This is a genomic window from Embleya sp. NPDC020886 (assembly GCF_044333915.1).
In the GTDB taxonomy this organism is placed as follows: Bacteria; Actinomycetota; Actinomycetes; order Streptomycetales; family Streptomycetaceae; genus Embleya.
On the sequence record NZ_JBIRRX010000001.1, the window covers coordinates 1,178,159 to 1,233,940 of the forward strand.

52 protein-coding genes and 2 tRNA genes (2 of these 54 only partly in view) are annotated in these 55,782 nt (G+C 71.1%); 23 read left to right on the top strand and 31 right to left on the bottom strand.

All coding sequences use genetic code 11. From position 1 onward, the window contains the following. Positions 1-110 carry the final stretch of a helix-turn-helix transcriptional regulator gene (locus tag ACH4U8_RS04880; RefSeq protein ID WP_395775833.1) on the top strand. It extends 703 nt beyond the left edge of the window, so 110 of the gene's 813 nt are visible here — the last part of the coding sequence; its start codon lies off the left edge, out of view; its stop codon occupies positions 108-110. Positions 111-435: 325 nt separating this feature from the next. Here ACH4U8_RS04880 and ACH4U8_RS04885 read toward each other — a convergent pair whose 3' ends face one another. The 3 genes from ACH4U8_RS04885 to ACH4U8_RS04895 form a co-directional block, all read right to left on the bottom strand. Next, positions 436-2,031, bottom strand: a complete 1,596-nt coding sequence (locus ACH4U8_RS04885; RefSeq protein WP_395775834.1) for an ABC transporter substrate-binding protein — start codon at positions 2,029-2,031, stop codon at positions 436-438. 51 nt (positions 2,032-2,082) lie between these two features. Beyond that, a complete protein-coding gene (locus tag ACH4U8_RS04890) occupies positions 2,083-3,045 on the bottom strand; it encodes a zinc-binding dehydrogenase (RefSeq protein WP_379992793.1) in 963 nt (320 codons plus the stop codon). A 139-nt stretch (positions 3,046-3,184) separates the two neighbouring features. Then, positions 3,185-4,348 carry an NADP-dependent malic enzyme gene (locus tag ACH4U8_RS04895; RefSeq protein WP_360319470.1) on the bottom strand — a complete coding sequence of 388 codons (1,164 nt, stop codon included), beginning with the start codon at positions 4,346-4,348 and terminating at the stop codon, positions 3,185-3,187. 402 nt (positions 4,349-4,750) lie between these two features. Here ACH4U8_RS04895 and ACH4U8_RS04900 point away from each other — a divergent pair, with 402 nt between their 5' ends. The 3 genes from ACH4U8_RS04900 to ACH4U8_RS04910 all read left to right on the top strand — a co-directional run bounded on the left by ACH4U8_RS04900 (position 4,751) and on the right by ACH4U8_RS04910 (position 7,007). After that, positions 4,751-5,317: a CGNR zinc finger domain-containing protein gene (locus tag ACH4U8_RS04900; RefSeq protein WP_360319380.1), complete on the top strand. Its 567-nt coding sequence runs from the start codon at positions 4,751-4,753 to the stop codon at positions 5,315-5,317. A gap of 260 nt (positions 5,318-5,577) precedes the next feature. Further along, positions 5,578-6,021 (top strand): anti-sigma regulatory factor, encoded by a 444-nt coding sequence (locus tag ACH4U8_RS04905; RefSeq protein ID WP_379992481.1) that lies wholly within the window; start codon positions 5,578-5,580, stop codon positions 6,019-6,021. Positions 6,022-6,113: 92 nt separating this feature from the next. Next, positions 6,114-7,007 carry an RNA polymerase sigma factor SigF gene (locus tag ACH4U8_RS04910; RefSeq protein ID WP_379992483.1) on the top strand — a complete coding sequence of 298 codons (894 nt, stop codon included), beginning with the start codon at positions 6,114-6,116 and terminating at the stop codon, positions 7,005-7,007. Positions 7,008-7,093: 86 nt separating this feature from the next. On the opposite strand, the gene ACH4U8_RS04915 is transcribed toward ACH4U8_RS04910, so the two are convergent. Continuing rightward, complete coding sequence (locus tag ACH4U8_RS04915) at positions 7,094-7,528, bottom strand: hypothetical protein (RefSeq protein WP_360319374.1); 435 nt, start codon at positions 7,526-7,528, stop codon at positions 7,094-7,096. Positions 7,529-7,622: 94 nt separating this feature from the next. On the opposite strand from ACH4U8_RS04915, the gene ACH4U8_RS04920 reads away from it, so the two are divergent. Beyond that, complete coding sequence (locus tag ACH4U8_RS04920; RefSeq protein WP_395775835.1) at positions 7,623-8,552, top strand: diacylglycerol/lipid kinase family protein; 930 nt, start codon at positions 7,623-7,625, stop codon at positions 8,550-8,552. 315 nt (positions 8,553-8,867) lie between these two features. Then, on the top strand, positions 8,868-9,122 hold the full coding sequence (locus ACH4U8_RS04925) for a WhiB family transcriptional regulator (protein ID WP_020557388.1): 255 nt from the start codon (positions 8,868-8,870) through the stop codon (positions 9,120-9,122). A 186-nt stretch (positions 9,123-9,308) separates the two neighbouring features. On the opposite strand, the gene ACH4U8_RS04930 is transcribed toward ACH4U8_RS04925, so the two are convergent. Further along, complete coding sequence (locus tag ACH4U8_RS04930; RefSeq protein ID WP_360319370.1) at positions 9,309-10,778, bottom strand: histidine kinase N-terminal domain-containing protein; 1,470 nt, start codon at positions 10,776-10,778, stop codon at positions 9,309-9,311. Between the two features lie 78 nt (positions 10,779-10,856). On the opposite strand from ACH4U8_RS04930, the gene ACH4U8_RS04935 reads away from it, so the two are divergent. Together ACH4U8_RS04935 and nagA are read left to right on the top strand one after the other, a co-directional pair. Beyond that, positions 10,857-12,035, top strand: a complete 1,179-nt coding sequence (locus ACH4U8_RS04935; protein ID WP_360319368.1) for an 8-amino-7-oxononanoate synthase — start codon at positions 10,857-10,859, stop codon at positions 12,033-12,035. A 224-nt stretch (positions 12,036-12,259) separates the two neighbouring features. Beyond that, entirely contained in the window at positions 12,260-13,414 is a 1,155-nt protein-coding gene (gene nagA / locus ACH4U8_RS04940; RefSeq protein ID WP_395775836.1) for an N-acetylglucosamine-6-phosphate deacetylase, read from the top strand. Positions 13,415-15,336: 1,922 nt separating this feature from the next. On the opposite strand, the gene ACH4U8_RS04945 is transcribed toward nagA, so the two are convergent. The 5 genes from ACH4U8_RS04945 to ACH4U8_RS04965 form a co-directional block, all read right to left on the bottom strand. Further along, positions 15,337-16,407, bottom strand: coding sequence for an SIS domain-containing protein (locus ACH4U8_RS04945; protein WP_360324307.1), 1,071 nt, complete (start codon positions 16,405-16,407; stop codon positions 15,337-15,339). 349 nt (positions 16,408-16,756) lie between these two features. After that, a complete protein-coding gene (locus ACH4U8_RS04950; protein WP_395775837.1) occupies positions 16,757-18,223 on the bottom strand; it encodes a glycoside hydrolase family 3 protein in 1,467 nt (488 codons plus the stop codon). A gap of 6 nt (positions 18,224-18,229) precedes the next feature. Beyond that, positions 18,230-19,063: a carbohydrate ABC transporter permease gene (locus ACH4U8_RS04955; RefSeq protein WP_395775838.1), complete on the bottom strand. Its 834-nt coding sequence runs from the start codon at positions 19,061-19,063 to the stop codon at positions 18,230-18,232. Further along, entirely contained in the window at positions 19,060-20,040 is a 981-nt protein-coding gene (locus ACH4U8_RS04960; protein ID WP_395775839.1) for a carbohydrate ABC transporter permease, read from the bottom strand. Before ACH4U8_RS04960 ends, ACH4U8_RS04955 begins: the two co-directional genes overlap by 4 nt. A gap of 244 nt (positions 20,041-20,284) precedes the next feature. Then, positions 20,285-21,583 (bottom strand): extracellular solute-binding protein, encoded by a 1,299-nt coding sequence (locus ACH4U8_RS04965; RefSeq protein ID WP_360324299.1) that lies wholly within the window; start codon positions 21,581-21,583, stop codon positions 20,285-20,287. 323 nt (positions 21,584-21,906) lie between these two features. On the opposite strand from ACH4U8_RS04965, the gene ACH4U8_RS04970 reads away from it, so the two are divergent. From ACH4U8_RS04970 to ACH4U8_RS04995, 6 genes are all read left to right on the top strand, one after another. Further along, positions 21,907-22,692, top strand: coding sequence for a GntR family transcriptional regulator (locus tag ACH4U8_RS04970; protein ID WP_379992044.1), 786 nt, complete (start codon positions 21,907-21,909; stop codon positions 22,690-22,692). Between the two features lie 278 nt (positions 22,693-22,970). Further along, a complete protein-coding gene (gene bioD / locus ACH4U8_RS04975; RefSeq protein ID WP_360324297.1) occupies positions 22,971-23,696 on the top strand; it encodes a dethiobiotin synthase in 726 nt (241 codons plus the stop codon). Positions 23,697-23,701: 5 nt separating this feature from the next. Further along, positions 23,702-24,736, top strand: a complete 1,035-nt coding sequence (gene bioB, locus ACH4U8_RS04980; RefSeq protein ID WP_360324295.1) for a biotin synthase BioB — start codon at positions 23,702-23,704, stop codon at positions 24,734-24,736. 133 nt (positions 24,737-24,869) lie between these two features. Next, the gene (locus ACH4U8_RS04985; RefSeq protein WP_379990605.1) at positions 24,870-26,561 is read left to right on the top strand and encodes an acetolactate synthase; all 1,692 of its coding nucleotides are present in this window, start codon (positions 24,870-24,872) and stop codon (positions 26,559-26,561) included. 23 nt (positions 26,562-26,584) lie between these two features. Further along, positions 26,585-27,139, top strand: a complete 555-nt coding sequence (locus tag ACH4U8_RS04990; RefSeq protein ID WP_395775840.1) for a GNAT family N-acetyltransferase — start codon at positions 26,585-26,587, stop codon at positions 27,137-27,139. Positions 27,140-27,244: 105 nt separating this feature from the next. Next, positions 27,245-27,439: a hypothetical protein gene (locus ACH4U8_RS04995; protein WP_360324289.1), complete on the top strand. Its 195-nt coding sequence runs from the start codon at positions 27,245-27,247 to the stop codon at positions 27,437-27,439. Between the two features lie 51 nt (positions 27,440-27,490). Here ACH4U8_RS04995 and ACH4U8_RS05000 read toward each other — a convergent pair whose 3' ends face one another. The 7 genes from ACH4U8_RS05000 to ACH4U8_RS05030 form a co-directional block, all read right to left on the bottom strand. Continuing rightward, positions 27,491-27,706 carry a biotin/lipoyl-binding carrier protein gene (locus tag ACH4U8_RS05000; protein ID WP_360324287.1) on the bottom strand — a complete coding sequence of 72 codons (216 nt, stop codon included), beginning with the start codon at positions 27,704-27,706 and terminating at the stop codon, positions 27,491-27,493. A 169-nt stretch (positions 27,707-27,875) separates the two neighbouring features. Next, positions 27,876-29,225 (bottom strand): HD-GYP domain-containing protein, encoded by a 1,350-nt coding sequence (locus ACH4U8_RS05005; protein WP_395775841.1) that lies wholly within the window; start codon positions 29,223-29,225, stop codon positions 27,876-27,878. Continuing rightward, positions 29,222-30,577: an HD domain-containing phosphohydrolase gene (locus ACH4U8_RS05010; RefSeq protein WP_395775842.1), complete on the bottom strand. Its 1,356-nt coding sequence runs from the start codon at positions 30,575-30,577 to the stop codon at positions 29,222-29,224. Before ACH4U8_RS05010 ends, ACH4U8_RS05005 begins: the two co-directional genes overlap by 4 nt. A gap of 189 nt (positions 30,578-30,766) precedes the next feature. Continuing rightward, entirely contained in the window at positions 30,767-31,087 is a 321-nt protein-coding gene (gene rsrA / locus ACH4U8_RS05015) for a mycothiol system anti-sigma-R factor (RefSeq protein WP_379990602.1), read from the bottom strand. Next, complete coding sequence (locus ACH4U8_RS05020; RefSeq protein WP_063744985.1) at positions 31,084-31,719, bottom strand: sigma-70 family RNA polymerase sigma factor; 636 nt, start codon at positions 31,717-31,719, stop codon at positions 31,084-31,086. Before ACH4U8_RS05020 ends, rsrA begins: the two co-directional genes overlap by 4 nt. A 148-nt stretch (positions 31,720-31,867) precedes the next feature. Beyond that, positions 31,868-32,647 carry an alpha/beta family hydrolase gene (locus tag ACH4U8_RS05025; protein ID WP_395775843.1) on the bottom strand — a complete coding sequence of 260 codons (780 nt, stop codon included), beginning with the start codon at positions 32,645-32,647 and terminating at the stop codon, positions 31,868-31,870. Continuing rightward, on the bottom strand, positions 32,628-33,398 hold the full coding sequence (locus tag ACH4U8_RS05030; protein WP_395775844.1) for an SOS response-associated peptidase: 771 nt from the start codon (positions 33,396-33,398) through the stop codon (positions 32,628-32,630). The genes ACH4U8_RS05025 and ACH4U8_RS05030 overlap by 20 nt, the downstream gene beginning before the upstream one ends. A 70-nt stretch (positions 33,399-33,468) precedes the next feature. On the opposite strand from ACH4U8_RS05030, the gene aroA reads away from it, so the two are divergent. Both aroA and rsgA read left to right on the top strand, forming a co-directional pair. Next, positions 33,469-34,746, top strand: coding sequence for a 3-phosphoshikimate 1-carboxyvinyltransferase (gene aroA, locus ACH4U8_RS05035; protein ID WP_395775998.1), 1,278 nt, complete (start codon positions 33,469-33,471; stop codon positions 34,744-34,746). Between the two features lie 13 nt (positions 34,747-34,759). Then, a complete protein-coding gene (rsgA, locus tag ACH4U8_RS05040) occupies positions 34,760-35,815 on the top strand; it encodes a ribosome small subunit-dependent GTPase A (RefSeq protein ID WP_395775845.1) in 1,056 nt (351 codons plus the stop codon). Positions 35,816-35,830: 15 nt separating this feature from the next. Here the strand turns inward: rsgA and ACH4U8_RS05045 are convergent, their stop codons facing one another. After that, positions 35,831-36,394 carry a TetR/AcrR family transcriptional regulator gene (locus ACH4U8_RS05045; RefSeq protein WP_360308370.1) on the bottom strand — a complete coding sequence of 188 codons (564 nt, stop codon included), beginning with the start codon at positions 36,392-36,394 and terminating at the stop codon, positions 35,831-35,833. A 175-nt stretch (positions 36,395-36,569) separates the two neighbouring features. Here ACH4U8_RS05045 and ACH4U8_RS05050 point away from each other — a divergent pair, with 175 nt between their 5' ends. Continuing rightward, the gene (locus ACH4U8_RS05050; protein ID WP_395775999.1) at positions 36,570-37,970 is read left to right on the top strand and encodes an MDR family MFS transporter; all 1,401 of its coding nucleotides are present in this window, start codon (positions 36,570-36,572) and stop codon (positions 37,968-37,970) included. Positions 37,971-37,974: 4 nt separating this feature from the next. On the opposite strand, the gene ACH4U8_RS05055 is transcribed toward ACH4U8_RS05050, so the two are convergent. Continuing rightward, positions 37,975-38,490, bottom strand: coding sequence for a DUF2231 domain-containing protein (locus ACH4U8_RS05055; protein ID WP_360308364.1), 516 nt, complete (start codon positions 38,488-38,490; stop codon positions 37,975-37,977). A 235-nt stretch (positions 38,491-38,725) separates the two neighbouring features. On the opposite strand from ACH4U8_RS05055, the gene ACH4U8_RS05060 reads away from it, so the two are divergent. Further along, positions 38,726-39,502, top strand: coding sequence for a DUF4097 family beta strand repeat-containing protein (locus ACH4U8_RS05060; protein ID WP_395775846.1), 777 nt, complete (start codon positions 38,726-38,728; stop codon positions 39,500-39,502). Positions 39,503-39,547: 45 nt separating this feature from the next. On the opposite strand, the gene ACH4U8_RS05065 is transcribed toward ACH4U8_RS05060, so the two are convergent. The 4 genes from ACH4U8_RS05065 to ACH4U8_RS05080 form a co-directional block, all read right to left on the bottom strand. Beyond that, positions 39,548-40,093: a DUF2087 domain-containing protein gene (locus tag ACH4U8_RS05065; protein WP_379990598.1), complete on the bottom strand. Its 546-nt coding sequence runs from the start codon at positions 40,091-40,093 to the stop codon at positions 39,548-39,550. 73 nt (positions 40,094-40,166) lie between these two features. Continuing rightward, positions 40,167-40,856, bottom strand: coding sequence for an HAD family hydrolase (locus ACH4U8_RS05070; protein WP_360308355.1), 690 nt, complete (start codon positions 40,854-40,856; stop codon positions 40,167-40,169). Positions 40,857-40,930: 74 nt separating this feature from the next. After that, complete coding sequence (locus ACH4U8_RS05075) at positions 40,931-42,040, bottom strand: ferritin-like domain-containing protein (RefSeq protein WP_360308352.1); 1,110 nt, start codon at positions 42,038-42,040, stop codon at positions 40,931-40,933. 104 nt (positions 42,041-42,144) lie between these two features. Further along, positions 42,145-42,669: a hypothetical protein gene (locus ACH4U8_RS05080; RefSeq protein WP_395775847.1), complete on the bottom strand. Its 525-nt coding sequence runs from the start codon at positions 42,667-42,669 to the stop codon at positions 42,145-42,147. A gap of 195 nt (positions 42,670-42,864) precedes the next feature. Between ACH4U8_RS05080 and hisN the strand changes: the two genes are divergently transcribed. Then, positions 42,865-43,662, top strand: coding sequence for a histidinol-phosphatase (gene hisN / locus ACH4U8_RS05085; RefSeq protein ID WP_360308347.1), 798 nt, complete (start codon positions 42,865-42,867; stop codon positions 43,660-43,662). A gap of 173 nt (positions 43,663-43,835) precedes the next feature. Next, complete coding sequence (locus tag ACH4U8_RS05090) at positions 43,836-44,237, top strand: CBS domain-containing protein (protein WP_360308344.1); 402 nt, start codon at positions 43,836-43,838, stop codon at positions 44,235-44,237. Between the two features lie 98 nt (positions 44,238-44,335). On the opposite strand, the gene ACH4U8_RS05095 is transcribed toward ACH4U8_RS05090, so the two are convergent. After that, positions 44,336-45,793 carry a catalase gene (locus ACH4U8_RS05095; RefSeq protein ID WP_360308341.1) on the bottom strand — a complete coding sequence of 486 codons (1,458 nt, stop codon included), beginning with the start codon at positions 45,791-45,793 and terminating at the stop codon, positions 44,336-44,338. 123 nt (positions 45,794-45,916) lie between these two features. On the opposite strand from ACH4U8_RS05095, the gene ACH4U8_RS05100 reads away from it, so the two are divergent. Further along, entirely contained in the window at positions 45,917-46,333 is a 417-nt protein-coding gene (locus tag ACH4U8_RS05100; protein WP_360308338.1) for a Fur family transcriptional regulator, read from the top strand. A gap of 15 nt (positions 46,334-46,348) precedes the next feature. Here ACH4U8_RS05100 and ACH4U8_RS05105 read toward each other — a convergent pair whose 3' ends face one another. The 3 genes from ACH4U8_RS05105 to ACH4U8_RS05115 all read right to left on the bottom strand — a co-directional run bounded on the left by ACH4U8_RS05105 (position 46,349) and on the right by ACH4U8_RS05115 (position 49,816). Beyond that, positions 46,349-47,353, bottom strand: coding sequence for a hypothetical protein (locus ACH4U8_RS05105; protein WP_395775848.1), 1,005 nt, complete (start codon positions 47,351-47,353; stop codon positions 46,349-46,351). A gap of 320 nt (positions 47,354-47,673) precedes the next feature. Then, positions 47,674-49,599, bottom strand: coding sequence for a sel1 repeat family protein (locus ACH4U8_RS05110; protein WP_395775849.1), 1,926 nt, complete (start codon positions 49,597-49,599; stop codon positions 47,674-47,676). A gap of 140 nt (positions 49,600-49,739) precedes the next feature. Continuing rightward, positions 49,740-49,816, bottom strand: a tRNA-Met gene (locus tag ACH4U8_RS05115). A 329-nt stretch (positions 49,817-50,145) separates the two neighbouring features. On the opposite strand from ACH4U8_RS05115, the gene ACH4U8_RS05120 reads away from it, so the two are divergent. Beyond that, positions 50,146-50,415 (top strand): hypothetical protein, encoded by a 270-nt coding sequence (locus ACH4U8_RS05120; protein ID WP_360308329.1) that lies wholly within the window; start codon positions 50,146-50,148, stop codon positions 50,413-50,415. Between the two features lie 174 nt (positions 50,416-50,589). Here the strand turns inward: ACH4U8_RS05120 and ACH4U8_RS05125 are convergent. Beyond that, positions 50,590-50,663: transfer RNA gene (locus ACH4U8_RS05125), tRNA-Met, on the bottom strand. A gap of 109 nt (positions 50,664-50,772) precedes the next feature. Next, the gene (locus ACH4U8_RS05130) at positions 50,773-53,736 is read right to left on the bottom strand and encodes a UPF0182 family protein (RefSeq protein WP_395775850.1); all 2,964 of its coding nucleotides are present in this window, start codon (positions 53,734-53,736) and stop codon (positions 50,773-50,775) included. A gap of 192 nt (positions 53,737-53,928) precedes the next feature. Between ACH4U8_RS05130 and ACH4U8_RS05135 the strand changes: the two genes are divergently transcribed. Beyond that, positions 53,929-54,471 (top strand): PPA1309 family protein, encoded by a 543-nt coding sequence (locus tag ACH4U8_RS05135; protein ID WP_360308323.1) that lies wholly within the window; start codon positions 53,929-53,931, stop codon positions 54,469-54,471. Positions 54,472-54,496: 25 nt separating this feature from the next. Here ACH4U8_RS05135 and ACH4U8_RS05140 read toward each other — a convergent pair whose 3' ends face one another. Next, positions 54,497-55,549: a PDZ domain-containing protein gene (locus tag ACH4U8_RS05140; protein WP_395775851.1), complete on the bottom strand. Its 1,053-nt coding sequence runs from the start codon at positions 55,547-55,549 to the stop codon at positions 54,497-54,499. Between the two features lie 47 nt (positions 55,550-55,596). Beyond that, positions 55,597-55,782, bottom strand: the 3' portion of a protein-coding gene (locus ACH4U8_RS05145) for a hypothetical protein (protein ID WP_360308317.1). It continues 51 nt past the right edge of the window; the window shows 186 of its 237 coding nt (coding positions 52-237); the start codon falls outside the window, past its right edge; the stop codon is at positions 55,597-55,599.

The following is a 55,782-nucleotide window of genomic DNA, read 5'->3' on the forward strand; positions in this document are numbered from 1 at the left end:
CCCACCGAGCCGGCATCACCCCCGACCAACTCACCCAGGCCCGCGACATCGTGACAACCGCAATCAACGACCTCCGAGCCCTCTTCACCGAAACCCCCCCACCCACCTGACCACCCCACCCGGCCGGCCCGAGCCCCCACCCAACCTCGGCCCGGCCGGCCCCCGGGCCCACCCGAACCGCCCCACAAAGCCACGTCATCCCAGCCGACACTTGAGGCCACCCAGCCCCGCCGGCGCTTGAGGCCACTCAGCCCCGCCGGCGTTTGAGGCGAACCAGCCCGGCCGGCGCTTGAGGCCACCCAGCCCCGCCGGCGCTTGAGGCCACTCAGCCCCGCCGGCGTTTGAGGCGAACCAGCCCGGCCGGCGCTTGAGGCCACATCAGCCCCGCCGGCGCTTGAGGCGAACCAGCCCGGCCGGCACATGAGGCCAAAACCCCTAACCCCGAAGGTGCAGCTTCGCCAACGCCACGCGACCAACCGCAAGCTGCCGAACCGGCACCGACTCGACCCGCCCACTCCGCCCCACCACACCCATCGGATACACCGGCGGCAACACCACCGCATCGCGAGCCACGATCTCCCCCGCGACCCGCGTGAGTGTCGCCCGCCGAGCCGTATCCGCCATCCCCCGAGCCTGCTCGACCAACCGGTCCAGCTCCGGATTCACGTACCCCGTGCTGTCCACACTCGTCGACACCGCCGCCGACAACACCGCAAAGCCCGTCCGCCCGACCGCATACCCCGACCCCCGCAGATCCACGAGCGCCACATCGAAGTCCCCGGTCCGCCGCCGCGCAGCCCACGTCGCCGAGTCCACCTTCTCGACCACCACGGTGAACCCGACCCGGTTCCACCCCTCGGCCAACACCCGCGCCACATCCGGCACTTCCGCAGCATCCCCGACCACCGCAAGCAGCGTGAACCGCACCCCCGGCGACCCCGCCACCGGCGCCTCGCCGAACATCGCGGTGACCCGCTCCGGCTCCACCGTCGGCCCCGCGGTCGCACTCGGACTCGGCTTGGGGGACGCGGTCGGCGAAACCCCGCGGCCGTAGGGGGTGTACTCCGGGTCCCACCCCTCGTTGCCCGGCCCCAGCGGCCCCTGCCCGATCACCGCGTCCCCCCGGTAGACCTCCTGCGACACCCGGGTCCGGTCCATCCCGAAGGCCAACGCCCGCCGCACCGCGACGTTGTCGAACGGCGGCCGGCGCAGATTCGGCAACACCACCAGGTCCGCCGGCCCGCTCGCGGCCTGCACGTACGTGCCGTCGCCCTTGCGCAACCGCCGCACCTGCTCCGGCGTCGGCCGCGGGTACACCCGGACACGATCCGCCTTCAGATCGGCCACCCCGTCGGCCGAGACCCGGAAATCGATGCCCTCCAGCGGCGCGGCCTTGCCGTGATGCTCGGGATCCCGGCGCAGCGAGACCACTGCCCCGGCCGCACTCACGAGCCGGAACGGCCCGGTACCCACCAACGCCCGAGGATCACCCAGCGTCGCCCGATGCGGAATCGGCAGGCAGGCCAGGAAGGCCCGCAACGCCCCGAACGGCCTGGGCAGCTCGATCCGTACCGTCTGCGCGTCCAGTGCCTGGATCACGCCGAACCGACCCGCCAGCCACGGCGCCCAGTCCCCGGCCGTCGCCGGATCGCCGACCCGGCGCAGGCAGTCCACCACATGCTCGGCGGTGAACGGATCGCCGCCGTGAAAGCGCACCCCCGCGCGCAGCCGGATGGTCCAGCTCAACCCGTCCGGCGCGATCAGCGGATCCGCCCCGGCCAACACCGGCCCGATCGTGGTGTCGTCCCGGTAGGTGTACAGCGCCTCGACCACGGGGTCGGCGATCCACCGCGCCGACTCGGCCGTCGAGTGCACGGGGTTGAGCACCTCGGGCAATCGCGGCAGGCCCACCACGAGCGTGCCGCCCGTGCGCAGCTCGTTGCCGGAGCACGCGGCGAGCAGGCCACCGGAAGCCGCGACCACCCCCGTACCGGCCCCGAGGGCGAGCAGGCGGCGACGGGACAACGGCATCCGGCGGTCCTTCCCAGACGACCCGGGCAAGCCCGGACCGGCGTGTGTCGATCAAGCGGTGAGGACGATCTTGCCGAACAGATCGCCCTCGGCCAACCGACGGAACCCCTCGCGCGCCTCGGTCAGCGGCAACACGGTGTCGATCACCGGCCGCACCCCGCCGTGCGCGCACAACCGCAGCAGACCCGCGAGTTCGTCCTTGTCGCCCATCGTGGAGCCGACCACGCGCAGTTCGTGGAAGAAGATCCTGGTGAGTTCGGCGGCCTGCGGCCGGTCGCCCGAGGTGGCACCGGAGATCACCAGCGTGCCGCCGGGCCGAAGGCTCTTGACCGAGTGCGACCAGGTGGCCGCGCCGACCGTCTCCATCACCGCGTCGACCCGCTCGGGCAGCCGGGCCCCGGACGCGAAGGCCGCGTCGGCGCCGAGTTCGAGCGCGCGGGCCCGCTTGGCCTCGTCCCGGCTGGTCACCCAGATCCGGTAGCCGGCCGCCTTGCCGAGCACCACCAGCGCGGTGGACACCCCGCCGCCGGCTCCCTGCACGAGCACCGTGCCGCCGGGCCGCACGCCCGAGTTGGTGAACAACATCCGGTACGCGGTCAGCCACGCGGTGGGCAGGCAGCAGGCTTGCTCGAAGGACAACTCGGCGGGCTTGGGCAACAGGTTCCAGCGCGGTACCGCGACCTTCTCCGCGAAGGTGCCGTCGTAGCGCTCGGTCAGGATCGACCGGGGCTCGTCGGTGCCCAGGCCGCCGATCACCGAGTGCACGACGACCTCGTTGCCGTCCTCGTCGATCCCGGCCGCGTCGCAGCCCAGGATCATCGGCAGCCGCTCCGAGGTGATGCCCACACCCTTGAGGGTCCACAGGTCGTGGTGGTTGAGCGACGCGGCCTTGACGGTCACGGTCGTCCACCCGGGTGGCAGCCCGCCGTCCTGCCCCGGTTCGGGGCGTTCCCCGAGCCGAAGGCCGGTCAGCGGGTCCTGGGCGTCGATGCTCACGGCGGTCACGGCAAACATGGGAGGCACCCTACTGACGACGTGTGCGGCCCGCCCGCTCGGGCGGGCCGCACACGTCCACGGGTCGCCGCGGATGCGTGTCGATCATCGGACGGTCGGCGAGGAGCCGTCGGACGATCACCGATCCACGGGCCGCGGCTCAGATACGTGCGACGCCGTCGCGGCGCGCGGCCTCGGCCACGGCCTTGGTCACCGCCGGCGCCACCCGCTCGTCGAACGGCGAGGGGATCACCTTGTCCGGCGCGAGCTCGTCGGCGACGACTGCGGCCAGCGCCTCGGCGGCGGCCACCTTCATCCCCTCGGTGATGCGCTTGGCGCGCACCGACAGGGCACCGGCGAACACGCCCGGGAAGGCGAGCACGTTGTTGATCTGGTTCGGATAGTCGCTGCGCCCGGTGGCCACCACGGCCGCGTACTTGTGCGCCAGGTCCGGGTCGATCTCCGGGTTCGGGTTGGCCATCGCGAAGATGATCGCCTCGGGCGCCATGGTCGCCACGACCTCCTCGGGCACCTTGCCCGCGGACACCCCGAGGAAGACGTCGGCGCCGTTCATGGCGTTCTCGATGCCGCCCTTGAGCTTGGCCCGGTTGGTCAGCTCGGCGATCATCCGCTTGATCGGCGTGAGGTCGTCCCGGCCCTCGTGCACGATGCCGCGGCTGTCCACCACGCACAGGTCGCCGATGCCCGCCTCGATCAGGATCTTGGCGATCGCGATGCCCGCCGCGCCCGCGCCGGAGATGACCGCGCGCAGGTCGCCGAGCCGGCGTCCGGTCACCGTCGCCGCGTTGCGCAGCGCGGCCAGCGCGACGATCGCGGTGCCGTGCTGGTCGTCGTGGAAGACCGGGATGTCCAGCCGCTCCTGGAGCCGGCGCTCCACCTCGAAGCAGCGCGGGGCGCTGATGTCCTCCAGGTTGATGCCGCCGAAGGAGGGGGCGAGCCGGGCGATGGTGTCCACCAGCTCGTCCACGTCGGTGCACGAGAGCGCGAGCGGCACGGCGTCGATGCCGGCGAACTCCTTGAACAGGATCGCCTTGCCCTCCATCACCGGCAGCGACGCGGCGGGGCCGATGTCGCCCAGGCCGAGCACCGCGGTGCCGTCGGTGATCACCGCGACCGTGTTGGCCACCCACGTGTAGTCGTGGACCAGTTCCGGGCTCTCCGCGATGGCCGTGCACACCCGGGCCACGCCGGGCGTGTACGCGAGGGAGAGGTCGTCCCGGTTGCGCACCGGAACGGTCGAACGAACTTCCATTTTCCCGCCGCGGTGCAGAGCGAAGACCGGATCGAGTTCGTCCGTCGCCATGCTGTCCGTCGGGATGATCTCCGCTGCCACAGTGACCCCTTTGTCGACATTGTCAGTAGAAGTGCAGCTCTCGAAACGCGATCGCAGGCTGCATGCCTCAGCGACATCGGCGCTTCGTGCAGCGCACATGATCCGGCTGAGGTTACGGGGGTCACCCGTGACGCCGATTTTGGCACACCCCCCGAATGGGGGTACTCCAGGGCGGTGAACCGATTACCACCGTTTTGTGATGGCGCGTCAGACCCCTTCTCGCAACTGGCCCAGACGGTAGCGCCACGCCCAGTACGCTGACAGTAACCGCCGCCACATCCGACCCCGCCGACCCGTGCGAAACGCGGGCTCGACGGCACCGGAAGGCATCCGCCCGGGGTCGGGCCGGCGACCGCGACCGAAGGACAGTCGTTGGATCTCTCCGCCTACGCCGAGCACGCGGTCCGGCTGGTCAACACCGAGCAGCCCGCACGCGGCGAGGACCTGCTGCGCTCCCCCGAGGACGTACTCGCGCTGATCGCACCCGTTCGGCGCATCCCTCCCCGGGTGACGGACGCCGACGTGAGTCGGCTGCGCTCGGTGCGCACCCGGCTGCGGGCGGTCTTCGCGGACGCCGCGGCCGACCGCGAGGCGGACGCCGTCGCCACCCTCAACGGCCTGCTCGCCGAATTCCCCGTGCACCCGCGACTGACCGGCCACGACGCGAGCCCGTGGCATCTGCACCTGGCGGGCGACGCGGTGGGCGCGGCCGAGGGTTTCGCCGCGATAGCCGCCATGGGCCTGGCCGTTCGGCTGAGCGCGCACGGCATCGACCGACTGGGCGTGTGCCGGGCCGCACCGTGCCGGAACGTCTTCCTGGACATGTCCGCAAATCGCTCCCGCCGGCACTGCTCGGATCGGTGCGCCTCGCGGACGAACGTGGCGCTGCATCGGGCCAGAATTCGGGCCCGAGACCCGGAATCGGAGCGACATACCTGACATTTGCGGGTTGGCGGCCGACGGACTGTGGCACATGTACATGGACGGCACGATCTCGCAGTGCGAAATTACCAAAGTCGGGTACACTACGTACTCGTCAAATCACATATCGTGACGTACCGTTCGGGTAGACAGTCGCCTCGCTCGTTCCCGCACCCGTTCCCGCATCGGTGACGACAGTTGTCGGCCGGCGCGGTAGCGTCGCTGGGGTTCCCCCCGACATCGGTGGTGACCGCCCGGCGGCCACCCACAGCAGCACCTTGGAGGTGAGGGTGTCCCAGCGATCCGCACACACGGCGGACGAAGCCGGCACCGGACAGCGGGACTTCGTCGAGGTCCGACTGCCTGCCGAAGGTGCCTATCTCTCCGTTCTGCGCACCGCGACGGCGGGCCTCGCGGCCCGCCTCGACTTCACCCTGGACGAGATCGAAGACCTGCGCATCGCGGTCGACGAGGCGTGCGCGATGTTGCTCGACCAGGCGGTGGCCGGCGGAGTGCTCTCCTGCGTGTTCAACCTGGTGGGCGACGCGTTGCACGTCACCGTGTCCGCGCCGACCACGGACGGCCGAACACCCGCGCGCGACACGTTCGCCTGGACCGTCCTGTCGGCGCTGGCCGGCGAGGTGGACGCGACGGTGAGCGAGGACAAGGTGGTCAGCATCAGCCTGCACAAGAAGCGCGGTGGCGGGCCGGAGCAGACGTGAGCAGTGGTGTCGAAGGCGCGGCCAACGAACCGCAGCCGAGCGCGGCCTCACCCGACGAGGCCGCCGGGCGCGGCCGAGGGGAGGGTGAGGGCATGGTGAGCGACGCGAGCATGACGATGGACGGTGGCGTCGAGGCGACCGGGCCGGACAAGCCGGCACAACCTGCCGGATCCGCCGGGCCCACGGGACCGGCGGTGCCGAACCGGCGACGCGCCGGTTCCGAACGCCACGCCCACGACCGGGAGATCGCGCGCGGCCTGTTCGCGCAACTCGCGGTGCTCGAATCGGACCCGCCCGCGCGGGCCGCGGTGCGCGATCGACTGGTGGAGATGCATCTGCCGCTGGTCGAGCACCTGGCCCGCCGGTTCCGCAATCGCGGCGAGCCGTTGGACGACCTGATCCAGGTGGCCACCATCGGCCTGATCAAGTCGGTGGACCGATTCGACTCGGATCGTGGGGTCGAGTTCTCGACCTACGCGACGCCGACCATCGTCGGCGAGATCAAGCGGCACTTCCGGGACAAGGGCTGGGCGGTGCGGGTGCCGCGCCGACTCCAGGAGCTGCGCCTCGCGCTGACCTCGGCCACCGCCGAGCTCTCCCAGCGCAACGGCCGTTCCCCCACCGTCGCCGAGCTCGCCGTGCAACTGGGGATCTCCGAGGAGGAAGTGCTCGAGGGCCTCGAATCGGCCAACGCCTACAGCACGCTCTCGCTGGACGTACCGGACACCGACGACGACTCGCCGGCCGTCGCCGACACGCTGGGCGCCGAGGACGACGCGCTCGAGGGCGTGGAGTACCGCGAATCGCTCAAGCCGCTCCTGGAGCAGTTGCCGCCGCGCGAGAAGAAGATCCTGCTGCTGCGCTTCTTCGGCAACATGACCCAGTCCCAGATCGCGCAGGAGGTCGGCATCTCGCAGATGCACGTCTCGCGACTGCTCGCGCGCACCCTCGCACAGTTGCGCGAGCGGTTGCTCGTCGAGGAGTAGCCCGCGGCCACGACGAGGGCCCCGGACCGAGGTCGGTCCGGGGCCCTCGTCGCCGCGCGGCGCGGCCGAAAGCTACGGGCGGCGACTCAGGCCCGATGGGCCTGGTGGCGCGCTTCGAGCGCGTTGTACATGCCGGGTGTCGCAAGGACGCCGATGGTGACCACACCCACGATCATGGTCAGGATGCCGATCACGAGCTGATCGGCCTTGATCAGGTACCACCCCATGCCGACCACGATCAGGTTGGCGGTGATCGCCGGCGATCGGCTCCAGCGCCGGCCGCGCAGCATGCCCACGAACGCGGCGACTATCCCGGCGGCGAGGATCAGCAGGTAGATGCCGATCGCGACGCCCTCCGACGCGTTGGTCGGATGGCCGAACTCGCTGCGGAAGGTCAGATAGAGGGAGTATCCGAGGAGTGCGAACGCCTCGACACCGACCACCGCGGTGCAGATGCGCCAGGTGAGGGGGAGGACCCCGGCGGGGCCCGACTGGTCCTGGGCGGAAGGGCTCTCGGTCACCCCAAGACTGTAACCGGGGCCGGCGCCCGGGCGATCCATGGGCGCCCCGCCCGGACCCATGGGAGCCCTACCCGTCGGTAGATACGCTGGTGGCATGCGCGCCCTTCTCGTGGTGAACCCCAAGGCCACGACCACCAGCGAACGCACCAGGGACGTCCTGGCGCACGCGCTCGCCGGCGACCTCAAGCTCGACGTGGTCGCCACCGAGCATCGGGGGCACGCCACGGAACTGGCCCGACAGGCCGCGGACGACGGCCTCGATCTGGTGATCGCGCTGGGCGGCGACGGCACGGCCAACGAGGTGGCCAACGGACTGCTCGCCGCCGGCCCGGCCCCCTCGCTGCCGGCGGTGGCGGTGGTCCCGGGCGGCAGCACCAACGTGTTCGCGCGCTCGCTCGGGATGCCCAACGATCCGGTCGAGGCGACCGGCCTGCTGTTGGAGGCGCTGCGCGCGGGTCGCAGTCGGGAGATCGGACTGGGCCTGGCCGACGAGCGCTGGTTCCTGTTCTGCGCCGGCATCGGATTCGACGCCGAGGTGGTCGGCCGGGTGGAGGAGCGTCGGGCCGGCGGTCGGCGCGCGACGCCGGGTCTGTACGTACGGTCCGCGTTGCGCCGGTTCTACGGCGGGCGGGACTCCCGCAGACACGGGACGCTGACGCTGGAGGTGCCCGGCGCGGAGCCGATCGAGGGAATCTGCCTCGGGATAGTGCAGAACACGGTGCCGTGGACGTTTTTGCACGACCGGCCGCTGAATCCGTGCCCACAAGCGTCATATGACACCGGATTGGACCTCTTCGCGCTCACCCGGATGTCAACACTGCCCACATTGCGCCATCTGGCCCGGATGCTGGGCTCCACGGGTAATGCTCCACATGGGCGTCACGTCGTGTCCCTGCACGACTGCGATGCGTTCACTCTTCGGACTGAAGAACCTGTTTCCCTTCAGGTCGATGGGGACCATCTGGGAGAACATCGGAGTGTGACCTTCCGGGGGGTTCCCCGTGCACTGCGTGTGATTGTGTGAGTGGAAGGGCCTTTTGGCCTTTCACTCGAACGCAAATACCGGGTTCACCCCTTCGATGTAGTGGTGTGACCTAGTCGACACCGATGATTTAAAAAATCCTGGCCCAAGGGGGTTGTATCGGCGGCCGAGGTTTGTAAGGCTCTACGAGGCGGCAGGGACGTGGCCGAAAGGTCATCTTCACCGCCCGAATCCACTGCCAAACCTGGGGACCGACTTCGTCGGCCCCTTGCTTGTCGGGGGGTTCGTGAAAGCGTTCACATTCACAAGCCACAGCGGGGCCGGAAGCCCCCGCTGACCCACGAGGAGTTGGACCGCATGGACTGGCGCCACGTTGCTGCCTGCCGTGACGAAGACCCGGAGCTGTTCTTCCCGATCGGCAACACCGGTCCCGCTCTGCTTCAGATCGAGGAGGCGAAGGCGGTCTGCCGCCGTTGCCCCGTGATGGAGCAGTGCCTGGGCTGGGCTCTCGAGTCCGGTCAGGACGCGGGTGTGTGGGGCGGTCTGAGCGAGGACGAGCGTCGCGCTCTCAAGCGCCGCGCCGCCCGCAACCGTGCCCGTGCCTCCGCCTGATCGACCGACAGGCTGAACACTCCGGGAACTTGATCACCGGAAACACTTGATCATCGGAAACACCAAAGCTTTGCCGCAGTTGCCCCGCCAAGGTCCGATCGGACCAGGGCGGGGCAACTGCTTTTCCACGTACGGAAGTTTCCCGGCGTCGCGAAATCGGGCCGGTGGGCCCGAATGCGATCGGGCTCAGCGGCGCTGGCGGATTTGCAGGTCCAGGGTGACGATCGTGCCGCCGGCCGGATTGGGCACCATGTCGAAACGGCCCGCGAGTTCGCTGCCGACCAGGGTGCGCACGATCTGCAGACCGAGGTTGCCGGAGACCTGCGGATCGAAATCGGCCGGCAGGCCGATCCCGTCGTCGGTGACGGTGATGAGCAGGCGTTCCGCGCGGCGTTCGGCGTGCACCTCCAGGGTGCCCGCCCGGTCGGTGTAGCCGGGGTCCTCGAACGCGTGCTCCAGGGCGTTCTGCAGCAGCTCGGTGAGCACCATCGCCAACGGCGTCGCGGTCTCCGCGATCAGTTCGCCGAAGTTGCCGTGTCGGGCGGTGCGCACCCGCACCGAGGACGCGGCGACCTCGGTGACCATGGACAACACCCGGTCGGCGATCTCGTCGAAGTCCACCCGCTCGTCCAGCGTCTGGGACAACGTCTCGTGCACGATCGCGATCGAGCCGACCCGGCGGACCGCCTCCTCCAGCGCGGCCCGGGCCTGCGGCGCGTCCATCCGGCGGGCCTGCAGGCGCAGCAGCGCGGCCACCGTCTGCAGGTTGTTCTTCACCCGGTGGTGGATCTCCCGGATGGTGGCGTCCTTGGTGATCAGCTCGCGCTCGCGCCGGCGCAGCTCGGTCACGTCGCGCAGGAGCATGATCGCGCCGATCCGCTGCCCGCGCGGCTTGAGCGGGATCGCGCGCAGTTGCACCACCGCCGCGGGCGTCTCCACCTCGGTCTCGCGCGGGGCCCAGCCGCTGGCGACCGCGGAGATGGCCTCGTCCACCGGGCCCTCGTGCGGCGCCAGTTCGGCGGTGATCCGGCCGAGGTGGCAACCGACCAGGTCGGAGGTCAGGCCGAGGCGGTGGTAGGCGGAGAGCGCGTTGGGGCTGGCGTACTGCACGATGCCGTCCGCGTCGAGGCGGATCAGGCCGTCGCCCACGCGCGGCGACGCGTCCATGTCGAGCAGTTCGCCGGCGTGCGGAAACGTCCCTGCGGCGATCATCTGCGCGAGATCCGCGGCGCTCTGGAGGTAGGTCAATTCCAGCCGGCTGGGCGTGCGGGCGGTCAGCAGGTTGGTGTTGCGCGCGATCACGCCGATCACCCGGCCCTCCCGGGAGACCGGGATCGCCTCGACCCGCACCGGTACGTCGTCGCGCCACTCCGGGTCGCCCTCGCGCACGATCCGGCCCTCGTCCAGCGCCGCGTCCAGCATCGGCCGCCGCCCGCGCGGGACGAAGTCGCCGACCAGGTCGTCCTGATGCGAGGTGGCGCCGGTGTTCGGCCGCATCTGCGCGACCGCGACGTACTGCCCGTCGCTGGTCGGCACCCACAACACCAGGTCCGCGAAGGACAGGTCGGCGAGCAGTTGCCACTCGGACACCAGCAGGTGCAGCCACTCCAGGTCGGCGGTGGGCAGCGCGCCGTGACGGCGGACGAGATCGTTCATGGAGGGCACACGCGCAGCGTACTTTCCACCACGCCTGCGATCCTGGCCGCCCCACTTCGCCGCACCTGTGAGGTATCGATGTCCACCCAATCGCCCACCCCCCGGCAGCCGCTCGGCGGCGGCGGTCATCCGCTCGACTGGCTGGACATCCGCGAGAAGCAGCGGATCGAGGCCGGTCTGCGCCGCCGGCTGCGGCCGCGCGCGGCGACGGCTGGCGGGTTGGATCTGGCCGGAAACGACTACCTGGGCCTGTCCCGCGACGAGCGGGTGATCGAGGCGACCGTACGCGCGGTGCGCACGTGGGGCGGCGGGTCGACCGGGTCGCGGCTGGTGACCGGGTCCACCGAGTTGCACGCCGAATTGGAGGCGGAGCTGGCCGACCACATGGGCGCCGAGGCGGCGCTGGTGTTCTCCTCCGGATACCTGGCCAATCTCGGGGTGATCGCCGGGCTGGTCGGCAAGGGCGGCCTGGTCGTCTCGGACGCGATCAACCACGCGTCGATCGTGGACGCGTGCCGGCTTTCCCGGGCCCGGGTGGCGATCACCGGGCACCGGGACGTGGCGGCGGTGGCCCGGGTGCTCGCGGAACGGGCCGAGGAACGCGCCCTGGTGGTCGTGGACGCGGTCTTCTCGGTCGATGGGGACATCGCCCCACTCGCCGAGCTTGCGGCCGTCACACGGCGATACGGCGCCGTCCTGCTCGTGGACGAGGCACACGGGCTCGGCGTGGTGGGTCCGGGCGGCCGGGGCGCGGTCCACGCGGCCGGGCTCGCGGGGGCGGACGACGTGGTGCTGACCGCGACGTTGTCCAAGGCGCTGGGCTCGCAGGGCGGTGCGGTGCTCGGGCCCGCCCGGGTGATCGAGCATCTGGTCGACGCGGCGCGGCCGTTCATCTTCGACACGGGGTTGGCGCCGGCCTGCGTGGCGGCGGCGCTGGCGGCGTTGCGGATCCTGCGCGCGCAGCCGGGGCTGGCCGACGCGGTACGGGCGAACGCCCGCGCGCTCTCGGCGGGCGCTCGGGAGGCGGGCCTGCGGGTGACCGAGCCCGAGGGCGCGGTGGCGTCGGTGCTCATCGGCGAGGCACAACTCGCCTTCGACACCGCGGCGCGCTGCGCCGAGGCCGGCGTCCTGGTCGGCTGCTTCCGACCGCCGTCGGTGCCGGACGGCATCTCCCGACTGCGGCTGGCGGCCCGCGCGGACCTGACGTCGGCCGACCTGTCGCGGGCCCTGTCGGTGCTGCGGTCCGCCACCGGCTGAGGTCCGGCCTGCCCTCCCCCCGCCCCCGGCGCGTTCCCCCGGGCCTTCCTTCGGTTCGCCATCACCCGCCCCGATAACCACCGATATACGTGGCATGTCCCTCGACATTGGTCTAGACAACTAGGATTGGTCTGAACCAAAATGGGCGACGGCCTCCCGGCCCGCACCGGGAGGCCGCCGAACGCTCGGCCGCGTAGCGGTCCCGCAGGGAAGGAAGGGCACGCGTGGCCGGCATTGGGGCACCTCGCGTGCTTGTGGACGGGGCGCTCGTCGGCCCGGCCGAAGTGGGTGTGGAGCAGGGGCGGATCATCGGCGTGACCGAGGGCCCCGGCGGTCCCGACACCATCCGACTGCCGCACGGTGTACTCACCCCGGGTCTGATCGACATCCAGCTCAACGGCGCGTTCGGACACGACTTCGTGGCCGCCGACGCGACCGCGTGGCGCGAGGTCGCCGCGAAGCTCCCGTCGACCGGGGTCACCGCGTTCTGCCCGACCTTCATCACCGGCGACCTGGACACGCTCACCGCGGCCCTCGTGCGGGCCGCCGAACTGCGCGCCAAGTTCGCCCTGGAGCCCATCGCGCGCGACCTGGGCGTGCACCTGGAGGGGCCGTTCCTGTCCCCGGCCCGGGTCGGCACCCACCCGCCGCAGTACCTGCGTGAGCCCACCCCCGAGCTGGTCGACCGCCTGCTGCTGGACGACGCGGTCCGCGAGGCACTCACCCTGATCACCCTGGCACCCGAACTTCCCGGTGCGCTCGAGGCCATTCGGCGCATCGTCGCCACGGGGATCCGAGTCTCGGCCGGACACACGGACGCGACCGCCGCCGAGATGTCCGCCGCCGCGGACGCGGGCGCGACCATGGTCACCCACCTGTTCAACGCGCAACGCGGTCTGGGCCACCGCGAACCGGGCGTGGTCGGCGCGGCGTTGAGCGACCCGCGGCTGACCCCCGGCCTGATCGCGGACCTGCACCACGTGGTGGGCCCGGTCTGCTCGCTGGTCCTGCGCGTCGCCGGCGAGCGCACCGCCCTGGTCACCGACGCGATGGCCGCCGCGGGCATGCCCCCGGGCCGCTACCGCCTCGGCGACGTCGACGTGACCCTGGTCGAGGGCGACGTCCCGCGCAACCTGGACGGCACGATCGCCGGCTCCGCCCTGACCCTGGACCTCGCCGTCCGCAACCTGATCGCCCTGGGCAACCCCCCGGCCCGAGTCCTCACCTGCGCCACCCGAGTCCCCGCCGACGCCCTCGGCCGCCCCGACCTGGGCCGCCTCTCCCCCGGCACCGCCGCCGACCTGGTCTGGTGGAGCGACGACTGGCAAATCCTGAAGACCTGGGTAGGCGGCGTGGTCGCCTACGAGGCCAACATCTGACACACGAACCCGAACGGGCGAGCGCCGCGACGGGGCTTCACGGCGTGGCTGGGTCGCGAGCCGGCCCGACACGCGCCCGGCGTCGAGCCCGAGAGCCGAACCCCACACCCGAGCCGGCGTCGCAAACGCAGCGAGCCGGACTCCACGCCTGAGCCGGGGGTCGCGAGCGCAGCGAGCCGGAAGGCCCCGGTCGCGAGCCGAACCCGGCATCCGGGCCTGGGTCGTGAGCTGAGTGAGCGGGTGGGGGGCTTTCGGCGATGCAGCGTTGCTTCTTGTTGGGCGCCTTCGGCGCCGGCTCGCGAGGCACCACTTTTTTGTTCCGTCGCAGGCTCCTCCACAAAAAAGTGGCCCCTCGCTCGTGACTTCGTGTCCCTGCGCTTCGCTCCGGGCCACGAAGTCTTTGTTTTGCGGCTCCGCCGCTCTCCGCGCTGCGCGCGTCGATCACGAGGTCTCGCCTGCCTCGGGGGCGCTGACGCGCCGGGCCGCAGCCACACTCGGCGGCCCCGGGGAAGGCGCCACTCGCACCGCAACCAACGCGCCAAATCCCGAGCGGCCATGCCAGGGGTGGCCGGTCCGAGGAGGCCGCGTGCGCTGCCGTCACGCCCACCCGCGTCTTGGAGCCGATGCGTCGGACCGCAGCCGGAGTCGGCGACAGGGACAGGGACAGGCCAACTCCTCGCCGAGCGGCACCACCCGACCGCCGGCCACACAGGTTCGGAGTAGGCCACGTCGGCCGCATCCTCCACCAACGCGGCGCGCAGTGGAACGTCGGCTGCGGCAAGGCGTGGCGCCTTCCCCGGCCGCCGACTCCGGCTGCGGTTCGGCCCGTCGACGCCCCCGACAACGAGCAGGCGTCACAACAAGCACACCCTGCCCACCCCCACCGCCCCCGACATGGCCAACCGCCGGTTGGCGGTTCGGCTTCGATGCGAGTGGCGCCTTCCCCGGGGCCGCCGAGTGTGGCTGCGGCCCGGCGCGTCAGCGCCCCCGACCTGGGCGAGACCTCGTGATCGACGCGCGAAGCGCGGAGAGCGGCGGAGCCGCAGAACGTTGACTTCGTGGCCCGGAGCGAAGCGCAGGGACACGAAGTCACGAGCGAGGGGCCACTTTTTTGTGGAGGAGCCTGCGACGGAGCAAAAAAGTGGTGCCTCGCGAGCCGGCGCCGAAGGCGCCCAACTAGAAGCAACGCTGCATCGCCGAAAGCCGCCCACCCGCTCACTCAGCTCACGACCCAGGCCCGGGTGCAGGGTCGGGCTTGCGACCGGGGCCACCGGCTCACCGCGCTCACGACCCCGGCCCGGGAGTCAGGCTGGGCTCGCATCTCAGGCTTCTCGGCTCGCTGCGCTCACGATCCCGGCCCGGGTGTGGGGTTGAACTCGCGACCGGGGCTTTCCGGCTCGCCGCGCTCACAACCCGGCCCGGGAGTCGGGCCTCTCGGCCCGCTGCGCTCACGACCCCGGCCCACGTGTCGGGTTCGACTCGCCACCCCGGTTCACCGGCCCGCTGCGCTCACGACCCCGGCCCATGTGTGAGGTCAAGCTCACGTCTCGGGCCTCTTGGCCCTCTGCGCTCACGACCCCGCCCCGGGCGTCAGGCCCGACGTGCGACCGCAGCCCACCCGCCCGCTCCGCTCACGCCCCCGGGTCCGTTGTTCGGCTCGGTTCGGCGACCCCGGCCTCGGGCCCGCCGTACGACCCAGGCCCACCGACCCACTCGCCGCCCCGCCCCGGCTTGCGACTCGCCCCCGCCCCGAGCCGGGGGCTCACCCCCTCCGGAGCCGACGCCCAAGGCGCCTGACAAGAACCAACGCCACGCCTACGACCACCGCCCACCCGCTCGCCGCACCCGCGACCCAGGCCCGCCCCCATCGCGAGGCCGTCCACGCGCAGAACGCGGCGTCAGCCGGCGCCCAAAACGCACCGTCAGTGCGTCTCCGTGACCTTCGCCAGTGCCCGCGGGGCGTCCGGGTCGAGGCCGCGGGCCATGGTGACCTCGTACGCCAAGAGTTGGAGCGGGATGATCTCCAGGATCGGCTGGACCTCCTCGGCCACGCCCTCCGGGAGGACGAAGCCGGCCGATGCGCGGCCGACCTGGTCGGCGGTGCCGATCACCATCAGGTCCGCGCCGCGGCCGCGCAGCCGCTCCAGGACGGGCTGGAGCGCGTCGCCGCCCTTGCCGTCGGGGACGACCGCGATCACCGGGCTGACGTTGTCGACCATGGCCAGGGGACCGTGCAGCAGGTCCGCGCCGGAGAACGACTGGGCCGGGATGTAGCTGGTCTCCATGATCTTGAGCGCGGCCTCGCGCGCCGTCGGGTAGCCGTAGCCGCGCGAGGTGATCACCAGGCGCTGTGCGAAGCGGTATCGCTGGGCCAGCTCGGCGACCTCGTGTCCGCGGTCCAGGATGTCCTGGGCCAGCGCGGGCAGCAGGTCGGCCGGCGACGTGTCGCCGCCGCGCAGGCCCTCGACGAACAGGTACAGCGCGAGCAGCTCCGCGGTGTACGTCTTCGTCGCCGGCAGCGCCTTCTCCGGGCCCGCGAGCACGTCGATGTGGAACTCGGAGACGGCCGCCAGGGCCGAATTCGGGTTGTTGGTCACCGCGAGGGTGATCGCGCCCGCCTTGCGGGCCGCCTCGGTGGAGGCCACCAGGTCGGGCGAGCCGCCCGACTGGGAGACGGTCACGACCAGGCAGTCGGTCAGGTCCGGCTCCGCGCCGTAGGCGGTGGTCGTCGACATCGAGGTGAGCCCGGCCGGCTTGCCCAGCAGCACCTCGATCAGGTACTTCGCGTACAACGCGGCGTTGTCGCTGGTGCCGCGCGCCGTCAGCAGCACGAAGCGCGGGTTCCGGGCGGCGATCTCGGCCGCGATGGCCCGGATCGTCGGAGCGCCCTCGGCCAGGATCCGGCGCAGGACGGCAGGCTGCTCCGCCATCTCGGCGGACATGATGGTGCCCCGGTCGGGTCCCAGGACGTCACGGTCGTCGGTGGCGGACATGGTGCGGCCTTCCGTTGAATTTCTTGCCGATTGCAGCATTGCCAGGTTGAGAAAATTGCGGGGTCGAGACGAAGCGACGGCGACGAGGCGACAGCGGTGCAGGGCGACCGGGCGAGGCGACGGCATCGCGAGCCGTCACGGGTCGAGGCGGATTCTCGCCGCCCCACCCCTACCCCGCCCACTCCAGTGTCCGACCCTCCGATGTCGGCCCGGTTCACAACGCCCGGACGCACCGTGTCGAACGCATTCACAACGTCCGGACGCATCGCCCCACCAGGCCCACCAGATCCACCGTCCCTACCCGACCCACCGGGTCGCCCCGGCAGCCGTCATCCCGCCATCCGGCCGGTCACCCCAACCGTCGCCCCGTCAAGAGTTCGGCGGCCGCGATGCCGCAGACCGTGGCGGCGCCGTGCGTGGCGAGGTGGGCGGCGCCCGGAGTGGCAGCTCCGGGGATGCCCATCTCGACCACGACGGCGTCCGGCCGCGCGGCGAGCAGGCTCGCCGCTATTTCGCCGGCCCACGCGTGGTGGTCCAGATTGCGGACCACCAGGACCAGGGGGCGGTCGGTCGCCGCGCGTAGCACGTCGTCGACGAGCTGCGGTTCGGCGGTCCGGGCCCGGGTGACGGTGGTGCCGGGCAGTGCCTCGGTCAGGACCGGGGCGATGCCCCACGGGGTCTGTTCGCCGACCGCGATGTTGGCGGTGGGCGAGAGTTCGACCACGTGCGCGGGGGTGGTGATCGGTACGACCGTGCCGGTCACCCGGACCGCGCGGCGGGCCGCGTCCAGGCCGAGCGCGTAGTCGACCGGTTCGGCCGCGCCGACCTTGGCCCAGGTGGCCAGTTCGTGGACCCGGGCCGCGGCGTCGACCAGCCGCTCCTCGGCGAGCCGGCCCTCGCGGACCGCGGTCACCAGCGCGTCGCGCAGGTGCAGCACGGTCTCCTCGTCGCACAGCCCGCCGCCCACGCACACCGCGTCGACGCCGGCCGCGATCGCGCGCACGGTGCCGTCGGCGATGCCGTAGGTGTCGGCTATCGCGCCCATCTCGATCGCGTCGGTGACGATCAGGCCGGTGTAGCCCATTTCCTTGCGCAGCAGCCCGGTCATGATCGTCCGGGACAACGTCGCGGGGAACTCGGTGTCGTAGGCCGGCAGCACGATGTGCGCGCTCATGATCGCCTTGCTGCCCGCCGCGATGCTCGCGTGGAACGGGACCAGTTCGCGCGCGGCCAGCGTCTCGCGCGAGGCGTCCACGCGCGGCAGCCCGTGGTGCGAGTCCATCGCGGTGTCGCCGTGACCGGGGAAGTGCTTGACGCACGCGGCCACCCCGGCCGACTGCAGGCCGGTCACGTACGCGGCGGTGTGCCGGGCGACCAGTTCGGGATCGGCCCCGAAGGACCGCACCCCGATGATCGGGTTGTCCGGGTTGGAGTTCACGTCGGCCGACGGCGCCCAGTTGAGGTTGACCCCGCACGCGGCCAGCTCACGGCCGAGCCCGCGCGCGACCGCCTCGGTGGTCGCGGTGTCGTCCACCACGCCCAGCGCCAGGTTGCCCGGCCAGCGGCTGCCGGTGTTCACGTGGATGCGGGTGACGTCGCCACCCTCCTCGTCGATCGCGACGACGAGGTCGGGGTTCTCCCGACGCAGTTCCTCGGTCAGTGCGGTGACCTGCTCGGGGGTCGCGATGTTGCGACCGAACAGGCCCACCGAACCCAGCCCGCCGGCGATGTGGTGGCGCAGCCAGCCGGGCGCGGTCAGGCCGTCGAATCCGGGCTGCAGGACGGCGAGCGCCAGGCGCTCGAGACGTTCGGACATGGTCGATCAGCCCTTTACCGCGCCGGAGGTGAGCCCGCCGGTGACCTTGCCCTGCAACACCAGGAAGATCGCAAGAACCGGAAGCATGAACAGGGTCGAGGCGGCCATGATGGCGCCCCAGTCGATGGTGATTCCGTTGCTGAACGAGTTGAGCCAGGTCGGCAGCGTGCGCTGCTCCGGCCGGTTCAGCAGCAGCGCGTTGGCGAACGCGAACTCGTTCCACGCGGTGATGAAGCCGAACAGCGACGTGGACAGCAGGCCCGGGGCCAACAGCGGGAAGACGATCTTGCGGAACGCGGTGAACCGCGAACAGCCGTCCACCCGGGCGGCCTCCTCCAGCTCGACCGGGATGCCGCCGAGGAAGCCGCGCAGGGTCACGATCGAGAACGGCAACGTCATCACGAAGTAGATCGCGGTGAGCATCGGCAGCGAGTCGAGCAGGTCGTTGTCCCGCGCGATCAGGTACATCGGGATCATCAGCGCTTCCCACGGCGCCATCTGGGCGATGAACACCATCAGGATGAAGGGCGCCCGGCCCTTCCACTGCATCCGGGCCACCGCGAACGCGGCGAAGCACGCGACGACCAGGGCCAGCAGCACGCCGACGCCCGCGACCAGCAGGCTGTTGCGCCAGTAGTCCCAGAAGTGCGGCTGGTCGACGGCGGTCTTGAAGTTGTCCATCGAGATCGAACTCGGGATGAACTTCGGCGTCGCCGACTGGATGTCCTTGGCCGGCTTGAACGCGGTGAGGACCATCCAGTAGACCGGGAAGATCGACACGGCGAAGACCAGCAGCGCCGCGATGTTGAGCGGAATCCGCTTCAGGGTGCGCGCCTTCACTTGTCGGCCTCCCGTTCCTGCTTGAACATCTGGCGGAAGTAGAAGACGAGCATGATCGCGAGGAGCACCACGGTGATCGTGGAGATCGCCCCGGCCATGTCGAACAACTTGGCCGACATACCTTGTTGGTAGGCGTACACGGGCAGTGTGCGCACCTCGTTGATCGGCCCGTTCTCCCCCGCGATCGCCCAGATCTGGGCGAAGGACTTGAAGATCCAGATCACTTCCAGCGAGGCCACCAGCCCGAAGATCGGGCGCAGCATCGGGAAGGTGATCGAGCGGAAGATCCGTACCGGACCCGCGCCGTCCAGCCGTGCCGACTCGTAGATGTCGCTGGAGACGGTGGTCAGACCGGCGTACAGGGTCAGCGTCGCGAACGGGATCGACTGCCACACGATGAGCAGGGTGACCACCGTCAGGGTGGAGCCCGCGTGCCCGAACCACGTGTAGCCCTCGTAGTCGAAGCCGAGCTTGACCAACGCCCAGTTGACCACGCCGTTGTCCGAGCGGAAGAGCCACTTGAAGATCGTGGTGGCGGCGATGACCGGGGTCGCCCAGGCGGCGGCCAGACCGATCAGCACCACGATCCGCATGGTCTTGCCGAGCTTCATCAGCATCAGCGCGCAGAGCGTGGAGATCACCATGACCGCCACCACGTTGACCGCGGTGAAATAGAACGTGCGGCGGGTGACTTCCCAGAACTCGCTGTCCTTGAGGACTTCCTGGTAATTCTCCCAGCCGACGTATTCGGCCGACCTCGAGATGAGCTGCTTGAAGCGGTAATGCTGGAACGACAACATGACGTTCCGGACCACCGGATAGAACAGCAGGAAGACGATCCCGAGGATCGCGGGCGCGACAAGAAGGTATGGGGTGACCGACTTGACGATCCCCGACGGCTTGCGTGGGGGCTTCGTTGCGCGTCTGACGCCGACGGGCGCCTGGTTGCGCGGGGGCTGCGTAGGTGTCGCGACCACCGCATCTGCCTTGGAGGCTGACACAGCTGCCTTCCCGTTGTTCGGTGTCGGGGGTCTGCGGCCCGTCCGGCCCGGTGGCGGGACGTGGCGAGAGCGCGGAGCCGGCGACGGGGGTCCGCCGGCGGGCCGCGCCGGGTGGGCCGGGCCGGTCCCGCCGCGAGAAGGTGCCCCGCGGCGGAAACCGGCCGTTCGGTCCGGCTGCGCCGCACCCGAACCGCTCGGCGGTCCGGGTGCCTGCGTCAGGTCAGTTCTTGGTGTTCAGCGTCTTCTCGATCGACGTGTTGGCTTCCTTGCCGGCTGCCGCGGCGTCGTTACCGGTCATCACCTTGGTGAGGTAGGCCTTGATCGGGTTGTTCTCCTCGACCGAGGCCCAGTTCGGCGAGTTGGGGGTGGCGAAGCCGTTCTTCGCGCCCTCCATCATCGCCGCGCCACCCGGGTCGGCCGTGACCGCGCCGCCCAGGGTGTTCTTGTTCGGGAGCTGCTTGGTCGCCTGCGCGAGCTTGGTCTGCCACTCGTCGCTGTTGATCAGCTTGATGACGTCGTAGGCCAGGTCCTGGTTCTTCGACGCCTCGGGGACCATCAGGTCGGAACCGCCGGTCAGCGCGGCACCGGCCTTGCTCGCGTCCTTGCCCGGGATCGGGAAGAAGCCGAACTTGTCCTTCAGGGCCGGGTTCGACTTGATGATCGTCTCGGCCTCGCCGGGAACGGCGATGAACTGGGCGATCTTGCCGCCGTCGGCCGCGACGACCTCGGGCTGGGTCTTCTCGTCGCCGTCCTTGGCGGCCTTGCCGTACGACTGCAGCTCCTTGTAGAAGGCAGACGCGGCGACGGCCGGGGCGCCGTCCAGGTTGGCCTTCCAGGCGCTGCCGGACTTGGTCGCGATGTCCGCGCCCTCGTCCTTGAGCAGACCGGCGTAGAAGTACCAGTTCTGACCCGGCAGGTAGATGCCCTGCTGGTCCCCGCTGTTGAGCTTCTTGGTGGTCTCGATCCACTCGGCGCGGGTCTTCGGCGGCTGCACGCTCGCCTTGGCGAAGAGGTCCTTGTTGTAGATCACGACGCGGTTGGCGGCGTAGAACGGGATGCCGTAGGTCTTGCCGTCGACCTTGCCCGGGTCGGACAGACCGGTCAGCCAGTCCTTGCCGCCGAGCTCGGTGACCTTGGAGCTGAGGTCCTTGAGGCCGCCGGAGGCGCCGTACTGGGCGATCTGGGTGTTGCCGGCCTCGATCACGTCGGGGGCGTCGTTGCTGGCGAGCGCGCCGGTGATCTTCTGGCCGATGCCGTTCCACTGCTGGATCTGCACGTCCAGCTTGGCGCCCGGGTGGTCCGTCTCGAACTTCGCCTTGAGCGCGGCGATGTAGTCGTCGGGCGCGGAGCCCTTCATCAGCCAGACCCGGACGGTCTTGCCGTTGCCCGCGGCCGGCGCGTTCGGCGCGGACGCCGCAGGCTTGGTGTCCTTTTTGTCATCGCTGCTGTCGGATCCACAGGCGGCAACACCGGTCAGCGCCGCCGCGACACCGGCCGCGACGAGAAGACGACGCTTCACTACATCCTCCTCAGGATGTCGGGCACCGCAGTTCGGTTTGGAGTTGCCGATGTCCCCCGTCGGATCCGTGAGGTGCGCGGACCGACCGAGCCCCCCACTGGGGAGGGGGCTCGAATGGGAAAACACTGACGCACCAGGGACGAGGGTTGCGCGGTGACCATCAATGGTTTAGACCATTTCGGAGGTTGGCATAGACCAATTGGGGTGTCAAGGTTCCGTAGACGGCGAACTCACGCCGTTATCGGACCGACATCCGCACTCCTGGTCCTGGGGGGATCGGTGGTCGTGCCACGATGGGGACCGAACGTGTCAGGAGGGCACCGGTGACGGCGGAACACGCGATCACAACCGCGGCGGACAGTGCGACGGCAGGAGGCGACCCCGGCCTCGAACCGAGCGCGCGCGTGCCGAAGTACTACCGCCTCAAGCGCCATCTTCAGGAGCTGACCAACACCCAGCCACCGGGCACGCCCGTGCCACCCGAACGCACCCTCGCGGCGCAGTTCGACATCTCCCGCACCACGGTGCGCCAGGCCCTCCAGGAACTGGTCATCGAGGGCCGGCTGGAGCGCGCCCAGGGCCGGGGCACCTTCGTCGCCAAGCCCAAGGTCGCGCAGAGCCTGCAGCTCACCTCCTACACCGAGGACATGCAGGCCCAGGGCCTGGAGCCGACCTCTCGGTTGATCGAGATCGGCTACATCACCTGCGACGACCACCTCGCCGAGCGGCTCGCGATCCGGCCCGGCAACCGCGTGTTGCGGATAGAGCGCCTGCGGCTGGCCAACTCCGAGCCGATGGCGATCGAGACCACGCATCTGTCCACCAAACGTTTCCCGGGCCTGCGCAAGCACCTGGCCAAGCACAACTCGCTGTATCGGGCCCTGTCGGCCGGCTTCGACGTGCACCTGGCCGAGGCCGAGGAAACGATCGAGACGGCGATGGCCACCCCGCGCGAGGCCGGTCTGTTGGGCACCGACGTGGGGCTGCCGCTGCTGTTGTTGTCCCGGCACAGCTTCGACACCGAAGGTGAGCCGGTCGAGTGGGTGCGATCCGTGTACCGGGGGGATCGGTACAAATTCGTCGCCCGACTGCGCCGCCCGCAGGAGTAGGGCCGAGCGTTTCGCCCGTCCGCATGCCATCGGCCGGACGGTCCGGGTCCACCCGGGCCGCCCGGCCGATCGCCGGAGGAATGCCGTTCGCTCCCACAGCCCCGTGCAGAGGGCCGCTGTGTGGCGAGTCACGCCGCTCCGCCGAGCCGCATGCCCACCACCTCGATGGTGCCTCACCGGCGCGGGGGTTGCCCGGGGCCACAGGTCCGCCGGCCGCGGGCCCAAGGTCCTTGCCTGGGCCCGACGGGGATCGGGGACACGCCCTAGGCTGACCGGCCATGAGCGTTCTCGTGGTGACCGGTACCGACACCGGGGTGGGCAAGACGATCGTCACGGCGGCCGTCGCCGCGATCGCGGCCGTGCGCGGCGGCACGGTGGCCGTGGTCAAGGCATCGCAGACGGGTGTGGGGCCGAACGAGGCGGGCGACCTGGCCGACGTGCGGCGCCTGGCCGGGGTGACCGACCTGCACGAGTACTCGCGCTACCCCGACCCGCTCTCCCCCGCCGCCGCCTCCCGGGTCTCCGGCCTGCCGCCGGTGGACCTGTACGGCGTCGCCGACCGGGTCCGCGCGCTCGCCAAGGAGACCGACCTGGTCGTCGTCGAGGGCGCGGGCGGCCTGCTCGTGCGCTTCGACGACGAGGGCACCACGATCGCCGACCTGGCCCACGAGCTGAAGGCCGGCGCCCTCGTGGTGACCCGGCCCGACCTGGGCACGCTCAACCACACCGCGCTCACCCTGGAGTCGATGGCCCACCGGGGGGTGGACCTGGTCGGCGTGGTGATCGGCTCCTGGCCCACCGAGCCCGACCTGGCGATGCGCTGCAATGTCCGGGATCTGGAGACCCTGGCCGCCCGTCCGCTGGCCGGTGTGCTGCCCGCCGGCGCGGGTTCGCTGCACCCCGCCGACTTCCTGCTCACGGCCCGCGCGAGTTTGTCGCCGGCTCTGGGCGGTACCTTCGATCCGGCCGCGTTCCGCGCCATACAGGATCCGACCGCAAGGTGAGCGACATGACGGAAACCCTCGACAGTGACCGTACGCAGACCGTGAACGACGACATCCTGGCCGTGGCCCGGCGCCAAGTCCTCGACGAGGGACGGGGGCTGAGCGCCGAGCAGGTGCTGGCCGTGCTGGAGCTCGCGGACGACCGCCTCGAAGAACTGCTCCAGCTCGCGCACGAGGTCCGGGTCCGACACTGCGGGCCCGAGGTCGAGGTCGAGGGCATCGTGTCGGTCAAGACCGGTGGTTGCCCCGAGGACTGCCACTTCTGCTCCCAGTCGGGTCTGTTCCCCTCCCCCGTGCGCGCCGCGTGGCTGGACATCCCCTCGCTGGTGGAGGCCGCCAAGGAGACCGCCGCGACCGGCGCCACCGAGTTCTGCATCGTGGCCGCCGTGCGCGGCCCGGACGAGCGCCTGATGAAGCAGATGCGCCAGGGCGTCGCGGCGATCCGCGAGGCGGTCGACATCAACATCGCCGCGTCGCTGGGCATGCTCACCCAGGAGCAGGTCGACGAGCTCGCCGAGATGGGCATCCACCGCTACAACCACAACCTGGAGACGGCGAAGTCGTACTTCACCAACGTGGTCACCACGCACACGTGGGAGGAGCGCTGGGACACCCTGCGGATGGTGCGCGCGGCGGGCATGGAGGTGTGCTGCGGCGGCATCGTCGGCATGGGCGAGTCGGCCGAGCAGCGCGCCGAGTTCGCCGGCCAACTGGCCGAGCTGGAGCCGGACGAGGTGCCGCTGAACTTCCTCAACCCGCGCCCGGGCACGCCGTTCGCCGACCAGGAGGTGCTGGAGCCGCGCGAGGCGCTCAAGATCATCGGCGCCTTCCGGCTCGCCCTCCCCCGGACCATCCTGCGCTACGCGGGCGGCCGGGAGATCGCGCTCGGCGACCTGGGCACCCGCGAGGGCCTGCTCGGCGGCATCAACGCGGTGATCGTCGGCAACTACCTCACCACCCTGGGCCGCGCCGCGGACGCCGACCTGGAGCTGCTCAAGGAACTGAGCATGCCGGTCAAGGCGCTCAACCAGACGTTGTAGCCACACCCCGACCGCCGACGGCCCCACCCGGACCGGGAGCCGTCGGCGGTCGCCTCTTACTGCCCGGTAGCGCACGCGGATAGATTTCCCGGCGGCACGGGGCCCGCCGGGTCCGCGGCGACGGAGGTCGGGCATGCGCGCACCACGAGGGGCCGAGGAACGAGACCACGCCGACCGAACGGTCGAGGGGCACGGTGGCACGCTCGCCGTCGCCGCCGCCCGGGCGCACGGGATCGACACGATGTTCACCCTGTCGGGAGGCCACGTCTTCCCGCTCTACGACGCCGCGGTCGGTGCCGAGGCGCCGCTGCGGGTGGTGGACGTACGGCACGAGCAGACCGCCGTGTTCGCCGCCGAGGCGACCGCCAAGCTCACCCGCCGGCCCGGCCTGGCCGTACTGACCGCCGGGCCCGGCGTCACCAATGGGATCAGCGCGGTGGCCACCGCCTGGTTCAACGGCTCGCCGATGCTGGTGCTGGGCGGCCGCGCGCCGGCGTTTCGTTGGGGCTCGGGGGCGCTCCAGGAGCTGGACCATCCGCCGCTGCTGGCCCCGATCACCAAACGCGCGGCGACCGTGCACGACACCGACCGGATCACCGCCGAGGTGGACGCCGCGCTGACCCTGGCGAACAGCCCGCACCGGGGGCCGGTCTTCCTGGACGTGCCGATGGACGTGCTCTACGACCGCGCGGAGGTATCGCTGCCGTGCCCGGCCCCGCCCGCGCCGGTGCTCCCCGACCCGGATCCGGTCGCCGCGGTCGCCGACCTGCTCGCCCGCGCGGCCCGACCGGTGCTGGTGCTCGGCCAGGACGTGTGGATCGGGAGCGCGGAACAGGCCGCGCGGCGGGCCGCCGAGACCATGGGGATACCGGTGGTGGCCAACGGAATGGGCCGGGGCGTGTTACCCGCCGGCCACCCGCTGCTCGCCGGCCGGGCCCGGACGACCGCGCTCGGCGGCGCCGATCTGGTGCTGGTGGCGGGCGCGCCGCTGGACTTCCGACTGGGCTACGGCAGCTTCGGCGGTCAGGGCGGCGGGCCCTCCGCGCGCGTGGTGCACCTGACCGACGCCCCCGCGGGCTCGGCGCCGCACGCGCACTGCGCGATGACCCTCGCGGCGGACCTGACCGAGCTGTTCGACGCGCTGACCACCGCGTGGGAGCGGGTCGGCCGGGTCGGCATGTATCGGATCTGGGCCACGCACGTGCGCGACGCGGCCCGCACCGCCGCGCAGTCCGACGCACCGCTCCTGGGCAGCGCCGGCCGGCCGATCCATCCGGCGCGCGTGCACGGCGAGTTGCTCCGCCTGCTCGACGAGGACGCCGTGGTGATCGGCGACGGCGGTGACTTCGTGTCCTTCGCGGGCAAGTACATCGAACCCGCCCGCCCGGGCGGCTGGCTCGACGCGGGCCCGTACGGCTGCCTGGGCACCGGCCTGGGCTACGCGCTGGGCGCCCGGCTGGCCCGCCCCTCGGCGCAGGTCGTGCTGCTGCTGGGCGACGGGGCGGCGGGCTTCTCGCTGATGGACGTGGACACCCTGGTCCGGCATCGCCTGCCGGTGGTGCTGATCGTCGGCAACAACGGCTGCTGGGCGCTGGAGAAACACCCGATGCGCATGTTGTACGGGCACGACGTGGCCGCCGACCTGGCCCCGGGCACCCGCTACGACGACGTGGTGCGTGCGCTGGGCGGCGCGGGCGAGACGATCACCCGCCCCGAACGGATCGCCCCCGCGCTGCGTCGCGCGTTCGACTCCGGCGTGCCCTACCTGCTGAACGTGCTCACCGATCCGGAGGCGGTCTACCCGCGCACGACCATGGGCGTGTGATCGGCAGCGTAAACTGGACGGCTATGAATCCTCCTGCCTCCGCCGCGGCCCGACCGCACGACCACCACCCCGCTCCCGCCGGCGTCCACATCCGCCAGGCGCGCCCGCAGGAGTACGAAGCGGTGGGGGACGTGACCGTCGCGGGCTACGCCGGCCTGGTCGCCGCCGACCAGGACTACGTGAACGATCTGCGCAAGGCCGCGCATCGGGCGGAGAACTCCGAACTGCTCGTGGCGGTGGACGAGGGCAGCGGCGAGATCCTGGGCACCGTGGCCTTCGTGCTGCCCGGCAGCGCCTACGCGGAGGTCTCCCGAGAGGGCGAGGGCGAGTTCCGGATGCTCGCGGTCGGCCCGGCCGCCCGCGGTCGCGGCATCGGCGAGGCGCTCGTGGAGGCGTGCCTGGAGCGGGCCCGCAAGCACCACTTCACCGCCGTCGCGATCTCCACCGTGTGGGACATGCGCGCCGCACACCGGCTCTACGCGCGGATGGGCTTCCACCGCGCGCCCGAGCGCGACTGGTGGCCGGTGCCCGAGGTGGAACTGATCTGCTACCTCAAAGACCTGCGCACCGCCCCGTAGAACCGAGCGGGACACCGCCGTTCGTCGGGCCGGCGGACCGTTCGTCGAAACCGGGTCCGGCCGGGTCCGCTCCGGCCGCCCGGGCCCAGGCCGTAATCTACGGCCGTGAGCACCGATGCAGCCTTCTGCGACCACTGCGGCGAACAGCGTGCCGGCGCCGCGCACGACGACTGTGTGCGGCGCCGCGAACTCGAACCCCCGCGCTACTGCGGTCGGTGCCGACGGCGGATGACCGTACAGGTGACCCCGCGCGGTTGGACCGCCAAGTGCGTCGAGCACGGAGTGCTCACGTCGATCTGACCCCCGCGGTCGGGCCGGCGCGAGTACCCGGACGCGATGCCGCGCCGGGTGCTACTCGATCACCGCGATCGGGTCGCCCTCCTGGATCACGTCGCCCTCGGCGACGCTGATGCGGGCGATGGTGCCCGGAAACTCGTTGAGCACCGGGATCTCCATCTTCATCGACTCCAGGATGACCAGAGTGCTGCCGGCCTCGACCGTGTCCCCCTCGTGGGCGACGACCTTGGCCACGTTGGCCACCATCTCCGCCAGGACCTGCTCGGCCATCGTCGTTCCTCCTTCGGGCCCGGGTCGGGCCGTGGTGAAGCGCGGATCGGGCGCGATGACGCCCGCTCGAAATCCAATCACGGGAATCCGGCCCCGGCGGCTGTCCGAGCCGACAAGGCCCTCCCGCGATCCTGGTCCGAGCCCGCGGGCCCGTCCCGGATCCGAGGGCTCAGCCGGTCCGTTCCAGCACCTGCGCCAGCGCCTCGACCACCCGGGGGTCGTAGGCCCCGGACACGTCCGCACGCAGCCGGGCCAACACCTCGGGCCGCGAACGCGGGTCGTCGCTCGTCGTGATCAGGTCGTCGTAGGCGTTGACCACCTTGATGATCCGGCCGGCCAGCGGTGGCGGCGGTCCGCCCCCGGCGTCCCGGTAGGGGTCGGCCTGCGCGGCCACGATGCCGGCCACCCGATCGAGCACCCCGCTCTCCCGGATCACCTCCGCGCCCAGCCGGGCGATCCGACGTTGCTCGGCCTCGGGCAGATTCAGCGTGGTGCCGCCGGGCACCGGTTCCGCCAACGCGAGTTGCCCGATGTCGTGCATCCCGGCCGCAGACCGCAACTCGCGCAGTTCCGGCTCGCCCAGCCCCAGGTCCACCCCGACCGCGTGCGCGAGATCGCCCACCCGGGCGGCATGCCCCGGCGACCCGCACCCGGCCGCCTCCGGCAGCCGCGACAGCGCGTCGACGGTCTGTCGATGCACCAGCCGGATCGCGGCGTAGCGCCGAAAGGACAGCAGCACCAGCAACGACGGCAGACAGAACACCGGCACCGCCCACAGGCCCAGCGCGCCGGCGGACAGGGCGATCAACATGCCGCTCGCGCCCACCGCGGTGCCGATCCCGGTCAGCCCGCAGGCCCGTCCGGTGTCCTCGCCGTCCGGCCCGATCCGCTCGGTGGGGCTGAGCCCCGCGCACAGCGCCCGTAATTCGGCCAGCAGCGCGGGACGGAACGCACGACCCACCCGAGCCATCGCGGCCACCACCGCGTCGCACAACGAGGTCAACAACACCACCAGGACCAGGTAGCCGCCGTAGGCCCACCCGTGCCCCATCACCGCGTCGAGCCCACCGTCCGCGTACATCGGCCGGAACAACGTCGCCGCGAAGCCCGCCGCGAGCACCCGACGGGCGACGTACGCGGGCGCCGGTGCCCGACCGCGCGCGACGTGCGGCAGGGTGCCCGCGAGCAGCGCGACGGCGACCACCGCGACCACCTGGAGCACACCGTGCCGGGACACCGTGCCGTGCACGTCCGGGAGCAACGCGTAGGCGAGCGCGCCGGCCGCGCCCAGCGGCGCGGTCTCCCGGTTGCCGGGCAACGTCACCCGGGCCGTCTCGCCGACGGCGATCACCGTGCCGAAGACCAGGGCGTAGGACGGCTGCACCACGCCCTCGGCCGCGGTGACGGCCACCGCGACCGCCGCGGCGAGCGCGCCCAGCACGAGCACGACGGTGCCGGTGTACGCGCGCAACCGCGTGGCCGGCGCCGCCGGTTCGGCCCGCACCCCGGTCGTCGTCACGACCCGCCGCCGACCCGCCCGCGGGCCACCGAGTGGGTGTCGGCCCGCGACTGCCCGCGCGGCGCGGGCACCCGCACCTCGCCCTCGCCGTCCCGCACCTCGGCCTCCGGCCAGCCGTGCCGGGCCAGCGCCTGTGCGAGCGCCTCGACCATGCGCGGGTCGAACTGGGTGCCGCTGCATCGGCGCAGCTCCGCCATCGCCGCGTCCGCCCCGCGCGCGGGCCGGTACGAGCGGGTCGAGGTCATCGAGTCGAACGCGTCCGCGACCGCGATCACCCGGGCGAACTCGGGGATCTCGGCACCGGCGAGACCGGCCGGATAACCGCGCCCGTCCATGCGTTCGTGGTGGTGCAGGATGCCCGCGTGCGCCTCGCCGAGAAAGGTCAGGCCGGCCACCATCTCGGCGCCGCTGACCGGGTGTCGCTGCATCTCGCGCAGTTCCTCCGGGTCCAGCCTGCCCGGCTTGGTCAGCACCCGGGTGGACACGCTCAACTTGCCGACGTCGTGCAGGATGCCCGCGTAGCGCAGCCGGACCACCCGATCCTCGCGCATGCCCAGCCGGCGGGCGATCAACACCGAGGCCCGGGCCACCCGTTCGCTGTGCCCTCGGGTGTAGCCGTCCTTGATCTCCACCGCCCGGACCAGGGTGCGCACGGTCGCCTCGTGCGCGGCCTGCTCCTGCGCCTGCTGGGCGTAGGCCCAGAACGCCACGTAGAGCGGGAGCAGCACCAACACCGCCGCGAACACGCCCAGTCGCTGCTGCCACAACACGGCCATCATCAGCCCGATCGGCACCGAGCCCAGTCGCCAACCGGCCGAGCGCACGAACACCTCGCGCAACACCGGGAGTCCGCCGGCGCCCTGGGTCTCGGCCCGGAACGCGGTGTCCAGCAGGCCGCTCACCACATACAGCGCCAGTCCCGCCGCGGCCGTCGGCAACAGCCCTGCGGGCAACTCCGACGCGGTCAGGTAACGCGTCCCGTCCAGGAGTTCGTAGACCCGGGAGGCGACCGCGATGGCCGGCACCAGATGCGCGGCGTCGACCACACGGGTGACCGGGTCGGCGGTGCCCGCCCGCGCGATCAGCACGCCGGGCAGCGCGACCGTCGCGGCGGCGCCCGCGGGCAACAGCAGCACCGCCGCGCACACCAACGGAAAAAGCGCCCCGTCGGGGGCGCCGCACAGGCCGGTGAGTCGGGCTCGGGCCACCGCCCCGAAGGCGATGAACAACACCGCCAACGCGCCCAGTCGATCGATGTCCACACCGGACCACGACAGCAGGATCAGCGCGGGCACGGACCCGCCCACCACGATCCCGGCGTGGATCCGGGCGCTCGGCGGCAGCGTGCGCATGCGACTCCTCGGCTGGTCGCTCGGACCACCGAGAATAGGCCGCCCGGGTAACGGCCGAAGGGCGCATGCCCGGTTTGTCCCGGCCATGCGCCCCGGTTTTAGCTCGTTCGGGTCAGTGGCTCATCCGAATCGACGGCTCGTTCGAATCCGTTCGAAACGGCCGGCGATCGACTCGCCGGCCCGCTCGGATCAGGCGCGACCCGGGCGCTCTATCTCGACCACGGTCTCCTCGACCGAGACCCGCTGGGCGTCCACCTCGACGCGCACCAGCTTGATCCGCTCCAGCACCTTGTTGCGCAGCTCCGAGGGGACCTCGTCGCGCCCGCAGCAGCGGTGCACCAGCTCCTTCACCTGCTGTTCGAGGCCGTACTTGTCCAGGCACGGCGAGCACTCGTCGAGGTGCGTGCGAATGCTGGTGCAGTCCGCGTCCGCCAACTCGTTGTCGATGTACTCGTACAGGTGCCCGAGGATCTCGGAGCAGTCCACCTCGTGGTGGTCACCGCAGCTCATGAGTCCGAGCCTTTCCGGTCGGTGCCTGCGGGGACGAGGCCGCGCTCACGGGCGTAGTCGGCCAGCAGATCGCGGAGCTGACGTCGCCCGCGGTGCAGGCGCGACATCACGGTCCCGATGGGAGTACCCATGATGTCCGCGATCTCCTTGTACGCGAAGCCCTCGACATCGGCGAGGTACACCGCGATCCGAAACTCCTCGGGGATGGCCTGCAGGGCCGTCTTCACGTCGGAGTCGGGCAGGTGGTCGAGTGCCTGCGCCTCGGCCGAGCGCAGTCCGGTGGACATGTGCGACTCGGCGCGGTGGAGCTGCCAGTCCTCGATCTCCTCCGCATGCGATTCCAGCGGCTGCCGCTGCTTCTTGCGGTAGGAGTTGATGAAGGTGTTGGTCAGGATGCGGTACAGCCAGGCCTTGAGGTTGGTGCCCTCTTTGAACTGGTGGAACGACGCGTACGCCTTGGCGAACGTCTCCTGGACCAGGTCCTCGGCATCCGCCGGGTTGCGGGTCATCCGCAGCGCCGCCGAATACAACTGATCGAGGAACGGCAGGGCGTCCCGCTCGAACCGCGCGTCTTGCTGCTCCAAGGTCTCCGGTACGAGACCCACCTCCTTCAAGCCAGGTGTCGACGATATCGCCCGAGGCTGATCGGTGCCCGCACCCCACTCGGGCCAGGCGAGAAACGGTGCCTCGTTTCGGACAACCGAACCGGCGGCCTTGAGCATGGGAGCGACCTCCACTCGTCGACGCTTGACAGTTGGGGGAACACGTCGCCGACACGGATCATTCCCGTGCGCTCGCGGCCACCAGCCAATCGCCGACACCGGCTGTGATCAGGGCCAACGCCGCTTCCTGGGTGATCGCGGCGCGCTTGGGAACGGCGAATCCGTGGTCCGCGAACGGCACCCGGAGCAGGGTCGGACCGTCCGCCGGAAACTCGTCCGGCCCACCGAACGAGTCGCGTTCGCCCTGGACGACCAGGGTCGGCACGCCGGCGCCGAGCAGTTCAGCCAAGCGCGAACGCTCCGGCCGTCCGGGTGGATGCAGCGGGAAGGCCAGCGCGACCACACCCGCCACATTCGTTTCAGCCGCGGTGCGGCACGCGACCCGGGCGCCCGCGCTGCGGCCGGATCCGAACACCGGCAGGCCCTCGACCGCGTTGCGCCGGGCGATCTCGGCGAGCACCGGAAGCCAGCCCGCGTCCAAGGTCCCCGGCGCCGGGGCGAGTCGCCGACCGGCCACCCGCCACGGCTGCTCGACCAGGGCGACGTGGATGCCGCGTGCGGGCAGCGCCGCGGCGAGCGCGGCCAGGTCGCGTGCCTCGATCCCGCCGCCCGCGCCGTGGCTCGCCACGAACCACGCCCGGGCCGGCACCGCGGTGGCGCGCCGTACGGTCACCCGCGCGGCACCGACCGGCGTGGTGACCTCGAACACCTCGGCCGGCCCGGCGTCGCCCGCCGACCGGCCCCCGGCGCCCACCGCCGCCGGGTCGGTCGGGCCGGTGGAGTCGGTCGCGGCGGTCGAGCCGAGCGGGTCGACCCGATCAGAAGAGCGTCGCGTCAACGGTGACCTCGTCCTCGGGAATCGCTTCGAGCAGATGCGGCGCGTTGTTGCGGACGTTGTTGACGTCCGTCGAGACCGGGTGTGCCGTCATGAACCCGGCGGGCGGTGGCACCAGCAGCCCGCGGATCTCCTCCGGCTCGGTCCACGCCGGGTCCAGCCAGCCGTCCCACTTGTCCCGGGTCAGCACCAGCGGCATCCGGTGGTGGATCCGGGCCAGCTCGGGATCCGCGTCCAGGGTGAGGATCGTGCAGGTCCACAACCAGCCGAGCGGGTCGTCGTCGGCCCGGCTGCGATCGCGCCACCACTCGTACAGCCCGGCGAAGGCCACCTCGGCGCCGTCCGCCGCGTGGATCCAGTACGGCTGCTTGCGCGAGGCGCCCTTGGGGCCGTCCGGCGCGGTCTCGGGGGTGTGCCATTCGAAATAGCCGTCGGCCGGCAACAGGCACCGCCGGGCGGCGAACGCCTTGCGATAGGCCGGCTTCTCGTGCACGGTCTCGGACCGCGCGTTGATCATCTTGGCGCCCATGCCGGGATCCTTGGCCCAGGACGGCACCAGGCCCCACTTGATCGGGCGCAGTTGCCGGGCGGGCGCGCCGCCGGACTCGACCGGGCGTTCCAGGACCGCGTAGACCTGCTTGGTCGGCGCGATGTTCCAGTCGGGAGGGAGCTCGTCCGCGGGGTCGAACCGATCGACCTCGAAGATCTCGACGAGGTCATCGGGGCTCTTGCTGGACGCATACCGGCCACACATGGCGTCCAGGGTGCCACGTACGGAAAACGAATCGGGGCCGGGTCGGCGAACGGACTAGGCTTGCCACGTGATGTCTGCGTTGTGGTCTGCCCCCGTTGCCTCCGCTCCCGTGACCGCCACCGTCGAGGTGCCCGGGTCCAAGTCGGTGACCAACCGCGCCCTCGTGTTGGCCGCGCTGGCCGACGGTCCCGGCTATATCCGCCGGCCGCTGCGCAGCCGCGACTCGTCGCTGATGGTGGCCGGCCTGCGTGCGCTCGGCGTGGTGATCGAGGACCGCGGCCAGGACTGGTACGTGCTGCCCGGCGGACTCTCCGGCCCGGCGACCGTGGACTGCGGCAACGCGGGCACGGTGATGCGCTTCCTGCCGCCGGTGGCCGCGCTCGCCGACGGGCCGGTGCGCTTCGACGGCGACCCGCGCTCGTACGAGCGCCCGCTGGACGGCGTGATCAACGCACTGCGCGACCTGGGCACCCGGATCGACGACGAGGGCGAGGCCCGGCTGCCGATGACCGTGCTCGGCGGCGGCGGGGTCGAGGGCGGCGTGGTGCACATCGACGCCTCCGCGTCGTCGCAGTTCGTCAGCGCACTGTTGTTGTCCGGGCCGCGCTTCAACCTCGGTGTCGAGATTCGGCACACCGGCGGCTCGGTGCCCTCGATGACGCACATCGCGATGACCGTGGACATGCTGCGGGCGGCCGGCGCCCGGGTGGACGACGCCGAGCCCAACGTGTGGCGGGTCGCCCCGGGCGCGTTGCTCGGCCGCGACATGGTCGTCGAGCCGGACCTGTCCAACGCCGGTCCGTTCCTGGCCGCCGCGCTGGTCACCGGCGGTTCGGTGACCGTGCGGGACTGGCCCGAGCACACCACGCAGCCCGGTGACCGGCTGCGCTCGATCTTCACCGCGATGGGCGGCTCGTGCACGCTCGGCGCGGCCGGCCTGACCCTGACCGGCGGCACCGCGGTGCACGGCATCGAGGCCGATCTGCACGACGTCGGCGAGCTGACCCCGGTGATCGCGGCGGTCGCGGCACTGGCCGACGGCCCCAGCCGGCTGACCGGCGTGGCCCACCTGCGGCTGCACGAGACCGACCGCCTGGCCGCGCTGGTCAAGGAGATCAACGACCTCGGCGGCGACGTGAACGAGATCGAGGACGGCCTGGAGATCCGGCCGCGTCCGCTGCACGGCGGTGTCTTCCACACCTACGACGACCACCGGTTGGCCACCGCGGCCGCCGTGCTGGGCCTGCTGGTCCCGGGCGTGGAAGTGGAGAACGTGGAGACCACCGCGAAAACCATGCCCGACTTCACCGGTCTGTGGACGCGCATGCTGACCGCACGACGCGGCTGAGAGGCCCGGGACGATGGCGGGACTGGGCTCCAACCGACGCAGGGACCTGGACGAGGACGACATCCGGGTCCGTCCGGGCAAGCGCGGTTCCCGTCCGCGCACCCGGACCCGGCCCAAGCACGAGGACGCCCGCGAGGGTCGCGTGCTGACCGTCGACCGCGGCCGGTACACGTGCCTGCTGGAGGACGAGGACGCGCCGGACCGCTCGATCACCGCGATGAAGGCCCGCGAACTGGGCCGCAAGGGCGTCGTGGTCGGCGACCGGGTCGCCATCGTCGGCGACCTCAGCGGCGAGGACGGCTCGCTGGCCCGGATCGTCCGGGTCGAGGAACGTCGCAGCACGCTGCGCCGCACCGCCGACGACGACGATCCGTACGAGCGGATCATCGTGGCCAACGCCGACCAGCTCGCGATCGTCACCGCGCTGGCCGACCCCGAGCCGCGCCCGCGGCTGATCGACCGCTGCCTGGTGGCCGCCTTCGACGCGGGCCTGGAGCCGCTGCTCGTGCTCACCAAGGCCGATCTCGCCTCTCCCGACGACCTGTTGGAGATGTACGGGGCGCTCGGCGTGGAGTTCGTGGTCACCAGGAGCGAGTCGAACTGGGACCTGGATCCGATCCGCGCCCGCCTGGCCGGCAAGGTCACCGTCTTCGTCGGCCACAGCGGCGTCGGCAAGACCACCCTGGTCAACGAGTTGGTGCCGAACCACCGGCGCGCGGTCGGGCACGTCAACGAGGTGACCGGTCGCGGCCGGCACACCACCACGTCGGCGCTGACCCTGCGGCTGCCCCCCTTCGAGGACGACACGGTCGAGCCCGGCCTCGATCAGGGCTGGGTCGTGGACACCCCGGGAGTGCGCTCGTTCGGCCTCAACCACGTCGACCTGGGTCGGGTGATCAACGCCTTCCCCGACCTGGCGGCGGGCACCGAGGACTGTCCGCGCGCGTGTTCGCACGACGAGCCCGACTGCGCGCTCGACGCCTGGGTCGAGGCCGGCCACGCCGAGCCGGCCCGGTTGTACTCGCTGCGTCGGCTGCTGAGCACCCGCGAACGCGACGAGGGCGACTGACGCCCACCGCCGGGGTCAGCGCACCAGGGGGAGGAAGATCGTGTCGACGATCTCCTCCAGGAGCCGGTCCGGCACGGAAGCGAAGGTCGTCAGGATCTCCAGCCGCAGCAGGCCGAACGGCAGGTCCTTGACGCGCTCGGTGAGAAGTTCCGGATTCTTGATCTCGCCGCGCGCGACGGCGCGCTCGAAGAGCACGTCGACGGAATTCTCCCGCCCCGCCGTCAGGAGGTCGCCGGGGCTGGTGCCGGTCTCCTGGTAGTAGCCGGCCAGGTGCACGCTCATCACGGTGACGAACCGGACGCGGGTGGCGTTGATCTCCCGCATGAGGGTGAGGACGTCCTCCCGCAGGCTTCCGGTGTCGGGCACGTCGAGGCGGTTCTGCTCCAGCATGTGCCCGATGGCCGCCCGGACCAGTTCGTCGCGGTCGGACCAGCGGCGATAGAGCACGGGCGGGCTGGTGCCCGCGCGCTGCACGACGGCGTCCATGGTGAACCTGGCGTAGCCGTTGGCCACGAGTTCTTCCCAGGCCGCGTCCAGGAGCGCCTTCTCCAGTGCCGCCCCGCGGCGCCGCTCGGCCATGCACATCTCCCCTGCATCCCTTAGATAGACTTGCCTATCTTATATCGGCGCCGTAGCGTGGCATCCGTAAGATAGGACTCTATATCTTAGGCGGCTGTTCGTGAACGTTTCCCGTGACACCGGCCCCACGCCCGCGGCGACGGACCCCGACCGTATCGACCCCGCCGTATGGCGGATGGCCTTCACCATCGTGGTGGGCACCCTGGCCGTCGTCTTCGACACCACCATCGTCAGCGTCGCCCTCGACGACCTGGCCGGGCAACTCGACGCCCCGCTGTCGACGATCCAGTGGGTGAGCACCGGCTACCTGCTGGCCGTGTTCGTCACCATGCCGCTCGCCGGCTGGGCGCAGTCCCGCATGGGTGGCAAACGCCTGTGGATCGCGGCCCTGGGCGTCTTCCTGCTCGGCTCGATCCTGTCCGCGTCGGCCGGGAGCGTAACCGCTCTGATCGCCTTCCGCCTCCTCCAGGGCGTCGGCGGCGGCATCATGATGCCGCTGATGGCCACGCTGATCATGCAGGCCGGCAAGGGCCGCAACATCGGCAGGGTGATGGCCACCGTCACCCTGCCCACCGCGCTCGGCCCGATCCTCGGCCCGGTGCTGGGCGGCCTCATCCTGCATCTGGCCGACTGGCGCTGGCTCTTCCTCGTCAACATCCCGTTCTGCGTCGTCGGCGCCTGGCTCGCCTGGCGCAACCTGCCCGACGACCGACCCGCACCCGACGGCGCCCGCGCCAAGCTGGACGTCGTCGGCCTGCTCCTGCTCTCCCCCGGCGTCGCCGCGATCATCTACGGCCTCTCCCGGGTCGAGGGCGCGGGATTCGCCGGCGCCGAGGTCCTCGTCCCGCTGCTCGGCGGCCTCGCCCTGGTCGGCGGCTTCGTCGCGTGGGCACCGACGCGCGGCAGCGGCGCCCTGGTCGACCTGCGGCTCCTGCGCCATCGCGCGTTGGCCGCCGCCGCCGGCCTCGGTTTCCTGGCCGGGATCACCCTGTACGGGGCGATGCTGTTGTTGCCCCTGTACTTCCAGCAGGTCCGCGGCGAGGACGCCCTCGGCGCCGGTCTGCTGCTCATCCCCCAGGGCTTCGGGCTGCTCCTCGCCCGCACCCTGGCGGGCAGGTACACCGACCGTTTCGGTCCACGCCCGGTCGCCTGCGTCGGATTCGCCGTCGTCACCGCGGCCACGGCGCCGTTCGCCTTCGTCACCGCCGACACCGCCCTGGTCCTGCTGATGGCCGCGCTGTTCGTCCGCGGCGCCGGCATGGGCGCCGCCACGATCGCGCTCGCCGGCGCCGGCTACGTCGGCCTGGAGCACCGGGAGATCCCGCACGCGAGCATCATCACCCGCGTCGCCCAGCAGATCGGCGGCTCGGTGGGCACCGCCGCCCTGGCCGTCGTCCTCCAGCACACCGGCGCCGGCGCGCACACCCCCGACGCCCTGGCCGACGGCTTCGGCGACGCCTTTTGGTGGTCGGTGGCCATCACCGCCCTCGCCGTCCCGCTGTGCCTGCTCCTGCCCACCCGCCCCGAGCCGACCCCGACCGACAAGACCGAGGCCCAAGCCACCGTCCGGGCCTGATCCGTCAACGCGGCGCCGCGAGGCTGTTCTCGACCGTGTCGTGCCAGACCGCCTTGGACCCGGATTCGCCCACCCGCACCACCTGGACGACCGCGAACACCGCGGCCACCACGGTCAGCACGGCCACGATCGGAACCACGATCGGCGGTATCGTCCGCGGCCGGAACGTCGCGGCGGCCCGGTGCCGCGCGACCAGCATCAGCACCAGCGTGACGCCGAACAGACCCAGCACGTACCAGAGCATGTCCGCGCCCCGGTCCACGTGGGTCTGTACCGCGGCGGCGCGTTGGCCCTCGGTGAGCCGGTCCAGCCGGGCGAGCAGCTTCTCGCCGCTCTCCTTCGCGACGAAGGCGGTCAGCGCGGCGGCGGCGTCCAGGCCGACCACCCACCACCCGGCGCGCAGCAGCCACGGGCGCCGGGCCGCCACGAGCACGCTCGCGATCGCCGCCGCCGGCACGATGACCACCGCCAAGTGCACGACCAGGACGTGGAGGGGCAGGCCGGAGACGGTGTCGAACATGAAAAGGCTCTCCTAAGCAGTCGGGGCCCGAGGGGGATGCACGACCCTCGCACAGAGCAACGGCTCACACAGTGCCCGGGTTCAGTGCGCGTCGAACACCCGTGCCGCCCGGGCGCTCACGGTCCGCTCAGGGGGGCCAGCCCTACCCCGGGTCCGGGTGACCGCCGGATGCCGCCCTCGGGACGAGCGCTCATACAGTTTGGGCAGCTTCGGATCACCTGTCGGGGAGAGTGTCATGAAAAGGCCGCTACGGACGTCACTGATCTTCTTCGGTGGGGTGTTCGCCATCACGGGGATCCTGCTGGCGGCGTGGACCGGGATCATCGCGCTCTCCAGCCACGACGTGCACGACGCGAGGACCTTCACCCTCACCACCGGCGACCTGGTCATCGACACCGACAACGGCGGGGTCACCCTCGAACCGGGCGAGCCGGGCAGGGTGATCGTGGACCGGCGGATCACCGACAGCATCAACGGCCCCGACCCGACCTGGACCCTGCAGGGCAACCGGCTCAAGCTGCGGCTGAACTGCCCGAGCTTCCTGGGCGTGAGCTGCGGCGGGTCCTACCGGATCAAGGTCCCGCTCGACGTCCCGCTCAGGGTCGGCGCGGACAACGGCTCGATCACCGCGAGCGGCCTGCGCCAGGACATGCAGTTCACCACCAGCAACGGGCACATCGGCATCGACGACAGCACCGGCAATCTGAGCCTGAACACCGACAACGGTGGCGTCTCGGTGTCCCGGGTGAACGCCGACCGGGTCTCGGTGCAAACCGACAACGGCGGCGTCCGGCTGCGCTTCGACACGGCGCCCACGAACGTGAAGGTGCGCACCGACAACGGCGGGGTGCACCTCAGCGTGCCGGACGACCACAACACCTATCGGGTGTCCACCCACACCGACAACGGCGGCGTCAACAACGACATCGGCAACGACACCCGTTCGAACCGGGTGATCGACGTCCGCACGGACAACGGCGGCATCGAAATGAACCTGGTTCCGGTCCGCTGAGACACGCCCCAGGGGCACGCCCCGACCGAGGATCCGGCGGGTCGTTCAGACCACGAACGACCCGCCGGTGCGCCAGTACACCCCGCCCTCGCGGCCGAGGAAGCCCTCGTCGACGAGGTGCCTGCGCAGGGCGGCGTGATCGTCCATGAACCGGTGCAGCGTCTCCTCGATCTCGGCCTCGTCGTAGCGCACTCCGGGTTCGAAGCTGCCCGCGATGTGATCCAGCACGACCAGCCGCTTGGCCCGCTGCACCGGCAACTGCCGGACCCGGCCCCGGACGAGGTAGGTGCGCAACACCGCCGCCTCGGCCGGGCCGCGGTCGGCGAACGCGTCGTCCGGCTCCCCGCCCATCCCGGCCGCGGCCTGGGCCAACGCCTCGGGGCAGGCATGCCAGCCGTCGCCGGACCGCGCGGCCAGACCGGCCGACTCCAACCGGGCCAGCACCTTGATCGTGTCCCGCAGCGGCAGTCCGGCCCGATCGGCGATCTCGGAGCTGAGGTGGGCCTCCAGAACCAACGCGGCGAACACCTTCAACCGGGCGTCGTCGGCGAGGAGACGGAGCAGTTCCGCAGGTTCGTCGGCCGGACCCATGGCTCCAGGGTAGGACTTTCGACCCCGCCGGGGACGGGTTGTCGGACAGGATCACCCGGATGCCCGTGCGAGGTCAGTCGCCGCGTACGCCCAGCTCGTCGATGTGCGCCAGCAGGTCGCCCGGCTCGTCGTAGACCCGGAAGGCGTGCGCCCGTTCGAGTTCGTCCGCGCCGTAGCCGCCGGAGAGCAGTCCCACGCCCAGCGATCCCGCCCGGCGGGCGGCCAGCAGGTCCCAGATGCTGTCCCCGACCACGACGCACTGCGCCGGGTCCACCCCGAGCTTGGCCGCACCGGCCAGGAACAGGTCCGGATCCGGCTTGGCCCGGGCGACCTCGTCGCGGGTGACCATCGCCAGGTCGGCGGGCGCGCCGAGCTTGGCCAGCATCGGCTCGGCGCCGGCCCGCCGCCCACTGGTGGCGATGGTCCACGGGATGCCCACGTCGGTGAGGTGGCGCAGCAGCTCCGGAGCCCCGGGCAGCGGCTGCACGAACGGCACCCGGGCGGCGTAGTGGCGCCCGTGCGCGTCGGTGAGCGCCTCCACCTGCTCGGGCGACAGGTCGATGCCCGTCTCGCGCTGGATGCCCTTGACGAACAATCCACCGCTCATCCCGACCTTGCGGTGGATCCGCCACATCGCCAGGTCGATGCCGGCCTCGCTGAGCGCCTCCTGCCACGACATCACGTGGTGGTAGACGCTGTCGACGAGGGTCCCGTCGAGGTCGAAGACGAAGGCGGGCGGACGGGCGCGTACAAGATCGGTCATGCCGAAAATCTAGCCCGTCCCCGTGCCTGCGGCCCTCTCGCACCGGAACCCCTCGCGCCGCGGCCGGCCCGGGCTCAGTCGTCCGAGCCCAGTTCCACCATCTCGGTCACCTCGGCCGCCCGGGCCCGTTCGTCCGCGCGAAAACGCCGGTCCCGATCCAACGCCTCGGCCTGGTCCTCGTCGGCGCGCATCATGTGCTCGACATCGGTATCGCCCATGTCCAGCACGCCCATCTCGGCGAAGGTGCCACGCACCTTGGGCCCCCACAGGCCGATGTCCTTGATGCACGGGACGATCCGACCGAACAACAACCGGCGGAACTCGCGCAGGTATTCGGAGTTCTCGGTGGCCTCGCGCGCCTCGGCCTTGTCGATCAGGAAGTTGTCCCACACCTCCTCGTCGCGCAGCCGGTCGCGCATCAGGTAGCAGCCCTCGACGACGAACTCCTCGCGCTCGCCGCGCTCGGCGTCGCTCAGTTCGCGGTAGTAGTCGCGCAGTGCCATCCGCCCGAACGCCACGTGCCGGGCCTCGTCCTGCATCACGTACGCCAGGATCTGCTTGGGCAGCGCGACCGTGGTCAGATCGCGCAATATCCCGAAGGCGGCCAGCGCCAGGCCCTCGATCAACACCTGCATGCCCAGGTAGGGCATGTCCCAGCGGCCGTCCGACAGCGTGTCGTCGAGCAACGACTTCAGACTCGGGTTGATCGGGTAGTACAGGCCGACCTTGTCCTTGAGGAAGCGCGCGTACACCTCGGCGTGCCGGGCCTCGTCCATCACCTGGGTGGCCGCGTAGAACTTCGCGTCCAGGTCGGGCACCGACTCGGCGATCCGCGCGCTGCAGATCAGCGCGCCCTGTTCGCCGTGCAGGAACTGGCTGAACTGCCAGGCGATGGCGTGCCGGCCCAGTTCGTCGCGCTCGCGCTGCGACATCATGTTCCAACTGCGCGTGCCGTACAGCGTGTTCAGTTCCTGCGGGATGCCCAGCGGGTTCGTCGGGTCCACCGGCAGATCCCACTCGATCCGCCGGGCGGCGTCCCACTGCTTGTCCTTGCCCTTGGCGTACAGGGCGAGGAGGCGATCCCGGCCCTCGTCGTACTCCCAGTTGAACCGGGCCGCCCCCGACGCGGGGACCTCCCAGACCGTCATATCGGCGGGCAGCGCGTACAGATCGTGCGTCGACACGGGCGTTCTCCTCGCGAGAGACGTGTGACGTGCGGCGGCGGTAGCCGTGTACTGGCTGTCCTACGCCCTCGTCGCGCCGACCGGAACCCCCACGAGGCCATCGATTACCGGCGAGTAGCCTGCTCCGTCCTCGACGTGCCCTCGGCCGGGGCGCTCGACGCCGTCCCGCTCTCGCCCGGCACCGCCGGCGGCTTGCCCGGCTTGGCCGGCATCGCCGCGCCGATCCGGGCTTGCGCCGGGATGGCCGCCGCCGGACCGGCCGCGGAGCCCAACCGGCTGCGCAGCCGCTGCCGGCGTCGACCCAGCGATCGGGTCGCGGCCGGACTGGCCCGACGCACCTCCTCGGGCAGCGCGAACCACGCCTCCACGACGGCGAGCGCCTGGGGTCGCTCGCCCGCCCGCTCCAGCAGGTCGGCGGCGCGTTCGTAGGTCCACGCGGTGCGCATCTCGGCCCCGACGCCGTGCAACAGGGTGCCCAGCTCGCGCAGTTCCTCGCGCTCGAAACGATCCTCGAGCGCAGTGCCCTCCAGCGTCCAACCGTCCAGACTTCGACGCGGTTGGACGAGACCGGGTCCCGGTACGGCCTCTTTGCCGTGTGTTGTCCTGCGCCCGACCCCGAACAGTGCCATCGCGGTCCCGCACCCCCTCCGCCATCGACTTCGTACCCGTATCACGCGCACGATCGATGAACGGTTGTCGACTGTCGCTGATCGCGCTTCCTTGTCTGCATAACGAGCGTACGAGGCGGCGGCGACGGCGCGTAAGTGTGTCCGTGCGCGCGGGGTGTACACAAACGTTCGCGAGCCGCCAGTACTGTTCGTGTCATGCCCGGCTATGACGATGATCTGCGCTTCGCCCACGTTCTCGCGGACGCCGCCGACGCGACCACCATGGACCGCTTCAAGGCGCTCGACCTCCGGGTCGAGACGAAGCCGGACATGACCCCGGTCAGCGACGCGGACAAGGCCGCCGAGGAGATCATCCGGCACCAGCTCGGGCGTGGCCGCCCGCGCGACGCGGTGCTGGGCGAGGAGTTCGGCTCGACCGGCCACGGTCCCCGGCGCTGGGTGATCGACCCGATCGACGGCACCAAGAACTTCGTCCGGGGCGTGCCGGTGTGGGCGACGCTGATCGCGCTGATGGACGGCGACGAGTCGGTGATGGGCGTGGTCTCCGCACCCGCGCTGGGACGTCGCTGGTGGGCCGCCAAGGGCGCCGGCGCGTGGACCGGCCGCAGCCTGTCCCAGGCTTCGCGCTGCCGGGTGTCGAAGGTGGCCGCGATCGAGGACGCCTCGTTCGCGTACTCCAGCATGGGCGGCTGGGAGGAGCGCGGCCGGATGGACGACTTCCTGGACCTGACCCGGGCCTGCTGGCGCACCCGTGCCTACGGCGACTTCTGGTCGTACATGCTGGTCGCGGAGGGCGCGGTGGACATCTGCGCGGAGCCCGAGGTCAACCTGTGGGACCTCGCGCCGCTGTCGGTGATCGTCGAGGAGGCGGGCGGACGATTCGGCTCGCTCGCCGGCACCCCGGGCCCCGCCGGCGGCACCGCCGCCGCCTCCAACGGGCTGCTGCACGAGGAGTTGCTGGCCCGGCTCGGCGACGTGCCCGAGGGCGTCTGACGGTTCCGCGCGTCCCGCAGGTTTGCGGTACTCCTTTCGAGTGAGTTGTCCGCTATACCTTCCCTTGACCTTCGCGGCATGTGACCATGTGAAAACAGGGCTTGTGAACTTGTGAAAACTTTCCCGAGCGCACCCCCGCCCTGACATCCACGCCCCGACGGAGGTGGTGTCACATGCTCGTTCGCGACGGCATGAGCACGATCGTTCTGACCATCGGCCCGACCCATACGCTCCGCGCCGCGGCGCGCCTGATGTCCGCCCGCCAGATCGGCGCGGCGGTGGTGATCGACCCGGACACGTCCGGGCTGGGCATTCTCACCGAGCGGGACATCCTGATGTCGGTCGGCGCGGGCCAGAATCCCGACGCCGAGTGCGCCGGCGATCACCTCACCTCGAACGTGGTCTTCGCGACCCCGTCCTGGACCCTGGCCGACGCCGCGGCGGCGATGACCCGCGGCGGCTTCCGCCACCTGATCGTGCTCGACGACGGTGACGTGCTCGGCATCATCTCGGTCCGCGACATCGTGCGTTGCCAGATCCACGAGGCGCAACGCACCGAGGAGTTGGTGAGTTGATCGCGGCGGGCGACCGGGTGCGCCCCGGTCGCCCGCGCCGACACCGCCCGGCACCGATTCGCGGCTCAGGTACCGGGCGGCGGTTCTCGGGGGGGTGGTCAGGCGCGCAGGTCCTTGACGGCGGCGGCGATCCGGTCGCCGTAGCCCTGGTCGGCGGCCCGGAAGTGCCCGACGACCCGGTCGATGATGTCGTCTCGGGAGACCTGGGCCAGGAAGCCGGAGATGTTGGCCACCAGCCGGGCCTGCTCGTCCGCCGCCATCAGCCGGTACAGGTTGCCGGCCTGCACGTAGTCGTCGTCCTGGGCGTGCGCGGGGGCCTCGTGGGTTCCGGTGACACCGGCCACCGGGGTCGCCGCCCACAGCGGCAGGCCGCTCTCGTACGGGCCGCCGAAGCTGTTCGGCTCGTAGTTCTTGGCCCGCCCGCCCGGGTTGGTCGCCATGTGGCCGTCCCGCCCGTGGTTGCGGGCGACGGTGGCGTGCGGCGCGTTGACCGGGAGTTGGGTGTGATTGACGCCCACCCGGTAGCGGTGTGCGTCGGCGTAGGCGAACAGCCGACCCTGGAGCATCTTGTCCGGGCTGGGACCGATGCCCGGCACGAAGTTGGCCGGGTTGAACGCGGCCTGCTCGACCTCGGCGAACACGTTCTCCGGATTGCGATCCAGCACCAGCCGGCCGACCTCGATCAGCGGGTAGTCGGCGTGCGGCCACACCTTGGTCAGGTCGAACGGGTTGAACCGGTAGGTCGCGGCCTCCGCGACCGGCATGATCTGCACCTTGAGCGTCCACGACGGCGCGGCTCCCGCGTCGATCGCGGCGAGCAGGTCCCGCTGATGCGAGTCGGGGTCGGTGCCGGCGAGCGCGGCGGCGGTGTCCGCGGTCAGATTCCGGATGCCCTGGTCGGTCTTGAAGTGGTACTTGACCCAGAACGCCTCGCCCTCGGCGTTGACCCACTGATAGGTGTGCGAGGAGAAGCCGTCCATGTGCCGGTAGGACGCGGGGATGCCGCGGTCGCCGAACAGCCAGGTGACCTGGTGGATGGCCTCGGGCGAGTGCGACCAGAAGTCCCAGACGTTGTCCGCCTCCTGGCTGCCGGTGTACGGGTCGCGCTTCTGGGTGTGGATGAAGTCCGGGAACTTCAGCGGGTCCTTGATGAAGAACACCGGGGTGTTGTTGCCGACGAGGTCGTAATTGCCCTCCTCGGTGTAGAACTTCACCGCGAATCCGCGCGGGTCGCGCACCGCGTCCGCCGAGCCGAGGTTGCCGGCGACGGTGGAGAAGCGGGTGAACACCTCGGTACGCCGGCCGGGTTCGCCGAGGAAGTGCGCCCTGGTGAACCGGGACAGGTCGGCGGTGACCTCGAAGTAGCCGAACGCGCCCGAACCGCGGGCGTGCACCACCCGCTCCGGGACGCGCTCCCGATTGAACCGGGCCAACTTCTCGATCAGGTACTGGTCCTGGAGCAGCAACGGCCCGCCGGGGCCCGCGGTCTGGCTGTTCTGGTTGTCGGCCACCGGTGCGCCGGATTCGGTGGTCAGCGTGTTCGGCTGCTGCGACATGGTTTGCGTCTCCCCTGGCGTTGCTCGTGCCGTGGTCAGGCACCCAACCTAGGACCAAGTTTGGACTTTGTCCAGAACAATATTTAGACCAGATCCAATCCGGGGACCTGTATCGTCGTACGCATGAGCGACCTTCTGGAACGACTGCGTGCGCGGGGATGGCGCCTGACCGCGCAGCGGCGCGTCGTGGCCGAGGTCCTGAACGGCGACCACGTACACCTGACCGCCGACGAAGTGCACGCGCGGGCGGGCGAACGCCTGCCGGAGATCAGCCGGGCGACCGTCTACAACACGCTGAACGAACTCGTCACGCTCGGCGAGGTGCTGGAGGTGGGCACCGACGGGCGGGCGAAGCGGTACGACCCCAACGCCCGCACCGCGCACCAGCATCTGGTGTGCCGCGTGTGCGGGACGATCCGGGACGTGCATCCGGACTGCGACCCGATCGCGGGCCTCGCCGAGACGGAGCGCTTCGGCTTCGACATCTCCGGCGTCGAGGTCACCTTCCGGGGCGTGTGCCCGGACTGCCAATCGGGCTGAGGCCGAGCCGACCCACTACGTGGGCGTGGTCCGCCGGACCAGGTGGACCGCGCCCGCGCGGGCCGCCCGGCGCAGCGCGGACCGCTCCGCGTCCAGGTGGGCGTGCAGGATGTCCAGGTCGGCGTCCTCGCCGCACTCGGCCAGGCCGAGCAGCATGCCCGGCGAGGGCCGGGTGCGCAGGAAGTCTCGGTACGCGGTGGCCGGATCGGCGCCGCCCGCCGACAGCCGGCGCCGCGCGGCGTCCCGCACCCGGGGCGAGCGATCCGCCAACGCACCCGCGAGTACGGCCGGTTCGGTCCCGGCCGGCAACACCTCGACCGCCCGCTCGCGCACCCGGGGATCGGGCACCCGCAGCAGCCGGATCGCGACGTGTCGGCGCTCCCGGCCGCGCAGCCGGGCCAGCAGGGCGTGTCCGGCCGCGCTCCGGCAGGCATGGTCCGAGTCGCGCAGCGCGATCGCCAACAGCGCGTCCTCGTCCAGGAGTTCCATGCCCAGGCGGCGCACGCTCGGTTGCTCCTCGGTGGCCAACATGCGCCCCCGTGCCTCCCGGCGCGGCCCGGTGAGCAACGCCTCCCGGTAGGCGGACAACACCCCCTCGGACCGGCTCCGTCCGCGCAGCGCGTCGAGCACGGGCACCACCGCCCGCATCTCGTCCGGCTCGTCGTGCCAACGCAGTGCGGCCAACGCCCGCTCGCGCACCGAGTCCACCCAGTCGTCGGTCCGCAGCGCCAGGAACACCGAGGCCAACGGCCCGGGTTCGGCCGCCAAGCGCACCACCGCCTCCTCGCGCAGCCCGCCGTTCTCGTCCAGACTCGTCACCGCCGCAGCCAACGGATGCCGACGCGTACGCAGCAACGTCCTGGCCTCGGCCACCCCGCCGAGCACCCCCGCGACCGCCCGCGGCCGAGCGGCCCGATCCACCCGAACCAGCGCCGCCGCGGACAACCCCATCACCCTCACCGCAGCCGCATCCGCCCCCGCGTCCCCCGCCGCCACCACACTCCGCAGATGAGCCACCACCCGCCCGGCCCCCTCACGGCCCCCGCCCTCCCCGGGCCACTCCCCCACAAAGGCGCCCCCACCGCCCCCGATCCCCCGCCCCTTCCGCAACCAGCCACCCCGCACAACCACCCACCTCCAGCCTCAACCGACCCGGCCCTTGCACACACCCGACCCGACCCCACCGCAACCCGAAGGCCCGAACGCAACAAAATCAGCCCACAGGACGCACGCACACACGGACACTCAACCCCAATCGGCCCGTCCGGCGCTTGACGACAAAGCCCGCCGAGCCACCGGCCCGTCCGGCGTTCGGGGACGCAGCCGACCGAGGCCGACCGTCAACTGGCCAGCGACTCCGCCCGGAACGCGTCCAGCAACCGCTGCGCCTTGGCCGCAACCTCCGCCGGGCCGTGCGCAACCGCCGGTCCACACCAATGCTCCGCGTCGGCCAGGTCCCCACGCCGCAACGCCAACACCACCAGCCGCAACGCCGCCCGCCCGTGCCCCCCACGCGCGGCCACCGTCAACCACGGCTCCGCGCCGTCCGGATCCTCGTGCCGCAGATGCAACAGCGCCAGATTCCACGCCCCGGACACGCTGCCCGCCTGGGCCGCGACCTTGAACCGCCGCGCCGCCGACTTGTCCTCACCCCGCCGCGCGCACAACACCCCGCAGCGCAGCGCCGCCGTCACATGCCCCGCGTCCGCCGCCACCGCGTACCAGCGCTCCGCCTGCTCGGCCGCCCCCGCCTCGGCCAACATAGCCCCGAGCCGAAAGGCCGCGGTCGGTCGATCCGCCCGCGCCGCCGTCTCGTAGGCCCGCGCCGCCCCCTCGGCATCCCCCCGCCGTTCAAGCAACAAGCCCAGTTGCAGCGCCGCGTCCGCGTGCCCCGCCTCCGCGGCCCGCTGCCAGCAGGTCTCGGCGGCGTCGTCCAGGCCGCCGCGCGCGTGCAGGATGCCCAGGTTGTACGAGCCGTCCACGCTGCCCGCCTCCGCGGCCCGCGCGAACCATATCCGCGCCTCCTCGTCGTCCCCGCGCTCCAGCAGCAGCCCCGCCAGCGCGTTGGCCGCGTCCCCGTGGCCCGCATACGCGGCCATCCGGAACCACCGCTCGGCGCCCGGCGCGTCCTCGTGCTCGGCGTGCAACAGGCCCAGATTGAACGCCCCGTTGCACTCGCCCGCCGCCGCGGCCCGTTCGTACCACCGGGCCGCCTCGCTCGACCGCCCGCCGGCCGCGAACCACGCACCGAGCGCGTTGGCGGCCGTCCCGTCACCGGCCTCCGCGGCGACCTGCCACCACCGCACCGCACCCTCGGCGTCACCCGCGTCCTGCAACAGGAACCCGAGCGCGCGGGCGCCCTCGGCGTCCCCCTCCTCGGCCGCGAGCCGGTACCACCCGATCGCCTCGGCGGTGTCCCCCGCCCGCTCCAGCGAGGTCGCCAGCCGTACCGCGGCCCGCACGTGGCCGCACGAGGCCGCCCGCAGGAACCACGTCGACGCCGCGCGTTCGTCGTCCCGCTCCTGCCCCATCCTGCCGAGCCGATAGGCCGCCTCGGGGTGCCCGGCCTCGGCCGCCCGGCGATACCACCGCTCGGCCCCGGCCCGCCCGGTCAACTCGAAGAACTCGCCCAGCGTGAGTGCGGCCCGCACATGCCCCGACTCGGCCGCGTTGCGCAGCCAATAGACGCCCTGGCCGGAAAGATCTTGGTAGACACCCATGCTCGCGCCGGCGCCCGCCCGCGCCGCGTCGGCCTGATCCAGCAGCAGCGCGCCGAGCGAGAACGCCGCGATCCGACTGCCCGCCTCGGCCGCCCGGTGCCACCACAACGACGCGGCGTCGTCCCGCCCCTGACGGTGCATCAAAACGCCGAGGTTGGTCGCGGCGCCCCGGTGTCCCGCCTCGGCGGCCCGCCGCAACAGCTCGGCGGCCTCGTCCTGTTCGCCGCGCTCCAGCAACATCAGCGCGAGGCTGTTCGCGGCGGAGGGGCTACGGCCGGCCCGCTCGCGATAGCGGCGTTCGAGTTCGGCCGCCTCGTGCCGATCCAGCGCCTCGTGTCCCTCGACGCTGCCGCTCGGGCTGCGCCGACGCGGCCGGAACGGAACCAGCACGGCATAGTCGTCGGGGTGTGCGGGAGTCGTCGCGGCGGCGGCCCGACCGCGGTCCAGGACCACCGTGTCGGGGCCTTCCGGCACCGCTTCGAAGACGTCGGCCTCCGGCGGTGGGTCGTCCCCCCGCCGTCCGCGATGTCCCTTCCACGCCCCCATGACTCCATCGTGGCATCTCGGGCCACATCCATGCAGTCGCGATTCGGCAACGACGGCCCGACTCCGGACGTATTGTCGTGATACGTCCCATGTCGACGCATGCACGAAGGGCCCGGTCGTAAAGACCGGGCCCTTCGATGTGGTAGCGGGGACAGGATTTGAACCTGCGACCTCTGGGTTATGAGCCCAGCGAGCTACCGAGCTGCTCCACCCCGCGTCGGTAGACACAACTCTACGGCAGCGTCCGAGGGCAGGCAAATCCCTTCGCCCGCACCCGGAACGGCGCCCGGAATCGTCATACCCGACCGGCAGTGCCGCACGCACCCGCGGACGACCCGCGAGAGCGGCCGAATTCAGACCATGGAGTGAACCTGTTCATCCCGACCCCGATCCCGGATCGATCCCCCTTTGACAGCAATTACCCCTGGTTGACCGGGAGTTCGATTGCGCCACAACGGGGTTCTCGGCCAATCCCGGACACGATCGAATCTCGACATGGGGTCGGAAGCCGTCACGGCGTGCCTCCGATGGGGTACGGTCTGCGTCGTGGTCATATCAGGAATGGACCATCCGAGCATGCCGCGCCGGGTCCCGGTTCCACCGATGGACGTCGGCCGAAGCGGCGTGGGCGAGCGCCTCGAGAGGCACCTCGCCCTCATCGGTCGCGCCTCCACGCAGGAGACGGCGAGCAGTCTCGAATCGGCCGCCATCATCCAGAGCCTGGCCCCGCGCAACGAGTCGCGCGGCCACCGACTGGCGCGCGTCACGCTGATGGCTCCGCTGCGCGCCAAGCGCCGCCGCCAGATCGCGCTCTAGTCCGGCACCCCTCAGCCCGTGCGCCACCCCGACGCACCGCGTCGGGCCATGCCGTCACGTCCGGTCGGGCCCGCACCGGATCCGACCGAACGGACTCGACGACACCGGAACACGAACACGACATACGCGAGAGGCCCGGTTCCGAAGAACCGGGCCTCTCGCGTGTTTCCCAAGTAGCGGGGACAGGATTTGAACCTGCGACCTCTGGGTTATGAGCCCAGCGAGCTACCGAACTGCTCCACCCCGCGATGCGTTGTGCCTTGAGCTTACGTGACCGGTAGCCGCACACCAAATCGATAACGCGACGGGCCCGCCCCCGAAGGGAGCGGGCCCGCCTCGTGCGTCATACGCCGTCGATCACGGCTTCGGCGTCGCGCCGGTCGCCGGTGGCGTCGTGGCCGGCGGCTTGGCCGCCGCCTGCTCGGCCGCGATGGCCTTGTTCACGGCCGCCTGCAGGCGCTTCTGCGCCTCGCCGTACTTGGCGAAGTCACCCGCCTTCAGGGCCGCGTCCGCTTCCTTGAGCGCCGCGTTGGCCTCGTCCAGCGCCTGCTTGACCGTCGGGTTCTCGGTCGTCGGCGGCGGCGTGGTCCCCGTCGTCGGCGGTGGCGTGCCGGTGGTCGGCGGTGTACCGGTCTCCGGTGGCACCGTCGTGGTCGGCGCACCACTGAACACCTTGGTCAGCGCCTGATCGAGGGTGTCCTCGAAGGCGATGCTGCCGCCGTAGGAGACCAGCACCTTCTGCAGGACCGGATACGAGCCCGGCGCGTTGGCCCGGACGTACACCGGTTCCACGTACAACATGCCGCCGCCCACGGGCAGGCTGAGCAGGTTGCCGTAGACCACCACCGAGTCGCCGCGCTGCAGGATGTTGATCACCTGTGCGACCGCTGCGTTCGACTTGAACTGGTTCTGCATCTGGTCCGGACCCAGGATCGCCGTGTTCGGCGGCAGACTCAGGAGTCTGATCTTGCCGTAGCCGGGTGATCCGGGTTCCGAGTTCACCGCCATGAAGGCGGCCAGGTTCTGCCGTTCCTTCGGCACGAACGTGCTGGTGAGCTGGAACGACTGCTGCGCGTCGGGAGCGCCGCCCGGTGTCGCCGACGGCATCTTCATCGACAGGTAGTACGGCGGCTGGTCGCCGGAACCCGGTGCCTGGCCCGTCGGGTCCTTCGGGACCTTCCAGAAGTCGGAACCGTTGAAGAACGTCCGCGGGTCGGTCACGTGGTAGCGGGTCAACAGATCGCGCTGCACCTTGAACAGGTCCTGCGGGTAGCGCAGGTGCTCCATCAGGGTCGGCGGGATCGCGTTCTTCTTCTTGACCGTGTTCGGGAAGGCCTTCATCCAGGTCTTGAGGACCGGATCCTTCTCGTCCCACTGGTAGAGCCGGACCGAGCCGTCGTAGGAGTCGACCGTCGCCTTCACCGAGTTGCGGATGTAGTTGACGTTGCCGGTGTTGCCGACCGCGCCCCGGGCCCGGTCCTCGGCGTTGAGCGAGTCCGCGGTGGCATCGCCCAGCGTGGTGCGCGTCGCGTACGGATAGCCGTTGCTGGTCGTGTACGCGTCGACGATCCACTGCACCTTGCCGTTTATCACGGCCGGGTACGGGTCGCCGTCGATGGTCAACCAGGGAGCGACCGCCTCGACCCGTTCCTTGGGCGTGCGGTTGTACAGGATCCGCGAATCCTTGTTGATCGTGTCGGAGAGCAGGATGTTGCCCTCCTGGAACTTCGTCGCGTACAGCAGCTTGTTGAACATGCCGCCGATCGGGACGCCGCCCTTGCCGTTGTACGTGTAGGTGGCCTGACCGGACGCGGTGTCGGTCGGGTAGTCCACCTCCGTCGGCGTGGTGTTCTTGGGCGCACCCACGATCGAGTACTCGGTCGTGGACTCGCCGAAGTAGATCCGCGGCTGGTACGGACCGAGCGGGCTGGGCGTCTCCGCCTCCTGCGCGTCCGTGCGGATGTTGCCCTCGATGTAGACGGGCTTGCCCTCGCGGTCCACCCGGGTGCCCTCGGCCGCGACGACGCCGTAGCCGTGGGTGTACTTGGTGTGGTCGTTGACCCAGTTGTGGGTCTGACCACCCTTCGGGTTCAGCTCGCGCAGCGCGATCACGGTGTCCTGCATCTTGCCGTCGATCATGTAGCGGTCGACGTCGAGCGTGGTCTGGAAGCCGTAGTACTGCCGGAGCTGCTGCATCTGGTTGAACGTCGGCGAGACGATGTTCGGGTCGAGCAGTCGGATGCTGGCCGTGTTCGCGGCCTGGTCCTTGAGCTCGGGCTTGGCCTCGACGTTGCCGTCGTACTTCTCCGGCTCCACCGCGTCGATGCCGTACGCGTCGCGCGTCGCCTGGATGTTGCGCTCGATGTACTTGGCTTCCTTGGCCTGCTGGTTCGGCTTGACCTGGAAGCGCTCGACGATCGCCGGGTAGAGCCCGCCGATGAGCACCGCGGACAACACCATCAGGCCGAAGCCGATGATCGGCAGTGCCCAGGTGCGGCGGAAGACGTTGACGAAGAACAACGTCGCGCAGATCAGCGCGACGATGAACAGGATCGTCTTGGCCGGCAATACCGCGTGCGCGTCGGTGTAGCGCAGACCGGTGAATTGCGACGCCTGCTTGAAATCACCGGAGGAGACCGCGAGCGAATAGCGGTCCAGCCAGTACGCGACGGCCTTGAACAACACGAAAAGACCGAGCAGCAGCGAAAGATGCGCCTGCGCGGCCGGTGTCGCCCGCGAGCCCGGGCTCTGCACCCGAAGCCCGCCGTAGAGGTAGTGCGTGATCACCGCGAGGACGAGGCCGACGACGACCGCGACGAACGCGAAATTGATCAGGAATCGATAGAACGGCAGGTCGAACGCGTAGAACGACACGTCCTTGTGGAACTGCGGATCCTTGGTTCCGAACGACACGCCGTTCACGAACTGGAGCCACGTCTTCCACTGCCCCGACGCCGAGGTGCCGGCGATGATGCCGATGACGACCGACAGGCCGATCAGCAACCACGTACGGAACGGGGTGATCGCCGACCGGTAGCGGTCGAGACTCTGCTGCTCCAGCGACATCCCCCGGAACGCCGGTCGCAGCCGATAGGCGACATACACGTTGGCGCCGACGACCACGGCCATGAGCAGACCGAACACCAGGAACAACCCGATGCGCGTCCACAACTTGGTCGTGAATACGTTTCCGTAGCCGACCGACTTGTACCAGAGCCAATCCGTCCAGAAATTCGCGAACAGCACCCACGCGACAACGATCACCACGAGGATGGCCAGCGTCAGGAGCAGGGTTCTGGACCTGCGGGACGGAGCTCCCATTCTGATCCGACGGCCACCTGAGCCGCCTCGTTCGGGCATCTGAAAAACCAAGGGTGCGCACCTCGATCATTACCTGGACGCGCCCGGTCGGCGCTCGATGGGTCAACTTACCGAGACAGGACGTGGTTCCCCACCGACACGGCCGATACAGGGTCGTGATCCGCCGTGGGGCGAAGACGGGAAGATGGGGTCATGACCGTTGCACTCACCCAGGCCCTCGTCGAGATCGAACGCCACGTGGCGGCGTACGGCTGGGACCAGCAGGCCCGCCTGTACGCGCTCGTGGACACCGCGGAATTGGCCCGTACCGAACCCGACCTCGCGGCGCAGCTCGGCTTGTCCGCCGACCGTGACGCGCCCATCGACACCCTGACACCGATCGAGCAGGAAGAGGTCCCCGAGAACGTCGCGATCGACGAATTCCTGGCGAGCATCGCCTGGCCCGAGGCCGTGCTCGGCTGCGCGCTCGTGGTCGAGCGGCTGATGTTGCCGCCGTCCGCCGAGGCGAGCATGCCCGCGGTGGGCAGTGATCGCGAGATCCACGAGTGGGTCGCGTCGCACCCGCAGCGCCAGGAGGTCCGGCTCGCCGTCGGCGTGCTGCGCGACGGTTCGCGCGAGTCGGCCGTGCGGCTGCGGGACAAGGACGACGACTCCGAGGTGCTCTCCGGCGCGGATCTGGTGCCGGGGCTGGCCGAGGCGCTGTTGGCGACGTTCGGCGAGGGCGACGAGGAGTAGTCCGCGTCGAGGGGGTTCGCACCGGTCACGCATGACATTCCGTCAAAGTGCCCTGGCCGGTGCGGATCGTCTCCAGCGCCTTGAGCGCGTCGTCCAGCGTCTCCACCTGGACCAGGGTCAGCCCGCCCGGCTTGGTCTGCGCGGCGGAGACGCAGTTGGCCTTGGGCGTGAGGAAGTACTTGGCGCCCTGGCGGCGGGCCCCGATGGTCTTCATCTGGATGCCGCCGATCGCGCCGACCTTGCCCTCGTCGTCGATGGTGCCGGTGCCGGCCACGAACTTGCCGCCGGTCAGGTCGCCGGGGCTGAGCTTGTCCACGATGCCGAGCGCGAACATCATCCCCGCGCTCGGGCCGCCGACGTCCTCCAGGTGGATCTCCACCTTGAACGGGAATTTGGGCAGGATGCCCGGCGTGATGCCGACCAGGGCCCGGCCGTCGTCCTCGGCCTTGCGGGTGACCACCTGCACGTCGCGCCGGGTGCCGCGGGCGTCCGCAGGGTCGACGGTGAGCGTGACGCTCTCGCCGGCCCGGTGCTTGGTGATCGTCGCGGCGACGTCCTCGGCCTTGGTGATCGGCGTGCCGTCCACGGCCAGGATGATGTCGCCGGCGTGCAGCTTGCCGAGCGCGGGTGCGTCCTTGGCCACGGTGGCCACGATCACCTGCTTCTCGACCGGGATGCCGAGCGCCGCGAACGCCGCCACCTTGGCGTGCTCCTGCGACGAACTGAACTCCTCGGCGTTCTCCCGCTCGACCTCGGCTGCGGACTTGTCGTCGGGGTACAGCGACTTCTTGAGCACCACGTCCGCGTCGCCCTTGACCCAGCCGGCGAGCGCGTCGAGCAGCGGCATGTCGTAGGACTTGTTGGTCACCGACACGGTGGTCATGTTCAGGTGACCGCTCGTGGGATACGTCTCGTGGCCCGAGATCTCGATGACCGGCTTGCCGCCTTCGTCACCGAGCGTGTTGTACGTGGGCCCGGGGCTCAGCTCGGCATAGGGCACCGGCGCGAACAGGACGGCGCAGGCCAGGGCCAGCAGCAACAGCCCCGAGACGACCAGTGTGGCGGTGCGGCGCGACATGCGCCCGACCCTACGGCACCCGGGATTTCCCGGTGCGGCCCGGGCCGTCACGGGCTTTCGAGGCCCGGTTCCGGGGTGGGTTCGGCGGTGGCGTCGGGGAGGGGTTCGGGCCGGACCGGGGTCGCCGTGCGGACCCGGTCCAGGGCCGCGCTCCACTCCGCGAAGTCCGACATCGAGTCGTGCATGTTCGGCGTCCGAAACGACCGGCAGGTCCACGCCGCCCAGCTCACCGC

Bases quoted from the DNA above. Each gene is read 5' to 3' on its own strand.
- ACH4U8_RS04885 (WP_395775834.1), bottom strand. From the start codon at position 2,031: ATGCCGTTGTCCCGTCGCCGCCTGCTCGCCCTCGGGGCCGGTACGGGG.
- ACH4U8_RS04890 (WP_379992793.1), bottom strand. From the start codon at position 3,045: ATGTTTGCCGTGACCGCCGTGAGCATCGACGCCCAGGACCCGCTGACC.
- ACH4U8_RS04895 (WP_360319470.1), bottom strand. From the start codon at position 4,348: ATGGCGACGGACGAACTCGATCCGGTCTTCGCTCTGCACCGCGGCGGG.
- ACH4U8_RS04910 (WP_379992483.1), top strand. From the start codon at position 6,114: ATGGTGAGCGACGCGAGCATGACGATGGACGGTGGCGTCGAGGCGACC.
- ACH4U8_RS04920 (WP_395775835.1), top strand. From the start codon at position 7,623: ATGCGCGCCCTTCTCGTGGTGAACCCCAAGGCCACGACCACCAGCGAA.
- ACH4U8_RS04925 (WP_020557388.1), top strand. From the start codon at position 8,868: ATGGACTGGCGCCACGTTGCTGCCTGCCGTGACGAAGACCCGGAGCTG.
- ACH4U8_RS04930 (WP_360319370.1), bottom strand. From the start codon at position 10,778: ATGAACGATCTCGTCCGCCGTCACGGCGCGCTGCCCACCGCCGACCTG.
- ACH4U8_RS04935 (WP_360319368.1), top strand. From the start codon at position 10,857: ATGTCCACCCAATCGCCCACCCCCCGGCAGCCGCTCGGCGGCGGCGGT.
- ACH4U8_RS04945 (WP_360324307.1), bottom strand. From the start codon at position 16,407: ATGTCCGCCACCGACGACCGTGACGTCCTGGGACCCGACCGGGGCACC.
- ACH4U8_RS04950 (WP_395775837.1), bottom strand. From the start codon at position 18,223: ATGTCCGAACGTCTCGAGCGCCTGGCGCTCGCCGTCCTGCAGCCCGGA.
- bioD (WP_360324297.1), top strand. From the start codon at position 22,971: ATGAGCGTTCTCGTGGTGACCGGTACCGACACCGGGGTGGGCAAGACG.
- bioB (WP_360324295.1), top strand. From the start codon at position 23,702: ATGACGGAAACCCTCGACAGTGACCGTACGCAGACCGTGAACGACGAC.
- ACH4U8_RS04985 (WP_379990605.1), top strand. From the start codon at position 24,870: ATGCGCGCACCACGAGGGGCCGAGGAACGAGACCACGCCGACCGAACG.
- ACH4U8_RS04990 (WP_395775840.1), top strand. From the start codon at position 26,585: ATGAATCCTCCTGCCTCCGCCGCGGCCCGACCGCACGACCACCACCCC.
- ACH4U8_RS05000 (WP_360324287.1), bottom strand. From the start codon at position 27,706: ATGGCCGAGCAGGTCCTGGCGGAGATGGTGGCCAACGTGGCCAAGGTC.
- ACH4U8_RS05010 (WP_395775842.1), bottom strand. From the start codon at position 30,577: ATGCGCACGCTGCCGCCGAGCGCCCGGATCCACGCCGGGATCGTGGTG.
- rsrA (WP_379990602.1), bottom strand. From the start codon at position 31,087: ATGAGCTGCGGTGACCACCACGAGGTGGACTGCTCCGAGATCCTCGGG.
- ACH4U8_RS05030 (WP_395775844.1), bottom strand. From the start codon at position 33,398: ATGTGTGGCCGGTATGCGTCCAGCAAGAGCCCCGATGACCTCGTCGAG.
- aroA (WP_395775998.1), top strand. From the start codon at position 33,469: ATGTCTGCGTTGTGGTCTGCCCCCGTTGCCTCCGCTCCCGTGACCGCC.
- rsgA (WP_395775845.1), top strand. From the start codon at position 34,760: ATGGCGGGACTGGGCTCCAACCGACGCAGGGACCTGGACGAGGACGAC.
- ACH4U8_RS05045 (WP_360308370.1), bottom strand. From the start codon at position 36,394: ATGGCCGAGCGGCGCCGCGGGGCGGCACTGGAGAAGGCGCTCCTGGAC.
- ACH4U8_RS05050 (WP_395775999.1), top strand. From the start codon at position 36,570: ATGGCCTTCACCATCGTGGTGGGCACCCTGGCCGTCGTCTTCGACACC.
- ACH4U8_RS05055 (WP_360308364.1), bottom strand. From the start codon at position 38,490: ATGTTCGACACCGTCTCCGGCCTGCCCCTCCACGTCCTGGTCGTGCAC.
- ACH4U8_RS05060 (WP_395775846.1), top strand. From the start codon at position 38,726: ATGAAAAGGCCGCTACGGACGTCACTGATCTTCTTCGGTGGGGTGTTC.
- ACH4U8_RS05065 (WP_379990598.1), bottom strand. From the start codon at position 40,093: ATGGGTCCGGCCGACGAACCTGCGGAACTGCTCCGTCTCCTCGCCGAC.
- ACH4U8_RS05070 (WP_360308355.1), bottom strand. From the start codon at position 40,856: ATGACCGATCTTGTACGCGCCCGTCCGCCCGCCTTCGTCTTCGACCTC.
- ACH4U8_RS05080 (WP_395775847.1), bottom strand. From the start codon at position 42,669: ATGGCACTGTTCGGGGTCGGGCGCAGGACAACACACGGCAAAGAGGCC.
- hisN (WP_360308347.1), top strand. From the start codon at position 42,865: ATGCCCGGCTATGACGATGATCTGCGCTTCGCCCACGTTCTCGCGGAC.
- ACH4U8_RS05090 (WP_360308344.1), top strand. From the start codon at position 43,836: ATGCTCGTTCGCGACGGCATGAGCACGATCGTTCTGACCATCGGCCCG.
- ACH4U8_RS05095 (WP_360308341.1), bottom strand. From the start codon at position 45,793: ATGTCGCAGCAGCCGAACACGCTGACCACCGAATCCGGCGCACCGGTG.
- ACH4U8_RS05100 (WP_360308338.1), top strand. From the start codon at position 45,917: ATGAGCGACCTTCTGGAACGACTGCGTGCGCGGGGATGGCGCCTGACC.
- ACH4U8_RS05110 (WP_395775849.1), bottom strand. From the start codon at position 49,599: ATGGGGGCGTGGAAGGGACATCGCGGACGGCGGGGGGACGACCCACCG.
- ACH4U8_RS05130 (WP_395775850.1), bottom strand. From the start codon at position 53,736: ATGGGAGCTCCGTCCCGCAGGTCCAGAACCCTGCTCCTGACGCTGGCC.
- ACH4U8_RS05135 (WP_360308323.1), top strand. From the start codon at position 53,929: ATGACCGTTGCACTCACCCAGGCCCTCGTCGAGATCGAACGCCACGTG.
- ACH4U8_RS05140 (WP_395775851.1), bottom strand. From the start codon at position 55,549: ATGTCGCGCCGCACCGCCACACTGGTCGTCTCGGGGCTGTTGCTGCTG.